Source organism: Kordia zhangzhouensis (genome assembly GCF_001005305.1).
Classification (GTDB): domain Bacteria; phylum Bacteroidota; class Bacteroidia; order Flavobacteriales; family Flavobacteriaceae; genus Kordia; species Kordia zhangzhouensis.
Genome location: NZ_LBMH01000014.1, coordinates 1 through 57671 on the forward strand (window position 1 = coordinate 1; position 57671 = coordinate 57671).

Genomic DNA, 57671 nt, shown 5'->3' on the forward strand with positions numbered 1-57671 from the left:
GCCTACCACCAAACCAAAGGCAGCATGAAATAATGTCGCTGGACTCATTTGTAATTCTTGTGATACACGGTAAATCCTAGAAGAAAGACCCTCTGATAATCTTACTGTAGATTCTACGATGTTAACACCATCTCCATGAACATCTTGTAATCCAAAAGGTAACGTAGGGGATTCTATAGACTCAAAACGTGACTTAAAATAAGACTCGCTAGCACTCAAAGATTGTGTATGTAGTACATGACCTATAAAATTTCTGTAGAGACTTGGAGGCGGTAAAGTAGCTGCGTTTCCTGATAGGTATTGTCCAATCTCTTCGATAATGATTTCCAATCCTACATGATCCAACATTAGGTGATGTAAATTAAGCAGTAGGTAATAGTTTTGATTTTCTTCATCTTCTACCGTACGTAATTCTAATAAGGGAGCTTTTGATACATCAATCCGATGATGGTGGTTACTAATATAATCTTGTAATTGACCTGCTACAGCTTTGGTATCTTCTAACTCTATCGGAGCTACTGAAAGTGACACCTCTCGCAATACGACCTGTACAGCATGTGGAAGTCCTGCACTTAAAACACAAGTACGTAATACATCGTGACGATTTATTACAAAGGATAAGGCTTCTAAAAAGGCTGCTCGTTTTGCTTGACTTGAGAAACAAAGAAGATTTGGCATGATGTATACATCGCCGCGCGCCGATGCACTCATCAGATAATGAAAATAAATGCCCTCTTGTAGTGGTGATAAAGGATAGATATCTTCAATGTTTTCTGCGCCACCATCAACCAAATCCATGATTGTTTCTAAATGATCCTGTTCAAAATCGAGCAATGGAACCATCTCTGGAGTAATGTAGTTACAGCCATCTACAATACCATTCGCTGGGACAACATACGCTGGCTCTTGCTCTTGTAGCCTTAAGGCAAGCTTACCTATTGTGGGATACTCAAATATATCCTTCACCGAAAGTTGTAAATCATAGTGCTGCAATGCCGAAATCAGCTGAATCACTAGTAAGGAATGACCTCCTAGTTCAAAGAAGTTCTCTTCAATGCCCATCTTATCAATCCCCAATAATGCTTGCCATATCTCAGCCAATTGCTTCTCCATAGCAGTTTGGGGAGCAATGTAAGTTGTACTCGTATATAGTTGGATATCTGGTGCGGGTAAAGCTTTTCTATCTATTTTGCCGTTGGTCGTTAGCGGTATTTCTTCTAGTAAAACCCATATCTTGGGAATCATATAGCCTGGTAAGCGAGAACCTAAAAATAGTTCTAGGGAAGCTTTGGAAAACTCTCCCTCAAACACCACATATCCAACCAAATAGCTTGTTTCCTGACAATCATGCTTGACTACTACACAGCTGTTCAATATTGATTCGTGTTCTAACAGTGCATGCTCTATCTCTCCTAGTTCAATACGATAACCTCTAATTTTTACCTGAGTGTCTTTTCTTCCTAAAAGTTCTATGTTTCCATCAGGTAACCAACGTGCTAAATCTCCCGTTTTGTATAAACGTTCACCTTCATCAAATGGATTGATGATAAATTTTTCTGTAGTTAAAACGCTTCGATTCAGATAGCCTCTGGCTACTTGTATCCCTGATATACATAATTCACCAACAACTCCGATCGGTTGTAATGCCTGATTGGTACCTAAAACATAGAGTTTTGTGTTGGCTACTGGTTGACCTATTAATATTTTATCAATGTCTTCCTCTAACGGAACATGCCAATAACTAACATCAATCGCTGCTTCTGTTGGCCCGTATAAATTGGATAAAGCTACCCCTGGTAGTTTTTCTTTAAATAAACGTACATCATCCAATTGTAAAGCTTCTCCACTGCATAGAACACGACGTAAGGTGCCACAATCATTTGGTGAAAGCGCTTGTAGAAAAACACGCAACATCGAGGGAACAAAGTGAAGCGTCGTGACTCCTGCTGACTCTATCAAATCTTTTAAATACTCCGCATCTTTGTGACCATCTGGCTTGCTAAATACCAACCTAGCACCACAAATATTGGCCCAAAAAAGCTCCCATACTGAAACATCAAAACTAAACGATGTTTTTTGTAGTATTACATCATCTCTTGTCAATCCATACTCAGATTGAGTCCATAACAAACGATTGACAACTCCGGCATGTTCATTCATAACTCCTTTGGGATGACCTGTACTCCCTGAGGTATAAATTATATACGCTAATTGTCTGCTTGATAGTTCTACTGAGACTTTCCCTGTATTATATTTTGAGATGTCTGACCAATTAGTATCTAATAATACCGTCTTTAATGTTGCTCTGTTAGTAAATATAGAAGCATATCTTGAATTACTTAGAATCAATTCAATCTTACCATCTGATAGTATATAGTTAATACGATGCTCAGGATAATCTGGATCGATAGGCACATACGCACCTCCACTTTTTAAAATCCCTAATATTCCTATTAGCATAGACAAAGAACGATCAATACAAATTCCTACTAATGTTTCTGACTCAACTCCCTGTCCTACTAAATAACTAGCCAATTGATTGGAACGTTTATCTAATTCTTGGTAGGTAAGTGTTTCTTCTTCATAAACAACCGCAATCGCATCGGGGGTTTTTAATACCTGTCTTTCAAATAAGGCTACAATCGTTTGATCTTTTGGATATTCGACTTGCGTAGCATTGAACTTATGTAGTAATATGTCTTGTTCGAATGCAGAGATCATGTTTAAAGATTGGATAGACTGACTTACATCTTTGGTAATGACTTCCAATAAGGAGCTGTAATGATCTAATATTCGAAGAATCGTTTCTTTTTTGAATAATGAAGTACTGTATTCAATGTGTAAAGAGAGTTCTGTTTTGTTTTCTTCTACATGTAAACTGAGATCAAATTGTGAAGTTGTAGTATCACTTTTCAAGAAAGAAACTTCCAATTCATCAGTGATAAAATCTGAAATTTCTAAAGAGTCTTCTAGTGAAAACATGACTTGAAATAATGGATTCATGTTCATCTCACGTGTAGTCACTATGTTGTTGACTACTAGCTCAAAAGGAGTTAATTGATGTTCGTAACTTCCTAATGCCGTATTTTTTACACGTAATAGTAATTCTTTAAACGTAGGATTTCCGCTTAGATCTGTTCGCAAAGCCAACGTATTTACAAAAAATCCTATCATGCCTTCTAAATCTGATTGTGTACGATTGGCAATAGGTGTTCCTATACAAATATCGTCTTGTCCACTATATTTCATCAATAAAACCTTGAACGCTGATAATAAAAACATGAATACCGTACTGCCTTCTTCTTTACATATTTGATAAATACGAGCACTTAACTGACTATCTAATTTGAAATTTTTAATCGTTGCACCTGTGGTATTTTGAATGAATGGTCTTGCATTATCTAACGGTAGTTTTAGCTGAGAAACACCTGATAAATTGGAGTGCCAGTATGTCAATTGTTCTTTGAGGAAATCACTCGTTAGTGCATTTCGTTGCCAAATAGCATAGTCTGCATATTGAAAAGATAATGGTGATAGTGTTGGGATTGACCTGTTTATTAAAGCGCTATAAATTCTTTTAAATTCTTCAGCAAAAATTTGAATTGACCAACCATCACTAGCGATATGATGAAAAACACACGCTAATACATGTGCTCCATTTTCTGCTTCAAAGAAACAGGCTCTAAACATGTAATCTTCTGAGAGATTGAATGACTTTATTGTATAAGAGTTGATAAGTTCTTGCGCTGATTGTTCAAGGTTTTTTTGTCCTTTTTCCAGCGTCCAGTTTTCTGATGATTGTACTGTTTGGTATCCTATTCCATTTTCTGATTTGATAACGGTTCTTAGTATTTCATGTCGCTCTACTATCGCTCTTAGAGAAGCTTCTAATATTTCAAAATTAACAGCTCCTTTTAATTGTAATCCGCCAGAAATATGATAGTCTTGTGTTCCTTGCAATTGGTCCAAAAACCAAAGTCGTTCTTGACTGAATGACAATGGAATGTTCCCTATTTTTTCTTGTACTGAAATTGCGGGTAAAGTATCTTTTTTAACAGCTAAACGTACTTGACTGGATAACGATTTAATGGTTGGATACATAAAAATAGTGGTGATAGAGATATCAATACCCAATTGTTTTTGAATCATTGATATCATTCGCGTCGCCAATAGTGAATGCCCTCCTAATTCAAAAAAGTTATCTTCCAATTCTATTGTTGAAATATGCAATAATTCTTGCCAAATAGTTCGTAGTTTTTCTTGTGTTGGGGTCACAGTTATAGATGGAAGCGTTACTTCTTTCTTTGCTAATTCGTCATAATTGATACAGCCATATGGGTCTTTAGGCAACTCTGAAACAAACTCAATGTGAGAAGGCAAATTGTCTAAATTTACTTTTCTTTTTAACCAAGTTCTAAACTCGCTACCTAAAATTTCACCTTCGGATTCTAGCTCTACAAATGCAATCAAGCAGTGCAATGATTTTTTATATACTACTGCTGCGTCTATCACATTGTTGTGTAGTTTTAAAATATCTTCCGTTATATCGGGCGTAACAAGCTTGTCGTCGATATATATTTCTCTGGCGCTTTTTTGTTGCAGTACGATTTCCCCATTTGATGTAAATTTTGCTTTATAAGCCAACGCTTTTAGTTGCTTAGAATGATTCCCAACATGTACTTCTTTCAGAGAATTTTGTACTCCTACAGGAGTTGAGAAGTAGTTACTTTCAACCCAAAGTGTTCCTGAAACTTCTAACGGAACAGCGCGGAATTTAGCATCTAATATTTGTAAGTTTAATTTTCCCAGAGGTTTGGTGTAATTTACAAATGTGTCTTCTTTTGTATCAAATGCCGTTTCTGTTTGAATTATTGATAGATGAATTCCTTGTATGTGAAGTGTGACAATTATTTTCTCTAATTTTTTAAATACTTGTTTTAATTTTTTGATGCATTTCCCCGAAATTTTTTCATCTGATGTGATAATAAGTTCAGTAACTTCAAAGGTGCAATTTGCAGCTAATTTTTGAAGCAATTTGTGGTTTGAAGCTACTTGCTTTGAAATTTTTAAAGTTCCGACTCCATTCTTATGATTTGTGTTATCATCAGTAAAATAGAGTGTTACTCCTGATGCAATGGCAGGTAATATATATTCTAATACATCTGTTTTTTCAAGGTCTTTACTTGCCTGTAATTTTGTTTTTAGATGTAAACCAAAAGACGATTGTACTTCTTGTAGGTGCTTTTCAATGTCTACTGCTTCTATTTGATATCCTTCACTTCCTGTTTTGTTTACTAGAATAATTCCTCCTACTTGGCTTGAACTTGGCGTATTCTCATTGAACGTAACTGCAGACAACTTTTGAAAGGCTTTCAGCGCAAATGTTTCTTGAGTATCAGTTGATAGATATATTTTTTCATCTTGAAAAGCAGTTTGAATACACGTCTCAATGAGTTGTTCTTTGGATGAAGTCATGATAGCGTATCCCCCAGATTTTATAATTGCTAACAGATTTACAACTTGAGCTATTGGGTTTCGATATGCAAGCACAACTTTTTTTCCTGCAAGATTTCCTATTTCGCAACATTTTTTCTCAATAGAATTCCATAGTGTTGAGTAATTTATTTCAGTTTCATTATATATTAATGCAGGAGTTTTAGCCTCTCTTTTTTGTAGAAATGAAAAGATAGTTTGATTGTTCATCTAAGTCAATATTGGTTGGTAAATAAATGCTGTTTACAAGTTATTCCAGGAAGAAAATACGTTTGTGTCTTTTTTATTTTCTATCGAAAGTTGAGAAATCGTTTTTGTTGCGCTACTTATTGCATCATCTAACATATGTAGAAAACAGTTTGCCCAATTTGCTATGACTTCTTTGTCAAAAAGTGCGGTATTATAGTAGAAGTCCATCATTAAATTATTGTCCATTTCAATAATACTAATGCTCAGTTCATATTTTACATATGATACAGGAGGAAAGTAAAATGTTGCTTCAAGACCTTCAAAATTGAGTTGTTTTTTAACACTATTCATGTCTATTTCTGCTGTAATTTGTGGAGGCATTACATCACTACAATTTTCTAGAATTTCATTAAATGAACAGTTTTGGTGTTTTATGGCTTCAGTAGTTACTGTCTTTATTTTTTCAAAATAGCCTGTAACGGTCTGTTGTTCATCTATATCTATATAAATTGGAAGCATTTTTACGCATTGCCCAACTATATTTTTTTTACCCATTGCCAATTGCCCTGACGAGGGTATTCCAACGACAAATGTTGTTTGTGAAGAAAGTCGTTGTAATAGTAATGTATAGGTTGCAAAAAGCACGTTAAACACGGTGAGTTTATTTGTTTTTGAAAAATGTAATAACCTTTCTTTTAGCGAATTATCAATTTTTTGACTAAATAGATTTCCTCTTTTTGAATTAGGCGTTACAATATGACCTGTAGCTAAGCTTACTTTGGGATATTTTTTTTGAAATTGCTTTTTCCAAAATTCTGAGGATTCTTGTTGATGTTCTCGTGTATTCACTTCTGTGTACCATTGGTTGAATTCGCTCAATCCTGTAGGTTTTAATAAACCAACCTCAGCTCCTTTGATTTCCGTTGCATAAATCGAACTTAACTCATTCCAAATGATTTCAATAGAATAACCATCACCCACTAAATGATGTGTTGTCAATAGTATTTTGTGATGTGTTTTTGAAATTTCAAGAATTACCATTCTTATAAATGGACCATTTGCTAAGTTAAATGCTTCTACTCCTTGTTTTCCTAAAAACTCAATATAATCCTCTGTTGAAATAGCTTCGGTTGTGACATGGTTGTTTTGTAAGTATGTAATCTTTGGAGTTACTTTTGATGCAATATGATATCCGTTTTCGTCAATTTTTGTAGATCGCAAAACCTCGTGGCGATTTACCACTTTTATGAACGCATTTTGGAATGCTTCTACATGTAGATTTCCTTTTAATTCAATAATTTGATTTTCGTTAAATGAACTCGACGCATGTTGATTTACAGATACTAGCGCATATAATTTTTCCTGATCTTCTGAAAAAGCAATGGATGTTGTCGTTGTGTTTTCTTTAGGAGATGTATCAATCCAATCTGACTGCAGAACTGCTTGGGTAGATTTGACAACTGCCTGATATATAAACTCAATATCTTCATCTGAATGTGCTGTGGAAAGAAAACAATTTCTTCCTTCCCAAACATATATTTTATTGGCTAATAAATGTTGATAAAACAAGTCCCAACCTCCTTTTAGGAAAAATCTAAAAAGAGAGCCAAATGCTACTACTTTTACAGATGCGCCTACCTCATCAAAATAAGAATTCAATCTTTTTACCAAAGTCATTGTCTTTTTATTAAGATTGCTCTGTAAGGTATTTCCTTGATCTTTTAAATAAGTTAATAAAGCTAGAGAAGCACTCATCGTTAAAGGATGTTGATTGAATGTTCCTGCTACAAAGGTTGTGGGTTTGTTAGGATAAGAGTTGTCTCCAAATTGCCAGCTTCCTCCATCAATAGCATCCATAAATTCTGCGTTTCCTGCGACAACTCCAATGGGCATTCCTCCTCCGACAATTTTTCCATAAATACATATATCAGGATCAATTTCAAACCATTTTTTTGCTCCGCCTACATGAATTCTAAATCCCGATATGACTTCATCAAAAATGAGCGCAGTACCGTTTGATTTTGTTATTTTTTGTAATTCTTGTAAAAATTCTTTTGGTTGAATATCGGGTCTTCTACTTTGTACAGGTTCCACCAATACAGCTGCCAACGTGGAAATATGTTCTTCTATATAATCTAATGATTCTTGCCTACCATATTCTAATACTACAGTATTCTCAATAAAATTCTCTGTAATTCCTGATGCTAATGGAATTGGATTTCCCAGATCTAAAGGATTATTTATTGCTAAGATTCCATCAAAAGTTCCATGATATGATTCTTTAAAAATCACATATTTTTTTCTCCTTGTAGTCGCTCGGGCTAGTCTTAAAGCCACCATAACTGCTTCTGAACCAGAGTTATAAAAAGCAACTCGCTCATTACCTGTTAGTTCTGAAATTAAAGCAGCTACTTTTCCTGCTGTAGCATTCATAGGACCTACAGCATATCCTTTGTACAATGCTTCTTGTAATGCTTTTTCAATAAAATCTGGATTGTATCCTAGTAAATTCACTCCAAAGCCCATCGTTAAATCTACATACTCGTTATTATCTAAATCTATAATTTTTGAGCCTTTCGCTTTGTCTGCTATAATTTGGTAAGTTATTTCTTTGGTTTCAGGCTTAAATCCTGCTACATTCCTATTATTTGCAAGTACTTTACGGTATTTTTGAGTATGTTGTTTTGTATCATTTGTTTGCGTTACAATTTCATGTATTAGTTTTTCCAGATGATTTGCTTGAGTGGTTGTAAATACTTTAGAAACATCTTTTTCAATTTCTTTATACGGCACAAAGTAATCTATAGCATTCCGTTTATACTGAACCTGTTTTTTTACCTGTTGAGATGTCATGCTTTTTGCCATTCCATTTTTAACAATGAACTCTGCTAGTTTTTTTAAATTACTAACCTCATTGTAAAATTGTCCCAATTCTAGATTAATATTGTATTGTTTTTTTATGGTCTGTATAAATTGAAAAATAATAATCGAATCTATTCCAAGATCAAATAAATCTTTATCTAAAGCATCTTCAGTTACTTGAATTCCTGTGTTTACAGAAATAAGCTCCGAAAGTTGTTTGTATATAGTTTCATATTTTAATTCTGGAATTTTAGTAACGGGTAGTGTTTGCTGTTCTGTATGTTGTATTGGAAAATTTACACCTTCAAAATTAGGCCAGCAAGATGTTTCAGCCAGTGGATAGCGTGGTAAATCAATATTTGTGTAGACATTATTTTGGTAATATCTTCTCCAGGGAATGACGGCTCCTTTTTTATATTCTGCTAATAGATATGTTAAAAACTGAGTTCCATTTTCCTCTTTTCTTGTTTCAAAAAGTGCTGTATTTATTTTGTAACTGTACTCAACTTGGGTAATATGATTTTCTGGATTTTGCAATAGTATTTTCAATTGCGCTAATGTTGTGACTTCGACTCCAAAACGCCAGTTATAAGTTCCTTTTTTTGTATTTGTTGCATAACAAATATCTGCTACAGCGATTAAATTATTTTCGTCTGATATTAAATGTATGTAGTCACTGATACACTGTTTTAAGGTGCTTTTGTTGTGGGCACTTAAGGTAAATAGAAAGCTTTTTTCATCATTGATTGTATCATCTACTTTGTTTGGTACATATTCTTCTAAAATTACATGTGCATTGGTACCACTAATTCCAAAAGAACTTACTGCACATCTTCTTTTACTTTCAGATAGCCAATCTTTTGATTCTGTATTGAAATAGAAAGGAGAATTTTGAAAATCTAATGATGGATTTGGCTTATTGTGATTAATTGAAGGGGCAATTGTTTTATGCTTGAGTGACATGATACATTTTATAAGACCTGCGATTCCTGCTGCTTCAAACTGATGTCCAATGTTGCTTTTTACTGCGCCTAATGCACAAAATTGCTTTTTAGAAACCCCTTCAAACGCATCGCATAATGCTTGAAACTCTATTTGATCGCCCAATTTTGTTCCTGTACCATGTGTTTCTATAAATCCTAAGGTGTGTAGATCAATTTTTGCTTTTGTAGCGGCTTCTTTAATTACGCTTGTTTGTGCTTCTGGATTAGGAGCTATGATTCCTGAAGATTTTCCATCCTGATTGATTGCCGTACCTTTGATAACCGCATAAATAGTGTCTTTATCTGCTATTGCATCATCTAATCGTTTTAATACAATTGCAGCAACTCCTTCTCCTATTCCTGCACCGTCAGATTTGTGATCAAAAGGTTTTGTTGTTCCTGTTGGCGATTCAAAACCTATATGATATTTTCCCTTTTCTGGTAATAGATACATTTTTCCTCCTCCAGCTACTGCCATATCACTATCTCTATTTGATAATGAATTACAAGCTAGATGAATGGCTACCAATGATGAAGAACAAGCTGTATCTATGGTTAAGGCTGGTCCTTTGAAGTCCATAAAATAAGAGAGTCTGCTTGAAGCTAATGAGTTTGTATTTCCCGTTAATGATGCCGAACCTAATGTGTCACTAGATTGGTTGATGATATCAATATATTCCGCATAATTTATATCGCCAGAAGCTCCTAAGAAAATACCTGTCTTTTCTACATGAGTTTGAACATACCCTGCATCTTCCATAGCTCTCCATGAAGTTTGTAAGAATAGACGATGTATAGGATTTATAACCGAAGCAGTAGCATGATCAATTTTAAAAAAATCAGCATCAAAATGATCTATACTATTTAGATATCCTCCATTTTGAAACGTAAGCGTATCAATAGCAATTCCTTTTGATTTATAGTATGATACCAGTTGCTCTTTTCGAGCCTTGGGAAAAGATGCGATACTATCTTTTTTATTGATGATATTATCCCAGTATTGCTCGGGGTTTTTAGCGTTTGGAAATTCTAAAGCCATACCAATTACAGCAATACTTTCATTCCTTTTTTCACTTTTTAAGTTTGCTAATTCTGATTTGTACTTTTCAATTTTGTATATCGCTTTTTTTAATGGGCTTAATTCGTTGAAACGTTTTTCATTTGAGTAACTCATCTCCATAGTTTTCTTTTTAAAAGATTCGTATTTTAAATTTTTAGGAGGGTATTTTTATATGTTTAAAGAGGGAAACATATGTAGAGAATTAATTGTCGTGTATTTTTTCACTTAAGAATGCTATGTTATGACTGAAATTTCATTTTTTTTAATGTTTTCTCATCAAACGGCACTCTCTATATTTATTTAGAAAGTATTAATATCAAGCGTTTATTAGGCTCTTCATCAAACATTTTTGGTTGTTCTTCCTTGTAGTATATTTTATATCCTATAGCTTTAGCAGTATCGATAATTTCTTGATTAGATTTTGGTCTTTGTTCAGAAAATAAGATTGGAATTCCATAATCAACCACATTATTGAGAAATATGTACCCTTCTTTATTTAGCATTGGGAATAAGCTGGTTAGTAATTGCTTGTAATCAACATAGTTTACTATTTGAGACATGGTAACTACATCATAGAAGTCTTTATAGTATCCGAATTGTGCGGTCATTTTTTGCGTCAAATCATGAAAAAATGTAGTTGAATCAATGTTTAATTTAAAGATAAAGCATCTAAATTTTTCTGACAACCAGTTAATTACATTTTGATCGTTTTCTAAGAAATTGATATTGTGATTTTTAGGTAAGTAATTTTGCAATTCTTCCGAAAACAAAATAGGCGTAAAAAAAGGCCCTATTTCTAAAAAATTCTCACCAAAAATAGCACTGTTATCTAATAGGTAAGGAAGTAATTTTCGACCTGTTTCAATCATCCTAATTCTAGCTTCAGCATCAAACTCTTTTCCATATTTATTATCACTTAATGACCAGCCAGGCCACTCTATTTGGTAGCTTTTTTCTATGCTTTTTTGCATTTTCTATGTATTTGTTGTGATTTAAAGTTTATATTAGTTTGTCTAATAGCTGTAAGACTTCATCATCACTTAGCGATTCTATTTTGGTAAGTAGTTCAGCATCATTTTTAGCCTCACTCTTTTCATCTTCTACATGTGTATTAGATTTCTTGGAACTAAATAATTGGGCTTCTATGTATGCTGAAAGTTTGAGTATTGTTGGATACTTGTAAAAAATAGTTGTTTCTGCAATGAGACCAAGTCTGGTTTTTAATAGTTGCGCCAATTGTACAGCATGAATAGATTTAAACCCTTGATCTCCTAAAGGAATTTGCATATCTATCATCACATTTTCGCCATTAAGAATTTCTAAACATAGTGATGTCAGCCAAGTATTGATATCTTTTAATCTATTTGTTGAATTTTTCCACACTTGCAATGTATTGTGAAGCATTTCATGGCTTATGAGTCTACTAATTTCTTCAAACTCTCCATTTTGATATCTTTTTAGTAATATACCGTGTTGTAGTTTACCGCTTGTTGTTTTAGGGATTTCTTTAACTGGAATGATGACATCTGGTATAATTCCTAATGCGTTTGAAAGTCTCTTTTGTATGGCAATAATGACATTCAAGAAATTTTCAATTTTTCTTTTATAGTAGATAAAAACAAGTAGCTTTTCTTTATTATTTCCATTGCTTGGCACTCCGCAAACAGCTACTTTCCCTAGTGTTACATCTGCTGTTCCTATAATGATATTTTCTATATCACTAGCATAGTAATTGTGCCCTTGTAGAATCATCATATTTTTATGCCTACCTGTAATAACTAAAGTATCATCCTCTAGCAGAAAACCTAAATCGCCTGTACGTAACCAATCATTTTTTAGAAAAGCCATTTGCGTTGCTTCTGGGTTTTTATAGTATCCTTTCGTAACGTTTTTACCTTTAATATCAATAAAGCCTAATGTATTTTTACCTAAGGAATTTCCTTTTTCATCATTGATAGCTACACGGCAACTTAAAAGAGTTTTTCCAACTCCAACAAAATTTTGTGTTTTTTTTTCATCATGTTGTTGCGCAAAAATGAGTTCTTTTCCTATAACAAGCGATTCTCTTTTTACAGTGTATACTGAAATTTTATCTCCAATATTGGATGATGAAACTCCGACTGAAGCTTCGGCTAATCCATAGCTAGGAATTATACAATGGTCAGATAAATTGTACTGAGATAGTAATTCTGTAAAATCTAAGCAGACTTTTTCGGAGATTGGCTCGGCACCGTTTATGATAGATTTTACACATGATAAATCCCAATTGATTTTTTGATCAGGTCTCCTATAGAATGCTTGCATAAAGTACTGATATCCAAAATTAGGAGAACATAGTCTAGTTGCTCTATATTCATGAGTTTTTTCCATCCACAATAAAGGTCTTTTTATAAATAAACTTGTGGGCATCATCATGTGATTACAACTAGCTACAATGCTTGACAAATGAAAAGCAATCATTCCCATATCGTGTGTGAGCGGAATCCAACTAAAGTAGTTATCATCTGTGGTTATTTTAAATCTTTCAATGATATCATACGTATTGTAAATTAGATTTTCGTGTGTTAACATGACACCTTTAGGCATACTAGTAGATCCGGAAGAATATTGAATAAAAGCCAGCTCATCTGAAAAAACAGTTACAGGAATCCCTTGGGTTGAATTTTCAAAAACTTCTGATGATGCTATGCAACTTTTTTTAAAATTTGTTTTGTTTTTTACGAGTCCCTTTTCAATTCCAAAGGTAATAAGCTTCTCTAATTTTTCCGCCGAAGTAAATATTTTAGGATGTGTAAGATTGTTCCAAATTCTAAATGGTTTTAGCTTGTGTTCTTCTTTCCCTCCAATAGCAACAGGAATAGGAATGTATCCTCCTAATATACATGCCCAAAAAGCAATTAAAAATTTATGATGGTCGTCTTCATAAATAATAATTTCATCTCCTCTATTTATACTTTTTTTGCGTTGTAATGTCCCTAAAAAAAATAATGCTTCTTGGTAAAAAGTTGCATACGAAACAAAATGCTCCTTATTATTTGCGGTAATGAATATGATACCTTTTTCGGTATTGTTTGATATCCCAAGGATTAACTCGTTGAGGGTTTTATAAGTGTATAACTTTTTTGACATTTTAAAAATTCTTTCTTTTTAACTCTGACAATACAGTATGAAGTGTGGAAAATGGTTTTTGTAATTAAAAAGTGCTTATTAATTCTATATAAATAATCTGTAGAAGCAAGTAATTATAGTTTTAAGATTTTTGACGGGTAAACATTTCTATTTAAAAGTATCACTTGCAGTAATTTTTAGGTTTACTACATTAAAAATAGTAACTATAAGAAGATTCTTATTTTAATGATAAAGATTATTATTCGCCAACTTCTATAGCATTTTTTAGAAGCTTTTTATTCTGAAGTCTTAAGAGATATTTTTGATTTTCTTTCTACAATCAAAGCAGTTATTTTAACTCCTACGGGCTAAAAAATATTAGTTTTTAATTATTGTACAGCTCTGCTTAGTCAATTAGCAGTGTATATTATCAATTGACATTTTTTTTATAATGAATTCCATTCATTATAAAAATATTAAATATCATAAATATAAAATATGACTTTACCGTAAAATAATTATGTATTAACCTTAAAGAAGAAGTAAATTCCTTCGTGGTGTTTATGAAGACTTACCTTTTTTCGGACAGTTCTAAATTTGACAAAATAAAGTTAAACAGCTTGCATAAACTCATAAATCCCCCTCAAATTCTCCATCAAAAAGTTCGAACTTTGAATTCTCGAGGTCACATAAATTGTAAAAACCTGTAATTTAAAACATTACAGTTTTTTTTTATACTACAAGAGGTATCCTATTTATGAATTTTATTAAAATTTATAACCAACTCCTAATCTCAATGTATTACGACTATAACTATTAGAATTACTATCAATTAATACTTCCTTTGATAAACCATAACCATATCTTCCCTCAATAAAAAAGCGTTTAGATATATTATATTGCGTTCCTATTTCAAGTGAAACAGATAATGGTTCATATAAAGCATTTTCAATTGTTTTGTTTGCAACAACATCCAATTTTGGACCAGACATGATAGACCATTTATCATTCAAATGGTATTTTAGTAGCAGAGGAATTTCTAAAAAACTAATGTCATCTGTATACGAGTACAATAATTCGTATTGAAAACTTAATGTATTACTTAGACTAGTTTCTGCAAAAAAACCTCCATATAGTTCTAACCCAGAATAGTCATTATCTGATGAGGTATTTAAGTAACTTTGATTTAATCCTGCTTTAAAACCAAATATTGTTTGATTTTTTAAAAAGTCTTTTTTTTCTTGAGAAAATGAGAAAAATGTACATCCCAAAAAGAAAATAGATAATAGTAATTGTTTTTTCATTTCAAATAGTTTTAAGTTAATACCCAAATCTAACGATACAAATTGTTAAAAGACTAAAAGATAATCACAATAAAGCTCTAAATATTTTAAAACAAATTGTTAAAAATTAACATTTTCAAATTTTGATATACAGTGTAAAATTCAAAATACAAACTAGTTTCATATAGATTTTATTAGTATAGAACTTCTCCAAAATCCACTACAAAAGTTCGAAATTTGAAAGCTAGAGATAACAAGTAAACTAGATTCTATTTGCTTTTTCTTTTTAATGTTAACTATAAAAAAAACTCCTTGTTGATAAAGGAGTTTTTGTAGTGCTATTTTTATTAAAATTACCTCCAACCTCCACCTAAAGCTCGGTACAAGTTAATTTTAGCGGCTAACTGTTCTTTTTTTGTTTGCACTAACGACACCTTAGCTTCTAAAGCGTCACGTTGTGTTAACAAAACTTCCATATAATCTGCCCTTGCCGATTGAAAAAGCTTATTCGAGATTTCTATAGACCTTGTTAGTGAAATAACTTGATCATTTTTATTTTCAAAACTTTTTTGAAGATTTTCAATATTGGAAAGTTCATTAACAACTTCTATATAGGCATTCAATATGGTCTTTTCGTATTCGTACACCGTTTGTAGTTGTCTAGAGTTTGCATTATTGTATGCCGCTTTGATAGCATTCCTGTTTATTAATGGCCCAACCAAATCACCCGCTAGATTATATAGTAAAGCACCAGGAGTTGACGTTAAGTATTTTGAATTAAAAGCAGAAAGTCCGATGCCTGCCTTGATTCCAAAGGAAGGATAAAAATTAGCACGAGCAACTTTTACATTCAACTTAGCTGCTTCCAACTCATATTCAGCTCTTCGAATATCTGGTCTGTTGATTAATAATTCAGAAGGAACTCCTGTAGAAATTGAATCCATTTGTAATTCCATAAAAGTATCCGAATTTCTAACAATAGAAGAGGGTTGGCTACCGATTAAAAAATTAAGTCGATTCTCTATTTCTACAATTTTTTGTTTCACCTCAAAACGCTCACTTTTGTTTTTAGATAGCTCGGCTTCAAATCGTTGTACAGCTAATTCTGTTACACGAGCGGCTTGTTTTTGCATTTTTACAATATGAAGTGCATTTTGCTGTATTTCTAAATTTTGATCTATAATACGTAATTGATTGTCTAAAGCAATTAATTCATAATACGTTTCTGCAATTTCAGCCACTAAATTCGTAATCATGAAGTTTTTACCTTCTACAGACGATAAGTATTCCATGACTGCCATTTTTTTTGAATTGCGCAGCTTTTTCCAAATATCAATTTCCCAAGAAACATTTAATCCTATCGTATAGTTTGGCAAAGGATCTGGAAAAGCTTCTTCTTCATGAATTGGCAAGTTTTCTTCAACAGCACCATTTCTAGTAAATTTACTTGCCTTTTCTAGTTCTGCTCCAGCTTTATAGCTTATAAAAGGAAGATATTCTCCTTTTCGCACTTGTATTTCATTTTTAGCAACTTCAATTTGTTGCAACATAATGTTTAACTCTTGATTATTTGCTAGGGCCGAATCGATTAAGGCATTCAATTTTTCGTCGGCAAAAAATTCTTTCCATGAGATGCTTGCGCTATTTAATGTGTCTTTTTGAATTTTTTCAAACTGATTAGGCATTGTTTTTTTAGCACTCCTTACTGTTTTTGTGGGTACACATGAGTGAAGAATGATTGTTAGTATAAAAAGAAGTGTCCTTATATATGTATATTTAGTTATTGTCATAATCTTGCTCTTTATTTTTGGAAGTAATCTTTTGTAAAAGTTCTTTTAATTGACGTAGTTGCTTTTTGATAGATTTCTTTTCTTCAGATGCTCGTACAAATTCCTCTGAAACAGGTTCATCTGATTCATTTTTGATTAAACTACGACCGTCGGACATTTTGGCAAAAATGTAATACAACCCTGGTATAATAATCACTCCAATTAATGTCCCTATAAGCATTCCTCCCATAGCCGAACCGCCAATTGTTTTGTTTCCTATTGCACCTGCGCCAGTTGCTATAACTAAAGGAATTAATCCGGCAATAAAAGCAAAAGAAGTCATTAAAATAGGGCGAAATCGCATTTTTGCTCCTTCAATAGCGGCATCAAAAATCGGAATGCCTTCTCGTCGTTTTTGCACTGCAAATTCAACAATGAGCACCGCGTTTTTCCCCAAGAGACCAACTAGCATAATGAGTCCTATTTGCGCATATACATCATTCGCGAGTCCCATTAACTTTAGAAGTAAAAAAGAACCAAATATTCCGACTGGTAATGATAATATGACCGCCAATGGAAGTAAAAAACTTTCATATTGAGCAGCAAGTACTAAGTATACAAAGATCAATACGACTGCAAAGATATAGATGGATTCATTCCCTCGACCAGCCTCATCATAGGAAAGGTCTTCCCAAGCAATATCATATCCTCTTGGAAGTTTTTCTTTTGCTACTTCCGTAATTGCATTGATAGCATCTCCACTTGTATATCCTGAAGCAGGTAATCCTCTAATAGCAGCAGAGTTATATAGATTATACCGTGTAATTTCATTAGGCCCTAATCGTTTTTCTAAGCTCATAAATGCAGAGTAAGGAACCATTTCTCCAGCTTCATTTTTTACAAATAGTTTTTCAAGATCTGAAGGAAATCTTCTGTACTCAGGAGCTGCTTGCGTATACACTTTGAAAAAACGCCCAAATTTTATAAAGCCTTGCTCGTAGGTACTTCCTATAAGAATATTTAAGTTTTCCATAGCCGCTCCAATTGAGACTCCTTTTTGCATTGCAGCTTTATTATTGATAATTAACTCATATTGAGGATAATTTGCTGCGAAAAAAGTAAAGAGTCCACTAAGTTCTTTTCGTTCTCTTAGTGCATCCATAAATGCATTGTTTATTTGCTCAAATTCATGGTAATCGGTATTATCTGTCTTGTCTAAAAGACGTAAAGAAAATCCTCCTGAAGAACCAAAACCTGGTACTGCTGGTGGCTCAAAATATTCAATTACTGCTCCAAGGTTTTTACTTTCTTCCTCTAGCTCTTCCATAATTTCATGAACAGTTTTCTCTCTTTCTGACCATGGTTTTAAATTGATTAAGCAAGTTCCTGCATTCGAACCTCTACCTTCTGTCATAATTTCATAACCTGCTAGTGATGATACAGAAGCAATGTCTTTTTTTTCTTCACAAAGTTTTTGAAGATTTCTAGCAACTTCATTAGTTCGCTCTAAAGTTGCTCCTGGAGGTGTTTGTATGATGGCATATATAGTTCCTTGATCTTCATTTGGAATGAATCCAGCAGGAAGTGTTTTATTCGTGAAAAATATACCAGCACAGAAAACGGCTAGAATCCCAAATGTAAGTACACGTCGATTTACAATGAGTGTTAGTAAACGTACGTAACGTCCTGTGAGTTTGTCAAATGTATTGTTAAACCAATCTATGAAACGATTGACTGGAGATTTTTTTCTAGGCTTCCCATGATTATTTTTCAATACCATAGCACAAAGTACAGGGGTAAGTGTTAAAGCTACTATTGCAGATATTATGATAGATCCTGCCATAGTAATAGAAAATTGTCTGTAAAAGACTCCTACAGGTCCTGTCATGAAAGATATAGGAACAAATACAGATACCATTACTAAAGTAATGGCTATAATTGCTCCCCCAATTTCGCTGATTACACTTTTCACAGCTCGATATGGAGAAAGATGTTCTGATTCCATTTTGGCATGCACTGCTTCTACCACCACAATAGCGTCATCTACCACAATACCAATGGCTAATACCAAAGCAAAGAGAGTAATCAAATTGATAGAGAGTCCAAATAATTGCATGATGAAAAATGCTCCAATAAGCGAAACAGGAACTGCTATGATTGGGATAAGTGTTGATCTGAAATCACCCAAGAATAAAAATACGACAAGTGCTACAAGAATAAAAGCGTCTCGTAATGTATGAATAACTTGTTCGATTGATGCGTCTAAGAAATTTGACACATCATAACTAATTTTATATTCGATTCCTGGAGGAAGGTATTCTTCTAGCTCTGTCAATTTATCTTTAACAGTTTCTATAACATCACTGGCATTACTTCCAAAGGTTTGTTTTAAAACTATAGAAGCCGAAGGTTTGCCATTAAAATTAGAATAAATATCAAAAAATTCACTCCCCAATTCTACTTCTGCAATGTCTCCTAGAGTTAGAATTTCTCCTTCTTCATTAGACTTGATAATAATATCTTTATATTGTTGAGGCTCATTGTACCTCCCTTGGTAGGTCAATACATATTCTAAGGATTGTGCTGCTTTCCCAGAACTTCTTCCTAGTCTTCCTGGTCGTGCTATGAGGCTTTGCTCATCCATTGCTTTCAACACTTCTTCTGCCGATATATTGTAAGCCCTCATTCTATCTGGTTTTAACCATACACGCATAGCGTATTTGCGACTTCCTAAAATATTTGCGCTCGCAATTCCGTTGATACGCTGTAATTCAGGAACCACTTTGGTATACGCATAATTGTATAGAAAATTTTCGTCATTGTCCTTAGCATTACTATACAAGTTTACGTACATCAACATACTTGGTTGTACCGGTGTGATGATAACTCCTTCTCTTTGCACCAATGGCGGTAATAGTGGCATTACTTGATCTACACGTGTTTTTACACGAACTACGGCTTGACTTGGATCTGTTCCTGGTTCAAAAATAATCCGCAACGTTCCTTCTCCAGCACTAGTAGCATCAGAAGCTATATAACGCATTCCTTGTACACCATTGATAGAAGTTTCCAAAGGAATTAGTGTTGATTTTACTAATACATCTGCACTTGCCCCTGGATAAGCTATAAAAATGTTTACTGTAGTGGGTGCAATTTGCGGAAATTGAGAGGTTGGGAGCTTGTTGATAGAGAGCAATCCTGTGAATATGATGATTACTGAAATCACAATTGCAAGCACAGGTCTTTTGATAAAGTTACTGAACATTTTTTCTGTTTTTTTAGATTAAATTATTCAGTGTATAAAGCTAGATTTGAAACCGCTTCTTCTGGATTGATGAACTCATAATCAATATGATCTCCATTTTTTACCAACCGAATTCCTTCTAATACGATTTTATCTTCAGCAGTTAATCCTTTTTCAACTATAAACAAGTGTGGAAGTTCTCCGCCAATTTTGATTTCTTTTTGATGTATGATATTATTACTATCTAAAACAAATACAAATTTTTTGTCTAATACTTCAAAAGTTGCTTTTTGCGGAATCATTAATACTTCTTTGAAAGGTATTTTCATCAAAATACTACCAGTCTCTCCGTGTCTGAGTATTTTATCAGGGTTAGGAAATGTAGCTCTAAACGCAATATTTCCTGTTTCGTTGTTAAACTCTCCTTCAATGGTTTCGACCAATCCTTTTTGGTTGAACACTCGATTATTAGCTAGTAATAATTCGACTTCTCGTTTTTCCCCAGCATGACCGTTCATTATGTAATCTAAATATTCAGCTTCAGGTACGTTAAAGTATACCCACATTTTACTATTGTCAGAAAGTGTAGTAAGCAATTCACCTTCATCCAACAAACTTCCTTCTCTTACGTGAAAATGATCTATAATACCGTCAAAAGGCGCTTTGATATTGGTAAAACCTAAGTGAATACTTGCCATATTTACTTCGGCTGTTGCTTTTTCAAATTTGGCCTTTGACATTGCCAATTCATTAGATGAAACAATATCATTGTCTGCCAATAGTTTGGTGTTTTTGTATTCAATTTCAGCTAAATCTGCTTCGGCTTTTGCTTTTTGTAGTTCCGCATCATATACATTAGGCATAATCTTAAACATTGATTGTCCTTTATTTACAAATTGACCTTCATCAACGGAAATACTTTGAAGGTATCCTTTTTCAAGTGCTCTAAGTTCAATATGTTTAATGGAGTGAATTTGACACACATAATCTTTTATAATGATAGTGTCTTTTTTTATAGGGCTTGTTATTTTGTGTGTTATGTGTTCTGTATGTTTTTTTTCATGATGATTGCAACTTACAAGCGTAAAGCAAACCATCAAGAACAAAATGAATGATCTCATTATGGAAATTTTTATGATTTTTTTTAATTTTTTGTATACAAAAGCTGTGTATAGTAGCTCATGTAAATGAAGAATAATTTACTAAAGAATAGAAGGTATACGATTGTTTACCTTAGTTTAAAAAAATCATAATCTAAAAACCTCAAAGAAAAGATAGATAGGAGTTGTAGATAATAGTACGCTTTTGTCAAATGGTTTTTGGCACTTGACTTTTTTCGTTGCAAATCGTAAATACGATGAGTAAAATGTATGTGATACTGCAACTTGTGTACTAGTTGTTGTGTTTTCTTGTTCTTCTTCTGGAGTTTCCTCACCTATTTCACTTAAAATTTGAATGTGTTGATGATCAAGTGACTGAATTGTAATTTTATCATTTTTATGTACTTGAAAAGTATCAACATCATGAGACGTAGTTATGTGTGTTGAAACAGCAGCATGAAGTGTTGCTTGGTTCCCAAAAAATTGAAATCCAAACACAAACAACAACGTTGTTAATAAAGAAATATGTATACGTTTTTTCTCCATTGCGATTGCAAATTTAATTTCCTAGAATTACATACACAAGAAATAAAGATGTTAATATTTTTCTAAAAAAAATGTGGTTTCTTACTTTTTCAATGCACTGTATATAACAAGAATTACTAGCATTTATAATATCTTTTACAGAAAAAAATGATCACTTTTTGAAGAAGTAATCATTTTATAGTATAATGCTCTATTGCATGCTTTTGTTTTTACAAAAGTGTTATTAAGTCAATAGCATATTTGTAAATTAGAAGAGGTATTTAATTAAGTTAAAACTAGTCAAGTACAAACTTAAATCCAGTGGAAATTATGTTTGCTGAAAGTCCATCACTACGCGTATAATGATTGAATCGTATATCAAATGTTTTAAGTCCGAAATTTAAAATTTTAAATTTCGTGAAAATGTCATAATACTTGAATCCAATTCCATATTGATGACTGTCAAATTCTGACAAATCATAATCAGAAGTATAAAATTCATCTGTAGAAAGATGTGTTTCAAAAGGAGCAAAATAATCAGCTTTTGTTTGCGAATAATATCTATACGTTGGATAGAATGTAAATTTACCTTCTGCTAATTTGATAGGAACTTCAATACTAGCAGTATGTGCATTAATTCCCCAATCATCAAAGTAATAACGATAGTAGGTGCGAAGCGAAAAAGTTTCATCAATATAATAGTTAAATCGTGCTCCTACTGGTAGTTTGAATCGTGAATCAGGAAGTTTTTCGACATCATCTCCTAATTGAAAGTTTTGTACAAAAAAATCATTTACATCTGCAAAATATACCCGTTGATGAGGAGTTGACAATAATCCATCTTGCTTTACAAGATCTAGAAATAATGATATTTGGGCATTTTCATTTAAGACTTGTGAAAAACTAACCGAGACTGAATAAGTATTTCTTCCTTCATTTTCAAATTGTGTAAATGAATTAGAATAGTTTCCTGTGCCAACAATGTCTGGTCTTGTAAATCCTTCTTGAAATTCGGCAGGATATTGAGGATTCCAAGTGTCAAGATATATATTAGCTTTTACACTTAATTCCGTATTTTTTTGATTGAATAGACGAGTATAACTTCCGCCTAAACCAATAGAAAAATAATCATATTCAGATGCTACGTTGACATGACCACTCCAAATAGAATTTCTATCTTCTGAAGAATGCGCATAATTCACATTAAGGTTTACCCATGTATCACTTTGAGAAGCTCCCGAAGAAGCTTGAAAAGGATCTGCAGCGCTATCGCTATCAAAAGGATTTATATTACTTGATGATGCCGACGTGTACGCCGATATACCTGCATCGATTGTTAAGACATCGTCGTCATTTAAAGGAATGGCTACTACAAAAGTTGGCGTAACATCCGTAAGTTCTTCTGTTCCTTTTCCTCCAGTAACAGCCGCATGTGTTCCATCTTGTGCATAATAGCTCATTAAAAAATCTACTTCAGTACTTTCCAATACCCGTTTTTTATAGGATGTATTGGAAGATTCATTTTCACTTTCTTGAGCATGGAGCATAGTGATGCTGAGTAGTAATGACACTGTAAAGATTAGGGTGTATTTCATGTGCTTTGATTCGTCGTTTTAAAATTTAGAGATTAGTTACATCCGCAACCACCTCCTGCTTTTCCTCCATTAGCTCCTGAAGCAGCTTCTCGATAAACTTGAAAGTTTGTTTCAAATCGCTCAATTGAATTGGCAGATAGTTTCATATCTGGATCATTCAAATTCACTTTTTCATATTCTTTTACAGCCACACAAGAAGTTAGTGAGATTGCACTGCATCCAATGAGCAAGGTTTTTTTAAAATTCATATGTGTTATTCGTTTTTTAATTTGTCTTGAATGTCAATATTTGTAGAGTGAACTATTTTCCCTTTTTCATCTACAATTATACATTCAATCCCTTTTAATTGATTAATAAAATTGAGTCCTACATCTTTTCCCATTACAAATACGGAAGTTGCCAATGCATCGGCTAATTCTGCACTTGGTGCAAATACACTTACACTAACAATACCGCTACTAGGATACCCCGTTCGAGGATCAATAATATGTGAATACCGTTTTCCATTAATCATGATATATTTTTCATAATTCCCAGAAGTGACCACTGCTCTTTCAGAGATTGGAAGCAACGCAAAAACATTATTCTTGTTCATTGGATTGGTTATGCCCACTTTCCATTGATCTCCATTGGTTTGGGTTCCCCAAGTGTTCATGTCGCCTGAAGCATTAATGATTCCCGCTTGTACTCCTTTTTGTTTTAGCAATTGTTTGGCTTTGTCTGCAGCATATCCTTTGCCTATAGCTCCAAAACCAATTTTCATTCCCTTTATTTTTAGAAAAACGGTTTGTTTTTCTTTATCAAGTATAATGTGTTGATATCCTACTTTGGCAACAGAAGCTTTGATGTTTTCTGGTGTAGGCATTTTAGTTACACTTCCATCAAATTTCCATATTCGATCCATTGAAGCATAGCTTATATCGAAAGCTCCATCAGTTAATTTTGATATCTGAATAGCTCTTTCTATAAGATCAAATAACTCTTTATCTACGTGTACAGCTTTGATTCCAGCATTTCTATTAATCTTTGATGTTTGCGAGTTTTCATCCCAAGACGATATTAGTTTTTCAATTCTGGAAATCTCTGTTACTGCTATGTCAATATATGTATCCGCTTCCGTTTTATTATTAGCCACTACCGTAATATCAAAACGAGATCCCATCAATTTGAGAGTTCGCTTGTGTGTTTCTTGTGCGTTTATAGCAACAGTCGTTATTATATAGATTATGGCAAAAAAGTACTTCATTATACTAAACAATTATTTTTCAAAAGATTGTAATAATGAGATATAGGCTTCTGGAGTTGTATTCTTATAGCCTGTTTTTCCTAACACTTTTCCCTGCGAATCTAATACTACTACTAGAGGAAAGTACCCTTCTTGATTGTAGAGAGCCGCTAGTTCATTGTTATGCTTTTGCTGCTGCTCTGATAGTTTATTTTTTTTCCTCTTCGGAAAATCAGCACGCAACAACACATACTCATTGGTTGCCGTTTTTTTAAACGCTTCTGACTGAAATATGGATTTTTCTAATTTTATACATGGTGCACACCAGTCAGACCCTGAAAAAACTAAAATTATATTTTTATGTTCTTTGCTTGCTTGCACTTGTACTTCTTTAAAATCAGTATTCCATTCTTGTGCATAGACTACCATATTAACTGATAATAGAAATAGAAGAGCTACTAAGTTTTTTTTCATTTGCTTTGTTTTATGTTCTGTTAAAACACATGATAAATTTATATATTAAACGAAATCTTACTTCAGAAATTACATTGATATTTATCAACTTTTTATGTGTTTTTAGGTACTCATAGAGACCTTTACCAAGCCTTCATAGTTTTTAATAAAAATGCTTCTTCCTTGTGTAGTGATTAATTCTTCGTCTTTAAAATCTTTGAGCATCCGAACTAAAGATTCTTTTGCAGTTCCAACCATACTTGCTAGGTCGTCTCTATTGATATTAATGACCGTCTCAGAGTCTGCATTTTCATGAAATTTATTTTCTAAAATTAATAGGTTTAGTGCGGCACGTTCTCTAACGGTATGCTTAGCTAAGAGTTTTGTTGCATTGATAAAAACACCAAATTCGTGACTTAAACTTTTTAGTAGCCGCTTTGACAACTCATGTGAGCGCGCTATTGCTTTTAAGAAATTTTCCTTAGGAATGAATTCTATGACACTGTCAACAAGCGCTATTGCAGAGTCTGCATATAATTCTTCACTGAGCAATGCGTGATAACCTAAATATTCATTTTCTTTACAGATATAAAATATATGTTGTGTCCCAAAACTTGTCGTTGTTAGTTTTTTTACCTTTCCTTGTAGCACTCTGTAAATCCCCGTAGGACTATCTCCTTCTTTAAAAATAAATGCACCAGCTTTAAAATTCTGTGTTTCAACACCTGTTTTTAAAACAGATAGAATATCTTTAGGCAACTCTCCTAATATCTTTTCATTGTTGAAACTATATTTTTTTGTGGGAAATGAATTTTTCATTTATATTTTTTTATTTAGTCCCCTAATAAACCGAAAGCTCCTTTTGTTAAAAATTTTGTTTCAGGAGGCAAATTATCTACATTTTCAATCACAATGTATTCATTGTAACTTTCTCCTGTTTTAATTTCTTTTTGTTCAAAATAATAGTTGTCAGCTTCTTGTTTACGCAACACTAATACATAAATCTTGTCATCAATTGCAACCGTAGCTTCTTTAGAAAGTGCTTTTGAAGTGACTGTATCTGTAATAATGGAAGCTTCTACAAACATGCCTGTTAAAAAATTATGAGACGTTTCGTCTTCAATATGTCCATGCACTTTAATAGTTCTATTATCTTCTATCACAGTTCCAACCAAATGTACAGTTGCCTTAAATGTATTTGTTCCAGTTTCTGGAATTTTAAATTCTATCTCTTGTCCTTTTTTTACTTTTAGAATATCTTTTTCAAATACGGAAAGTTCTAAATGAATGTGACTATTATCTATAATTTCTATAATCGGAGTTGCAGGCGAAACATACATTCCTTTGGTAATGTTCACTTTGGCAATTTTTCCTGATAATGGTGCATATATAGACGCTTCTGAAGTTATTTTTCCTTGTTCTACTGCTTTTGGAGAAATGTTAAGGATTTTTAATTGCGTACGCAAGCCATTGTAAGTAGCTTTTGCAGTTTTATATTCACTTTCAGCCTTAAGGAAGCTCTTTTGCGAGGTGATTTTTTCAGTAATCATTGTTTTTTGACGCTCATATTCTGACTTCAAAAAAGCAAGTTGTTCATATACTTCTGCATACTGTTGTTGCAAAACCACAAACTCCTGATTTTCAACAGTAACGAGTCGCTGTCCTTTTTCAATCGTATCTCCTTCCAAGAAAGGCATATTTTTGATGTAACCTCCCATAGTTACACTAACAACTGCTTTATTTTCAGGTGGTACATCAATCATTCCGTTGACTTGAACTGTAATTGGAAATGTTCTTTCTTCAAGCACACCTAGTTGCATTTGATTTTGCTCAAATTGTACTTTGGATATTTGTATCATGGTTTGCGTAGACTCGCTTGATGAGACTACTGATTCGCTCTTATCTTCTTTTGTTTCACAACTGAAAAACAAAAAAAACAGACTTCCTAATAGTATTTTATAGAATATGCGTTGCATAATATTTTGTTTATAGAGTTAAATAATTAATGGCAATGATTGTTTCATTATATTCCGCAAGTTTTTCGAGATAGTCTAACTTTATCTCATAAGCATTCTCCAGGTTTTGAATGTATTGGTAAAAGTCAATTTCTCCATTTTTAAAACTCCCATTCGCTGTTTTTAAAATTTCATCAGCAAGCAAAGTTCCTTCTTCTTCAAAATATAAGAGTCCTCTTTCTAGCTGCGTTGCTTGTAGAAGAAGTGTTTTATAAGTTGCTTTTACATGTACTTCATAGTCATTTGATTCTTGCTGAACAATTTCATTAGTAATTTTTGCAGCTTTAATTTTAGCAGATTGCCCTCCAAAAAGTAGCGGTATTTTTACTCCTATTTGATAGCCATATAAATTATCATTCAACTGAGAATTAGACCCTTGAAAATAGCTTACTGTAATGTCTGGTAAAAGTTTTTGTTTTTCAAAAGATTGCTCTGCTTTTGACAAATCAATCCTGCTTTGATAGTATGCCATTTCAGAACTATTAGTAATAGATGATGGTACTTGTTCCCATTTTTTTACTGGCGTTTTCTGTATAAGAATACTATCTTCCGTTTGCACCAACCTGCGTAAATCTTCATACATTTGCTGTACATTTTTTTGAGATTCTGTATAGGATAAACGAATTCTTTTTTGTTTGGAAGCAGCTGTAATTTTCTCTAAATAGTTGGTTTCTCCCAATTCAAAACGTCTGGAAGCCATTTTTGAAAAATCAGTATAGAGACTATCCAATTTTTTGTATAATTGCGCCTTTTCAAGAGCTATTTGATATTTATTAAAACTCAATGTAATGTTACGCATGAGTATTTTTTCTTGAATAGAAAATTGATAAGAAGCTACTTTTTTTTGTGCTTGATACATTTTTCTTTCAGAAAAATAAACTGTTGGAAAACGAAAGTCTTGTGCTATTCCTATAACTCTAAGTGGTTCGTTATTGACCGCGAGATTATTTTGATCATAAGCATAATATATATGAGTTTTATCAAAAGTAAAGGCACTTTTGATTCCGATTTCTGCACGATACACTTCTAGTTCGTTGGCTTTGAGGCCTGCATTATTTTCTTTAGCTAAAAGAATCAATTCCTCAAGACCTAATTCTGTATTTTCTTGAGCATACATTCCAAGTGAAGAAAACAGAAAAAACAATATCAATTGTTTGTTAAAACCTGTGGCTTTTGGTTGTTTATTATTTTTTGGCTCTCGATGAAACCACGCATATAATACTGGCAATACAATAAGTGTTAATAAAGTAGCCGTAACCAAACCACCAATAACTACTGTTGCTAAGGGTCGTTGTACTTCTGCTCCTGCATTTGTTGAAATTGCCATTGGCAAAAAACCTAATGCTGCAGCAGATGCGGTTAGTAAAACAGCTCTGAGTCTATCTTTTGTTCCTTGTTTTATCAATGTTTCCATATCATCAAAACCTTGCTTTTTTAATTCTTTAAAATGCTCTATTAATACAATTCCATTAAGGACTGCAATTCCAAAAAGTGCAATAAATCCGACACCTGCCGAAATACTAAAAGGTAAATCTCTTAACCAAAGCAACCATATACCTCCAACAGCAGCAAGTGGAATTGCAGAATAAATCAAGAATGCCTCTTTGACTGATCGAAATGCAAAGTAAAGCAGTATAAAAATCAATAGTAATGCAATAGGAACGGCAATCAATAATCGCGCTCTGGCACTTTGCAAATTTTCAAACTGTCCTCCATATGTAATTGAATATCCTACTGGTAATTTTATGTTTTGATTAATTAAACGTTGTATATCGTCTACTACAGATTGAAGGTCTCGATTACGAACATTTACCCCTACCACAATTCTTCTCTGTGTATTGTCGCGAGAAATTTTTGCAGCTCCTTTTTGATAGCTAATAGTCGCCAATTCTCGCAAAGGAATTTTTCCTCCTGAAGGCACATCTACATATAAATTTTGAATATGTTCAATATCTTGTCGCTTTTGCTTATCTAACCGAACAACCAAATCAAAGCGTTTTTCTCCTTCAAAAACATGTCCTACTGTTTTTCCTGCAAAGCCCATAGATACCATATCATTCAAATCTTGAATATTTAGTCCGTAACGCGCTATTTGTGACCTATTATACTTGATATTCATTTCTGGTAATCCGGCAATTTTTTCAACAGAAACATCCGCAGCACCAGAAACATCTTGTATCAGGTTTCCTATTTCGTTTCCTTTTTTTGCTAATATTTCTAGATCTTCTCCAAAAATTTTGATTGCTATATCGGCTCTTACTCCTGTAATCAACTCATTAAAGCGCATTTCAATAGGTTGTGTAAACTCTACTTCCATTCCCGGAATGACTGCCAACGCTTCTTTAAATTTATCTGCTAACTCATCTTTTGTATCTGCAGAAACCCATTCACTTTTTGGCTTCAATACTATGATTACATCACTTTCTTCCATAGACATTGGGTCCGTTGGCACTTCTGCTGCGCCAATTCGAGTTACTACTTGTTTGACCTCCGGAAATTGTTGCAAAAGAATCGTTTCTATTTTTGTAGTAATCGCTACTGTATTTTTTAAAGAAGTACCCGTTTTTAATACTGGTTGAATTACAAAATCGCCTTCATCTAAGGTAGGCACAAATTCGCCTCCCATCGTAGTATATACATATCCCGAAGCAATTAACAATCCAATGGCTACAGTCAAAACTAGTTTTTTGCTTTGCAATGCCCAATGAATAATAGGTTCATATACTTTATATACCCATTTCATCAAACGAATAGAAATATTTTTATGACTTGTGGTTGAAGGTTTTAAAAATAAAGAAGCCACGACAGGAACATAGGTAAAACAAAAAATCATAGCGCCTATAAGAGCAAAACTAAACGTAAGAGCCATCGGTTTAAACATTTTTCCTTCAACTCCACTTAATGATAAGATTGGAATAAATACAATTAAAATGATTAATTGTCCGAAAATGGCAGAATTCATCATTTTAGAAGCTCCTGTATATGTAATTTGATCTTTGAGTTTTTGTTGAGCTGTTTTTGACAAAGATTGAATTTCTGTTTTCTGCTGTGTAATATGAAAGGCTATAAATTCAACAATAATCACAGCTCCATCAATGATAATTCCAAAATCTATAGCTCCTAAACTCATTAAGTTGGCATCAACTCCAAATATATACATTAAGGATAATGCAAAAAGTAAACACAACGGAATGACGGATGCTACGACAAGCCCTGAACGTAAATTACCGAGTAATAAAACAACAATAAAGATTACAATCAAACAGCCTAAAATTAAATTTTCAGTGACCGTAAAAGTTGTTTTTGAAATGAGTTCGCTACGATCTAAAAAAGCATTGATATACACTCCCTCTGGAAGAGATTTTGAAATCAACGCTACACGTTCTTTAACGGCTTCAATTACTTTTTTAGAGTTTGCATCCTTGAGCATCATCACTTGTCCTAACACCTTTTCTCCTTCTCCGTTTCCTGTAATTGCCCCAAAACGCATTGCAGTACCAAAACCAACTTGAGCCACATCTTTTACATAAATAGGAAGCCCATTCTTAGTAGCGACAACTACATTTTCTATATCTTTCAAAGAACTTAACAACCCTTCTCCACGGATAAAGTATGCTTGATTGATTTTTTCAATATAACCGCCTCCAGCTACGCTATTATTTTTTTGTAAAGCTGTAAAAACTTCTTGTGCTGTAATATTCATTGCATTCAATCGTTCAGTATTGATTGCTACTTCATATTGTTTTAAAAAACCTCCCCAAGTATTTACCTCAACTACACCAGGAATTCCTGAAAGTTGGCGTTTAACCACCCAATCTTGAATGGTACGAAGTTCTTGAGCAGTATACACATCTTTAAATGCTGGTTTGACATCAAGGATGTATTGATAAATTTCTCCTAAGCCTGTAGTAATCGGCCCCATTTCGGGCGCTCCAAAGCCTTGAGGTATTTTTTCAGATGCAGATTTGATTTTTTCAGCTATAAGCTGACGTGGTAAATATGTTCCCATCTCATCGTTGAAAACTATTGTAACCACAGAAAGTCCAAATTTAGAAACCGATCGTATTTCTTTAACGCCCGGTAAGTTTGCCATTTCCAGTTCAACTGGATATGTAATGAACTGTTCCATATCTTGCGTAGACAAGTTTCGAGAAGTTGTAATAACTTGCACTTGATTGTTTGTAACATCTGGAACTGCTCCTATAGGAATTTGAGAAAGTGAATACAATCCAAACCCAATAATAAATGCAGTAAACAAAAGAATAATAATTTTATTCTTTATGCTAAAGTTTATAATATGTGATAACATTTTTTCATAAAATAATCATAGTGAGCGCTCTTCTACGCAACAGTGTAGAAGAACATAAATAAATTAAGTCAACAGATTACTTATGATAGCCGTGGTGGCTGAAGAAATTTTTGAGAATGTAGAGAAGATGTACTTGAAGTATAATGAAATTGAACATCTCGTAATTCTACATATTCAATGGTGTTTAATTTTATTTCGGAAGACTGTATAAAAAAAATCGTAGAAGCAACTTGCACCGTTTGTTGGCAAGGTAGCTTTTCATGATCTTCTCGCTCTTCTTGATGTTCTTTTTCATGGGTGCTTTTTAGTTCGCCATAATGTTTTGAAACAAATTCAAAAAAAGTATCACCATATTGCGTATTGTGATATTGTGCATGTTCAATAAAATCATCTAGCTGGAAAATATCGCCAACAGTAAACCCTACACTTTTAAAAAGGATTATAGATGATAATATGACTGTAAATATTGTACGCATGTTATGTAAAGATACATATTTAGTTTTGACTCTTATGTTATTTAAGTTACAAATAGCTACTATTTCTTTTCTATGATAACAATACAGCTTTATATAACTCGTCTGTAACTCATTTTAAGTCATAAAACTAAAGGTATTCGTATAAGTTTATTAATTTTTGATGCGCTTTTGTATTTTCTTAAAAATTAAAAAAAAGAATTAACTTAGCTATATTATAAATCAACTAATATGTGATTAGCTGTATCATTTTGATACAGGAAACTCTTCACTCACTATAAATTAACTACCTACTATGAAAAAATTCACTATATTTTATGCAGATGATGATGAGGATGATCTCATGTTCTTTGAAGAAGCGGTGACTTCCATATGCGAAGAGAATGAAGATTTAATCGAATTGCATTTATTGAAAAATGGTGTGAATTTGATTGATTTTGTAGAGGAAAAAAGCAATACAGATTCTGTTGTTTTTTTAGATTTAAACATGCCGTTAAAATCAGGCTTTGAATTATTAGAAGAAATACGTTCCAATCCAGCGATACAGCATACGCCAATTATAATGTATTCTACTAGTTCAAGTGAACATAATATTTCGCTTAGCCAAAAATTAGGTGCTAATTATTATGCAATTAAGCCTAATAGCTTTGGCGACTTAATTAAGATTATTTCTTGTGCTGTAAAGATTAATTGGGAGCAAGATACTCGTGACACCAACAATTTTATTTTCAATAAAATTACATAAGCATATTTTACGCAGCTTTTTTTGAACACTACACTTGATACTCTATGAATTACAGAAACATAACCAATCATGACATTGTAAATCTTGAGAATTGTGAAGACGAACCTATTCACATTCCAGGACTTATACAGCCACATGGTTTTTTACTTTCAATAGATTCTAAAAGCAATATCATAAATGTGTGTAGTGAAAATATTAAGGATTTTTTAGAGCTTACCTATCAAAAGGCACTTGGACATGCTATTAGGAATGTTTTTGACGCAAATTTAACAACAGCTTATCAGCTTTTTAAAAGTGAAAAAAACGCACTACAGAAAGAAACGCACCTTAGCATACAAGAAAAACATTTTTCTATAAGTTTTCATTACAGCGACCAAAACATTATCATTGAAGGAGAACCTACTGAAAATCAATTTAATCAAGATCAAAAACTCTATAACTCTTCAAAACAGTTATTGAGTTATATTCAAGATACTTCTACACTAAAAGAATTATGCAATTCTGTTGCCCTAGCTGTAAAGGATATTACTAAGTATGACCGAGTAATGATTTATAGGTTTGATGCCAATTACAATGGAGAAGTTTTTGCTGAGAGTAAAGAAGAACACCTTGAATCGTTTTTAGGATTGCACTATCCTCACACTGACATTCCGAAACAAGCGAGAGCACTTTATATTAAAAACCATCTTCGTATTATTGGTGATGTGAATTACAGACCTGTCGAATTATACACACTTACTTCTAGTGCTGTTGATACTTTAGATTTAAGCTTATCTGTGCTTCGTAGTGTTTCACCAATTCATATACAATATTTACACAATATGGGTGTTGGCGCTACTTTAACAGTGTCTTTAATCCATAAAGGAAAACTTTGGGGGTTGATTGCTTGTCATCATTATTCGCCTAAATATTTAAGTCAGGAAATTCGAAATACTGTTAAACTTCATGGGCATTTTATTACCTCACAAATTGATGTTCGATTGCTCAATGAACAATATGAAATTGCTCGAAAAGCTACTACTGCCGTAGATACTCTTACAGCCAAAGACTTGAATTTTTATAGAAGCTCAATTCAGCAACTTTTCAATGAAGAAGCCATTAAACATATTTGTAACAGTTGTGGCGTTTCTGCCTCCGTAGATGGGAAAGTATACACAAATGGTTTTACGCCTGATGAAGAACGAATTAAACAGTTAGGAGATTTCCTCTATAATTATAGCAAAAAAGGGCGATTCACTACAACATCTCTTTCTCAGATAACATCAAATTTTGAAACAATTTCCTCTAATTTTCCTGGTATTCACTATCACGCTATGGGAAATGAAAATAATTTCATAATCTGGTATCGAAATCCAACAATACAAGAAATCCATTGGGCAGGAGATCCTACCAAATCTATTGAAAAAGATAAAAATGGTTTATCGCCCAGAAAATCATTTGAAAAATTTACTGAAAACGTTAAAAATACATCAAAACCTTGGTTAGATGCAGAGTTGACCGCTTGTTCCAATTTTGTTAATTTCTTTCAAACACATATCAAATCAATCATTATTAATGAAGAGAAAGAAAACCAAAAAAAGCTAAGCGAAATCCTTAAAGAAACTAATGCAGAGTTAGAAAATATTAATTGGATTAGTACGCACGACTTACAAGAACCTCTTCGAAAAATTCGCATGATGGCTTCTACGTTACTAACGAAAGAAGATAAAAACTCACTTTCTGAAAAAGTAGTACACAAAATTGAACGTATGCAAAATTCTGCAGAACGTATGCAAACGTTGATTAGTGACATTTTGAAATACACTAAAACGAACGTAGATACACCAGAATTGGAAGTAGTTGATTTGAACGAAGTGATGCTACAACTTTCCAAAGAGATTGCAGACACACTTGCAGACGCCGATGCAACATTAAAAATTGGAAAACTACCAAAAATTAAAGGAATTCCTTTTTTGCTTAAGCAATTATTTCTGAACACTATTTACAATTCATTAAAGTTTAGAAATCCTAAAAGAGCTCCGCATATCAGTATTCAAGAGATGGAAGATGAAAATGATAATATATTGCAAAGCGGTTCGTATCACTTAATTGAAGTTACTGATAACGGAATTGGTTTTAAAAACGAATACAAAGAGAAAATCTTTAAAATATTTTCTCGTTTAAATAGCAAATCCGATTATGACGGATCGGGAATAGGTTTGGCACTTTGCAAAAAAATCATGACAAAGCATCAAGGAGTTATCAGTGCTGATGGAGAAGAAAATGTAGGTGCTTCAATACGGCTTTATTTTCCTAAGATTTAGTTTGAGTTAAATGTGATTGTAACGCACTAAAAGTTTCTTTGGCACCTCGAATCATTTCTTCTTCGTTAATGGTCGCTTCAATTTTTAGCATTGAATCTTTAAAACTAGTCCACATTTTTTGTGTTTCCTCACTATAAGAGTCAAAATAAGTATGTGCACCTACTGAAGTTACCGACAATTGCTTATCAAGCATTTTTACGATAATCTGTCCGCCTAAAGTAGAGCCTTCTATCACATACAAAATACCTAATGCATAGGATGTACTAGAAATAGATAAAGGGTTAAAAGTAGTATCGGGCTTAAAACTCGCATGAATGGCATGTATATCTTGAAGCAGTCGCTCGGTATGCTTTCGAGCGGAAATATCACTAATAAATGTAGTATCAATCGCAAGCTGAATCTCATCTTCAAGAGGTTTATAAAACGCATATAGTCGTTCAAGTAAATGTCCATATTGTTCCATAGAAGATAAACTTTTAAGTTCTGTAATCAATACTTTTTCTACACTTTGATGATCTTCTTTTGTGCGTTCTTTTATACTATCTAGTAGATTCATTATTGCTTAACTCTTTTTTAAAATTAACTCTATATTTATGCTTCATTTTTTCTAGAATCTCTACAAGATTAGTTTTGTAGTAAGTTATACATAGCATACATATTTTTCAAAAATATAACTGTTTTTTAGATTAGCTACCCATTTTTTTATAGAATCAAATTCTGGAAATAGAAATTTATCTTTCTCAAATAAATACTATATACATCATGATTAGTAACTTTGAATTAATCTACAAGTATAAATTTATACAGAAATTTGTGATTTAAATTAAGACATCATGTTAAGGAAGAAAAAATTTATGTGCATCCTATGTCTGTTTTGTACATTATGGATAATTGCTCAAGAAAGCTTATTACGTTCAGGTCCAATGGTAGGATATTCAGATTTCAGAGAAGCGCTGATTTGGGTTCAAACTACTGCACCTGCAAAAGTTAAAATAGGATATTTTGCTACTGGTGAAACAGAAAAATTCACACATACTGTAGAAACAAGTTATAAAAGTGATTTAATAGCCAAGCTAACTCCAAATGATGTTGCATATGGTAAAACGTACACTTACAAACTATACATCAACAATATATACATTCCTAGAGATTACAAATTAGAGTTTCAAACTCAGCCTTTGTGGCAGTACAGAACTGATCCTCCTAATTTTAAAATTGTACTTGGTTCCTGCAATTTTATCAATGAGAAAAAAGATGATCGACCAAAGCCATATGGAGCTAAATATCAAATTTTTGATGCCATTCTCAAAAAAGATCCCGATTTGATGTTATGGGTAGGCGATAATATGTATTTACGAACTCCAGATTTTATGACCGAAACTGGGATTCGTCACCGATATCAACATACAAGAGCCACTAAAGAACTTCAAGCATTACTAGGAAGTGTACACCATTATGCAACGTGGGATGATCATGATTATGGTCCAAATGATGCTGACAGAAGTTATGTAAACAAAAAAATAACCGAACAAACTTTTAATGACTACTGGGGAAATTTAAACACGAATGCCGTAGGAAATGGAGGAATAACTCAACACTTTGCTTGGAACGACATCGAATTTTTTATGCTTGATAATCGCTACCATCGAGCTCCAAATGACGATCCTAGTATTGATAAAGCATATCTAGGAAAAGAACAATTAAACTGGTTAATTGATGCATTGACTACTAGCAAAGCAACCTTCAAAATTGTTATAAATGGCGGACAAGTACTAAGCGATGTCGCTAAATTTGAAAACTACGCAACCTATCCAACAGAACGTACAGAATTACTACAACGCTTACACAATGCTAAAATTGAAGGGGTTCTCTTTATAAGTGGCGATAGACATCATACTGAAATTTCTCGATTGGAACGCAAAGACGCTTACCCATTAATCGACATAACTTGTTCTCCTCTTACTGCAGGAACTCATACCGCCAGAGATGAAGGGAATACGTTACAAGTAAAAGGGACAACCTACTACAATCGTAATTTTGGTATTATAGAAGTTACAGGCAAACGCAGTAATCGTGAATTATTACTAATTATTTATGATTCTGAAGGAAACAAAATATTCGATTACCAAATCAAAGCCCAAGAATTAAAATATAATAGGAAATAATAGCACATGTTTGTATATTAAAAACAGATTTTCTTATTTCACAAAATGATTGCTGCTATTGACATACATTATAAAGAAACATACGCTAAGGCTGTGTGTGTCATTTTTGATTGGACCGATGACGTCCCGCAACAGGTATATACTGCAAAAATAGAAGATGTAGCACCATACATACCTGGAGAATTTTACAAACGAGAACTGCCTTGTATCCTAAAAGTTTTAGAACAAGTATCTTATGAAGAATTAGAAACAATTATTGTAGATGGGCATGTATATGTTGACAATAATGGCAAATATGGCCTAGGAGGATATTTATGGGAAGCCCTTGATAAAAAAACTCCAATTATAGGTATTGCCAAAAAGTCTTTCATAAATACTGAAAAAGTTTCATTCCCTTTGGTTCGTGGTTTTAGTAAGAATCCTTTATACATATCAAGTATCGGAATCTCTATTGAAAAAACAGTAAAAAAAGTACAATCACTTCACGGAAAACACCGAATACCTACTATTTTAAAATTAGTAGACACTATCTCCAAAAGCGATTAAAAAATAGACGCATTTGTTACTCTTACGTTAAAAGCAAGTTTTTTCTCAAAAGACAGAATTTTAGTAACTTAAGCATCGTAAAAACTCCTTTATTTGATAAAAAACAAGTATTTATACGCTACTTAATACTGCTGTTTTTTCGGAAATTTGAATTTTACGAAAAACACCTTTAAATCAACCAAATTAACAAAGAAGACATGAAAATCGTATCTAAAGCTACTGCTATACTATGCATAGCACTCTTATTTTTCACTTCATGTGAAGAAAAAAAGAAAGAAAAAAACAATGAAGACTCAGAAACATCTTCAACTGCAAAAGCACAAACAACCTATGATCTTGCCGACGCTGAAACTATAGACAGTACATGCGCTTGCTTAACAGATTGGTTTCCGCACACTCAAACACCTGCTCCAGCAGAAGGAAAAGGAAGCCCATTTGATGCAAGTAGTACTACAAATTGTATCTTTCATCAATGGTCTTGGCAAAAATTTTTATGGCTCACAAAGCCTGACGGAGATACTCCTTTATTCCTTAAAGAAACTATACAAGTTGACCCATACATGAGTCCTGTAACTATCCCTTCTGGAGTTTCGTTAGTATTAACTTCCTCTGAAGCGGAACAAGCTGGTTCTTCAGGAATATTAAAATCAAATCCAAATTTTAATGCTAATGGAAAATCTGGAACTGTATATTATGCTATTTACATGAATGATATCATGAATACAGCAGCAAAAGAATATGCTGCTCAAATTGCTAGCGGAAAACTACAGCCTGCAAACTCTCAAGCATTTCCTGTTGGATCATTTGAATTAAAAACTTCATGGGTTTCAACTGAAGTTATTCCTGAATCAGAACGAGGTAATTATTACACTACAAATGCAAGTATCGATGGAACAACAACTGAAGTTGCTATGTTGGGTATGCATGTAGTTGGAGTTGTTGAAAACCATCCAGAATTCATTTGGGCAACTTTTGAACACAATAGTTTAGCTCCTGCTTTTGATTGGACTACAGGAACTGCAAGTGCAGATAGTGAAACGCTATTATTTAAAAAAGGAAGTACTTCTTCTATTGACGGAATTTATTGGAATAGCAAAACGGGAGCTCCGAATGCAGCTAGCGAAGCGTATATCCTATTTGAATATGGAGTTCCAAGAGTACAAGGTGCTCCTGACAGTAACTTTATGGAAACTAGCCAATCAGAACCTTTAAATTACAATAACATCCAAAATATTAACAATTGTGTTGCAGAAAATCTTTCTGATGTATGGAATAATTATGCTTACAGCGGTTCTATTTGGGTAAACACTGACGGGCTAACTCCTGCAGAACAAGTTGCTCTCTTAAAAAATGAAGGATATAACTTAGGAAAAGCAACTCCTGGTTCTGTTACTAGAGGTTCTGTGAATGCTGCAAATATAACAATGGAAACGTACACGCAAACATTTAATTCTAGCTTATCCAGCATAGATGCTAGCAACTTGGCAAACTGCTTGTCTTGTCACAACGCAAAAAGTTTCAGTGGAAACCAGCCTACTTCTCCACTATATATCAGTCACGTATTCAACGGATATCTTGAAAGTCAAAAAGGTACTTCTAAAAAAGATATCAAGTTAATGAAGGTAAAAGACTTTCAAGAAGCTTATATAGACAAACAATAAACTTCGTTTAAAAAATATTTACACACAAAAAAAGAGAATCCTAAGGGCAATGGATTCTCTTTTTATTTTTAGTACCAATTCGTACTCATTATTGACAATACTATTATTCTAATTAAGTCGGTACTATCTATTTAAACTTACAATTTAAAATAAGCGCATAAAAAAAGAATCCTCAGGGCAAAGGATTCTTTTTTTATTTTTAAACAATTATCAGATTGTTAATACTTCAATACTAAATAATAACAGTGTAAATATACTTCAGTATACAGATGCATATACCATAAAGTCGATGAAAATGGTATTATATGTAGATAAATGGTTCTTTTTAATCGACGACCAAAAAATTTATACAATACTTCAAACTATTATGTATAAAAAAAAGAACTTTCGGGGCTCAAAAGTTCTTTTTTATTTTTTTACAATTTACCAGATTGTAATTATCGTAATACTAAATATTTACACCAAATATACAAGCTCTAGTTTCTTTAAAATACTAAAGTCGATAAGCTTAGCTAGAGTGTAGATGAATGACAACATTATGACGATAAACGCACTGTATAAATAGGAAATCTCAACGTTTTTAAAAGCGAAAGGAGTGTTCCCCAACACTCCTTTCTAATTGTAGAATAATAAACCTCAATAAAAATACTCATTGAAACTTGGTTCCAATGTAGTAAATGTTATTGAAGATGAATAGGATTAATTAATAAGCGTCGAAAAAACTTAATAAGCGTTGAATTTTATCTCTAAAAAACAAAAAGGAGCGTCCCCCAACACTCCTTTTGCATAAGAAATATATTCTTCTGTTTTGACTAAAAAGTATTTGAAGAATAAATAACCTAAAAAACCTATGGTAAACATATATAATCTACTTAAATATTAAAAGAAATGATACCCGTAATTTATAAATTGCGTATAATGCTAAATATACTTAAAAAATTGAATATCAGCTATTAAAAGTGTTTTACCTCTTTAGTTTTTTAAAAATTTCATACCACTCACCTTTTTAGAACTATCATTGAAGAATTTTAAAAAAAACATACTTCTAGACGAAATGATTACTCCTAAATTAACGTCAATTTTATATCGACAAAAAGTTAAGATTTATACCGAACACATTTTTTTGATACCAAATAAAAACGACCTTCACATCTACTAATTTCTACACTTTAATCTAATAAACTCTATCGAAGTTTTATAAAACCCCTTTCAACAATCACAAAGATTGTTTGTTATATTTGTATCAAAATATAGAGATATGAAGATTGAACAAATATATACTGGTTGCTTAGCACAAGGAGCCTACTACATTGAATCTAATGGAGAAGCCGCTATTATTGATCCATTACGTGAAACTCAGGCATACATAGAGAAGGCTAAAATGAACAAAGCTTCAATAAAGTATGTTTTTGAAACGCATTTTCATGCAGATTTCGTATCTGGGCATATAGATTTGGCAAAAGCCACGGGTGCTACAATTGTATTTGGTCCCAATGCACAAACAGATTATGAAATATACAATGCTAAAGACAATGAAGAATTCTCTTTAGGAAAAATAAAAATAAAAGTTTTGCATACGCCTGGTCATACGTTAGAATCTACAACTTATTTATTAATAGATGAAGATGGTAAAGATCATGCAATTTTTTCAGGTGACACTTTATTTTTAGGAGATGTTGGGCGACCTGATCTTGCTATCAAATCAGATTTAACCAAAGAAGATCTTGCTGGAATGTTATACCATTCACTCCGTACTAAAATTATGCCTCTTGCTGATGATGTAATCGTATATCCTGCGCATGGAGCTGGTTCTGCCTGTGGTAAAAATTTAAGCAAGGAAACCGTAGGTGTGTTAGGAGAGCAAAAAAAGACCAATTATGCGTTACGTGCTGATATGTCAAAAGAAGAATTTATTAAGGAGGTATTAGATGGTATTGCACCACCACCACAATATTTTGCAAAAAATGCTTTTATGAACAAAACTGGATACCCTTCTTTTAAAGTGGTACTAGAAAAAGGGAATGTTCCTTTACTCCCTGAGAAATTTGAAGCTATTGCAAATGAAGAAAATGTATTAGTATTAGATGTTCGTCATCAAAAGGATTTTGTAGAAGCACATATTCCCAACAGTATCTTTATTGGGCTTAATGGTGGATTTGCACCTTGGGTTGGCGCATTAATCACAGACTTACAACAACCTATTTTATTAATAGTTCCTGAAGGAAAATCTGAAGAAGCCATCACTCGTTTGTCTAGAGTAGGTTATGACAATACACTAGGATATTTAGATGGTGGTATAGAAGCTTGGAAAAAAAGTGGTAGAGATGTTGCTAGTATCGAATCAATTTCTGCTGAAGAATTTGCATCTCGTCTACAACAACATGAATTACAAGTATTGGATGTGCGAAAAGATGGAGAATACCAATCTAAACATATGGAAAAGGCACAACATTTCTCTTTAGACAACATCAATCAGAATATGAATCAAATAGACACTAGTAACAAATACTATATACATTGTGCTGGTGGATATCGTTCAGTAATTGCGGCTTCTATTTTAAAAGCTAGAGGATTTCATGACATCGTAGATGTTGCTGGCGGATTTGGAGCAATACAGAAAACCAGTATTCCACTTACTGACTTTGTTTGTCCTTCTACCCTACGTTAAGATTCAAAAGTAAGAGATATAAAAAAGGCGCTGGTTAGGCGCCTTTATTTTATATGTTAAAAATCGCTCGCGATTTTGATTTTATTTTCTTATTACTGTGTTTTAAGAATAATATATTCTAGTACAAATAGCGTAATGCAGTAATATCACTACTACTGAATTCTCCATCCTCACTTGAACTAAAACAAGCATTCATTAATGAAGTTGGATCCCATCCTGTAGGTGTTCCTGGGATATGAATTGCACCAACTCCAGCGCTTCCTTCGTTTGTGTTTTGTCCACAGCTTTGTCTGCTGAAGTAGTCTGAGTGACGGAAACCAATTGAATGTCCAATTTCGTGTCCAATTACGTGCTCGTGTACGTTGTTGCTGTATGGTGCTAATCCAGAGTTAATTTTAACCCACTTGTATGGATTTCCTCCTGAAGGGAAACCTGCAGATCCACCTGCTCCTCCAGAAACTTGGTATACTACGATATCTTTATCTTGGTAGTTAGTACCAAACGATAATTGGAAAGAAATATCTAGGTTCAATGCATTGTAGTTATCTACAGCCCACTGAAGTCCAGTTCTCATTTTTGTAGTTAATCCGTTAGAATTATTTCCTGTATATCCAATAATAGTAATTACACCATCACTTACTAGGTTATTAGTGCGGTAATGTTTGCTAGTGATTCCTTCTCCAATATCCATATTCATGATTTGGTCATACGACATCATGATATCACCTTCAAGCACATACGCTTCTTCCATTTTGCCTCCTGGCTTTTCAAACATGGTTTTTTCCATGTCATTTACATTAAAGTGAAGTGATTGCGCTTTTTCAAATAGCTCTTGTGGAATTCCAATAGGTGCTGTGCTTTGCTCCTCTTCTGCTATTTCAACGTTGTCTTTACTACATGAAGTAAAAGTAAGACCCATCGCCAATGCCATTAGCAGTGCTAAGTTTTTAATTTTTTTCATTTTAAAAGTTTTTTCGGTTAATGTTATAAATTGTTTGGAGCGATTTTTAACACAACACAATAATATAACATTTATTAAGTAATTCCTAATAAAATGTTAATATTGTTAATGATATGTAAAAAATTAACAGATTATATGTGTTTTGTTAGATATTCATCAAAATAAAACACAAAAAAATAGACACCGTAAAAAGTGTCTATTGTACTGTAGGGTAAGAAAAATCTAGGGTTTACTATATTATTTCCGCCGAAAGTCCTGCTTCCAAAAGTTTACTACACCTAGGTTTTAAATCTTCGTATTTGCCAGTTTTTACTGTACATTTTCCTTTATAATGAACTATTATTGAGCATTGTTCGGCTTGTTCAGCAGTATGATCACAAGCGTAAATTAGTGTTTCAATAACATGATCGAACGTGTTAACATCATCATTGTATAATATGATTTCATTATTTGTTTGCACATCTTCAATGGTAAGAAGTTCTTCTTTGTGTTGTTCTTGTGTACTCATATACAATCTTTTATTGTAAAGTTACAAATTTTAACGCTACCCAATTATTTTTTTGAAGTTTGTCTGCAAATTTTAACTTGTTTTTGGTGCACTCTTCCGTTATCAATGGTATGTCTTCAGTATAAAAACCACTTAAAAATAATACTCCATTCGGATTGAGGCATTTGGCATATTGATGAATATCATTCAACAATATATTTCTATTAATATTAGCAATAATGATGTCATACTTTTTTCCTATCAACAAATTCACATCACCTTCATACACTGAGATATGATGGCAATTATTTCGTTCTACATTCTCTAGAGAGTTTATATAACACCAGTTATCAATATCGATTGCATCAATAGGCGTAGCGCCTTTCATTTCAGCCAAAATCGCCAAAACACCTGTTCCACAACCCATATCTAATACTTTTTTATCTACAACGTCTGTTTTTAAGATATGCTGCAACATCATGTGAGTAGTCTCATGATGCCCTGTACCAAAACTCATTTTAGGTTCAATTACAATATCATAATCTACAGTAGGCTTTTCATGAAATGGCGCACGTACTACACATTTTCCATCGACTTCAATAGGTTCAAAATTCTTTTCCCATTCTTCATTCCAATTGACTTGTGCAATTTCTTCTTTTTGATATTCAATTGTAAATGCGGTATTGGTAAGTATTTGAATATCATCCAAAATTCCCTCGTACCAATCGTCTTTTTGTATGTAAGCATTCACACCTACTTCGTTTTCTACAAAGCTTTCAAACCCAGCAAAACCAAGTTCTGCAATTAAAATTTCTGTAGCAGGTTGAACAGGCGAAACCGTAAAGGTATATCCAATATATGTTGTTGACATTTTTTAAATAGCGTTAATGATTGCTACAAAATCTTCTGCTTTCAAAGAAGCTCCTCCAATTAATCCACCATCAACATCTTGTTTTGCAAAGATTTCAGCGGCATTCGTAGGTTTAACACTTCCTCCATATAAAATTGAAACAGTTGTTCCTACTTGATCTCCAAACTTTTCTGAAATAGTTTTTCTAATAAAGGCATGCATTTCTTGTGCTTGTTCTGGTGAAGCTGTTTCTCCTGTTCCAATTGCCCAAACTGGTTCATATGCCAAAATTATGTGTTCCCAATCGGATGTTTGTAAGTGAAATAATGCATTTTTTAATTGCTCTTCAACTACCGAAAAGTGACGACCAGACTTACGGTCTTCTAGTTCTTCTCCAAAACAAAAAACAACTTGCAATTCATTCGATAAAGCAGCAGCTACTTTTTTTGCAAGCAACTCATCGGTTTCTCCAAAATACGCTCTTCGTTCACTATGCCCTAGAATTACAGTATTTACCCCTACACTTTTTAACATTTGGGCAGAAATTTCTCCTGTAAAAGCTCCATTAGGTTCTTGATGCATATTTTGAGCAATGACTTCTATATTGTGTCCTTTTAACACATTGAATGCCTGAAAAAGATTTACAAATGTTGGAGCCACCATAACAGTAGCTTCTGTATTTGGCACCAAAGCAATTAAGTCATTCAGTAAGGCTTCCGTCCCAGAAAGATCATTATTCATTTTCCAGTTTCCTGCAACTATTTTACGTCTCATGTGTTTATTTTTTTATTGTTTGATAGCTTCTAGTAGTGATTTTTCAGTTGTGGTTGTAGCTTCAAAAAGTTTGATACTTCCATCAGGATTAACCACCATATATCTCGGAATCCAATTAATACCAATCGCTTTTCCAAATGTTCCTTTCATCCCTGATGGAACATAATAATGTTCACCTATCAGCTTATATTTTTGAATTCCAGCTTTCCAGCTAGTTATTTTACGATCCAAAGATAAAAATAGGTACGTTAATTCTGGATGATTTTTTTGAATTTCTTTTACTTTAGGTATCCCTTCAATGCAATCAGGACACCAAGATGCCCAAATATCAATAAAGATTGTATTTCCTTTATATTTTTTTAGAATTTTTTCAAACTCTATTGTTTCTCCATCAATTGTTTGCATTTTTTCCTGCAGCGCTACCGAAGGGAATTCAGATAAAATTTCTTTTTCACAACTTTGTAAAGAGAGGAAAATAAAAATTACTAATAGTATATTCTTCATCATTATTTTTGAATCGTAATTTGAGTTTGTTTAGTGATATATGGATAAATTTCATTTATATCAGCATTTTTCATAGAAATACAACCCAACGTCCAATTTCGTTTTTCATCAATCATATTATCTTTACCTTCAGGTACTCCATGAATGCCTATCTCACCACCAATCGTTTCGCCTTCTTTGATAATGCCTGCTGCTTTTTGTTGGTTAAATTTTTCCCAAGAAGCTGCATTCGGGTAATCAATCCAAATAAATTTTGACCAATTGCGATGGGGATATTTGTCGCGCACGCCAAACACACCTTCTGGCGTACGACGATCACCTTCTTTTTCTTTGTCTTCTACTGGATTTCCACCAAATACCACAGCATAGGTTTTTACCAAAGTATCTGCCGTAAAAACTTTCAAAGTGTAATCACTTTTATCAATGACTAATTGAATTTGCGTATGCGCAGGTAATACCTTTTTTAATGATACCCCATCAGTAATTTCATGTTTGTTTGTACAAGAACTTCCTAAAAGAAACCCTAATAGTAAGACAAAATACAGATTGTTAACTTTCATTTTGATTAAAGAATTCCCATTATATTTTAAATGAATTACCCAATCTTAAAATTGTAAATAAAAGAGTTTTATTGTAATCGTATTTTAGGATCAAGGTAAGCATATATAATATCAACTAATATATTGATAATTACAAACATAGTCGCTATTATTAGTACAGAACCCATAATAATCGGTAAGTCTTGACTGTTGAGCGCGTCTACAATTTCTTTTCCCAAACCGTTCCAACCAAAAATGTATTCTACAAAAACAGCACCAGCCAACATAGACGCAAACCAACCTGAGATTGCTGTAATCACTGGATTTAATGCATTTTTGATGGCGTGTTTTTTGACTACTTGAAACTCACTTAACCCTTTGGCACGTGCCGTACGAATATAATCTTGATTAAATACTTCTAACAGCGAATTACGCATGAGTTGAATGACAACCGCCAAGGGACGAATTCCCAATACAATAGCGGGTAGAATGAGGTTTTTCCAGCGAATGCTGATTGATTCACCAAAATCATCAACTTCATATAAACTTCCTGTCATGTTCAAATTGGTAAATTCATGCAGTAAAAACCCAAAAATCCACGCAAAAAGAATCGCGCTGAAAAACGAAGGAACGCTCATTCCTAACGTACTAATAATTTGGATTAATTTGTCAATAAACGTGTCTTTGTAAATAGCTGAAATAACTCCAAAAATTAATCCTAAAAACATGGCAATACTAATCGCTGCAATGGCCAAAACGATTGTGTTTGGCAAGGTTTCTCCAATAACTTGTGAAACCTTTTTTCCAGATTTTTGAAACGATTCGCGCAAATACGGTAGTTTGATCACTGTGGTTGTATTTCCAATCGTGAATAGTTGAAGTGCGCTGTATTTATCTTCTGAGAGAAAAGTATAATCGTCTTTTTGAGTAGAATGAAACGACAACAAAGATAAATCATTCAAATAGTACACATATTGCGTAAGTACAGGTTTGTCAAAGCCGTATTTCTTCTTTACAATCGCCACTTGTTCTTCTGTTTGATTCTGTCCAAGCATCATTTTGGCAGGATCGCCAGGCAAAATGTTGAACAAGAAAAAAATCACCGTCACAACACCAAAAAGTGTCAAAAAAGCATAACCTATTTTATGTACAATGTAGCTTACCAAAAAGAGTTACAGTTTTATAGTGTCAAAATCATTGTAATGTGCTTTGTCGACAATGGTTCCTCTTTCAAGTTTTAGTATCCCTGGATTGGAACGAACTACTGTTTTTAACGCTGTTTCATCCGACAAGTAAAAGTCAAAATTGAATTGCATCAAATCGGCAAGCGACTTCATATCGTTTGGATCTGAAGAAGATAACCCAATTACTTTGTATCCCGCATCAATCGCTTTGTCTGTAAAACTTTTTACTTTTTCAAAACCGTCTTCTTCTGCTTTGTCAAGACTGTACATGATGACAATGATTAATTTGTCTTCTTCCATCATCATTTCGGTCACATCTCCTTCATCTAGACTTTCAATAGAAAAATCGTGAATCGGTGGCTCGTATCCCTTTTCAATCATACGACTATCTACTTTTACATACGTTCCACCTTCAACTTCAGGGTACTCTGTACTACGTGTTACAATTTCTTTTTCTTCACCATTTACATTGAATGTCCAAATGTATTCAAACACAGGTCGCGGTGTTTCTGGAGGAATGCTCATTCCTTCCATAATGTTAGCTCCTACATGATATGGTCTAAAATCAAACACTGGTAAATGATTCAATACGTGTCTTCCAAAGAAAATACATGCAATCAAGCTTACAGTTGTGATTCCTGCATTTATTTTATTAGTAAATAATGGTTTGATATGCGTATGCCCTATTACTAGGATGATAATTAAGACTAATAAAAACACGTCTTTCCAAAAGCTTTCCCACGGTGTAAGTTTTAAGAAATCTCCAAAACATCCACAATCAGTTACTTTATTAAAATAAGCCGAATAAAATGTAAGAAATGTAAAAAATAAGATAAGCCCTAAAAGCATTCCCAATACTGGCTTTTTTTGATAACCGAGCAGAATCATTACTCCGAGAATAATTTCAAGAATCACAATAAACACAGCAATTCCGAGCGCATACGGAGAAAGAAATTCCATGTTCAATACACCTTCTGAAAAATATTCGGTAAGCTTGAATGAAAAACCAACAGGATCGTTGAGTTTGATAAATCCTGAAAAGATAAATAATCCGCCAACAATAATTCGAGCAATTGCAATCAGGTATTTCATGTGTTTTTTATTTTTGTCTTTTTGCGTGAGATTTTATGTAAATTTCGTCCAAAATAATCAATTTATAAAAAGAAATGGACATAAGTTTGTTTTAAAGGTATGTAAGTATGCGAAGTATAAACTGTAAAGGCACTTTGATTTCTCTAGACACTCCTAAAGTGATGGGAATTTTAAATATAACTCCTGACTCTTTTTATGATGGAGGAAAGTATAAGGATGCAAAAAGCATTGTGTCACAAGTAGAAAAAATGCTGAAGGAAGGAGCTACTTTTATTGACATAGGAGCTTATAGTTCGCGACCAAGTGCTGCAAAAGTTACAGAAGAAGAAGAAAAACAACGATTGCTTCCTATATTGGAATTAATTTTGGGCGAATTCCCTAACGCATTAATCTCAGTAGATACATTTCGAAGTGAAATTGCCAAAAAAGCCATTGATATAGGAGCCACTCTGATTAATGATATTTCTGCAGGGAATTTAGATTCGCAGATGATGAAAACTGTAGGAGAATTAAATGTTCCTTATATCATGATGCATATGCAAGGAACTCCTCAAAATATGCAACAAGATCCTTTTTATGAAAATGTAACAAAAGATATTATTCGAGAACTTTCTGAAAAAATTGCGCTAGCTAGAACTCATAAAGTTAATGACCTTATTATTGATCCAGGCTTTGGTTTTGGAAAAACGATTGCGCACAATTATACTATTTTAAAACAGCTTGATTTATTTGAGATTTTGAATTGCCCTGTGCTAGTTGGAGTTTCTAGAAAATCTATGATTTATAAAGTGTTAGAAACATCTCCTCAAGAAGCTTTAAATGGAACTTCTATCATACATACAATTGCATTACAAAATGGCGCATCAATTTTACGCGTACATGATGTTAAAGAAGCCGTAGAATGTGTGAAATTGGTTTCTATGTTATAAAAAAACTGCCTAAATTATTTTTTAGACAGTTTTTCCTTTTTTAAGAATCAAAGACAATAACAACACTGTACTTCCGCACAATGATGTCCACAATCTGTACAAATACCATTGTTAAAACATTTAGCGCGTCCACCATTAATTTTTTGTTGCTCTTTTTTTTCGATTTCCGAAACTCCATTAATTTTTAAAATACTACGTAACATAATGATAGGTTTTTATGGTTATATATTTTTAATATAAAAAACTTACAAATCACCTAGCTACGGTTTCGCCATAAAAGTGAGTTTACGACAACTTTATCTATGAGGTTCTATTATATTTATTATTTTTACTTTAATTGTATACGCAACTGACATTGGATTTTATCGATTTTTTAAATTTTGACCTGCTAGATTTTATTGAGATTATTCTCGTTGCCGTGCTTTTGTATTATATCTATAAACTTGTAAAAGGAACGGCAGCGATTAATATTTTTATTGGAATCGTTATTATTTTCATTATTTGGAAAGTAACAGAAGCTTTGGATATGAAGGTATTAAGCAATATTTTTGGCGGTTTTATCAACGTAGGAATTATTGCTTTATTTATTGTCTTTCAACAAGAAATCAGAAAGTTTTTATTAATGATTGGTTCTACCAATTTTGCGACCAAACGCCGTTTTATAAAACATTTCAAATTCCTAAAACAAGATGTAAATACAGAAACCGACATTGAAGCTATTGTTAAAGCTTGCACCAAAATGTCTGCTTCAAAAACTGGTGCTATTATTGTAATTGAACGAAATAATTCACTGGATTTTGTCAAAGATTCGGGTGATAAGATGGGCATGGACGTAAATGTTCCTACGTTAGAAAGTATCTTCTTTAAAAATAGTCCATTACATGATGGTGCTGTTATTATTCAAGGGAATCGAGTCACAGCTACACGTGTAATTTTACCCGTTTCAAAAGAAACCATGATTCCGCAACGCTTCGGATTACGCCATAGAGCTGCTGTTGGAATTACCGAAAAGACTGACGCCCTTGTATTAGTAGTTTCGGAAGAAACCGGCCAAATTTCCTATATCCGCGACGGCGAGTTTGTACTATACGAAGATATAGGAATGCTTCAAGAAATGGTTCAAAATGATTTGAATTGATTTACTCCGTATGAACCCACACCTTTTATATTGTAAAAACTGTAATACTACACTCCAAGAGACCGATCAATTTTGTGCAAATTGCGGTGCAAAAATTATTCGTAACCGATTAACTCTGAAAAATCTTTGGCAAGATTTTTCAGAACGCTTTTTAAACTACGACAATGTTTTCTTTAAAACTATTCGTCATATGTTTACCCAACCAGAAGAAGTAATTGAAAGTTATATACAAGGAACACGAAAAAAATACTTACACGTTTTTAATTATTTTGCAATCTCTTTGACAATTACAGGTTTTCTTACATTTATTTTTTTGAAATTTTATCCTAATATTTTCACAGATGCAATGGATGTTTTCAACAGTTCACAGCAATCGGAAGCGCAAAAGCAACTGTTTTCCAATTTTATGTCGGGATTTGTAGATTTTCAATCACTCATTTACTTACTGATTATTCCGCTGCTTGCTTTAATTTCTAAGATTGTTTTTTACAATTATAAACAATACAATTATACTGAACACACTATAATTTATTTATATGCATATTCACATACGGTAGTGTTGTTAAATTTAATGTATTTGGTTTGTATCATTGTGTATGCACCACTCTTGCAATACTTCGTATTATTATCTATTCCTTTAAGTACTATTTATGTAGGCTATGTTTTAAAACGTTTGTTTAGGCTGAATTTAAAGCAAATTCTTATAAAGTCACTGCTTTTTATAGTGATTGGAAGTATTTTTTATATAATTATTGTTTTTATCATTGGTATACTTATCGTTTTGTCAATGCTTGTTGATGGAAGCTTTATCGAAATGATAGAACAGCAAAAAATGAATGGAAACTAAAATAATTATTAGGTTGTTTCCTGCTGAATAAATTGTACTTCGTAGAGATTTTTGTAATACCCATTTTCAATTTGCAGTAATTCTTCGTGCGACCCTTGCTCTACAATATTTCCGGCATCCATTACTATAATTGTATCAGCTTTTTTAATTGTTGCCAATCGATGTGCTATTACAATAGATGTTCTACCTTTTGTAATTGTGTCTGTAGCATTTTGTATTAGCTGTTCAGAATACGAATCGACCGAAGATGTTGCTTCATCTAAAATTAAGATTCGTGGATTTGTTACATATGCTCGTAAAAAAGAAATCAATTGACGCTGACCAGATGACAACATCCCACCGCGTTCTTTTACGTTATAATCATAGGTATTAGGCAAACTCATGATAAAATCATGCACCCCAATTTGCCGAGCCGCTTCTTCTACTTTTTCTCTGGTAATAGAGGTATCTTGTAATGTAATATTATTGAGAATAGTATCTGCAAATAAGAATACATCTTGTAATACAACTGCTATTTTTTCGCGTAATGCCGCCAATCGTACATTTTTTATATCAATTCCGTCAATACGAATGATTCCTGAATCAATTTCATAAAAACGATTTAATAAATTAATAATTGTAGATTTTCCTGCGCCAGTAGCTCCTACAATAGCGACTGTTTGTCCTTGTTTGACATCAAAAGAAATTCCATGCAATACTTCTTCATCTTCTACATATGAAAAACGAACATTTTCAAATGAAATATTTCCTTGAATGTCCAAATTTGTGATTTCTCCTTTATCTTCAATTTTACTTTCTGTATCTAAGATTGAAAATACACGTCCAGCGGCCACCATTCCCATTTGTAAAGTATTGAACTTATCTGCAATTTGTCGCAACGGTCTAAACAACATGCCTATCATCATAATGAACGCCAAAATGTTTCCTAATTGTACCGAAGCAGTTGTGGCAGACATCAACCCTCCGTACCAAACAATTAAACCAACTGCAATTGAGTTGGCCAAATCGGGAATTGGAAAAAAGATAGAGTTATACCAAATTGTCTTTAGCCATCCTTGCTTGTGCTTTTCATTGATTTCTTTAAAGTTTTGATATTCGGTTTCTTCACGAGAAAACAATTGAACAATCTTCATTCCTGTAACACGTTCTTGTACAAATGAGTTCAAATTGGATATTTGTGCTCTTACTTCTTCAAAAGCAGCTTTCATCGCTTTTTGAAAAACACGTGTTGCATAAACAATTAGCGGAAGTATTGTAAAAACTATGAGTGAAAGTTTCCAACTCATCCAGAGCATGACTCCCATTACTACCAACATTTTTAAAAGATCTGCTATAATTACAAATAATCCTTGACTGAAAATGCTGGCAATTGTTTCAATATCGCTTACAGCTCTGGTAACTAACCGTCCAACCGAAGATTTGTCATAATATGCCATTTTAAATTGTAGCATTTTATGAAACAATCTTGTTCGAATATCTTTTACAATACTTTGCCCTAACCAGTTCGCATAAAACACAAATAGAAATTGAAAAATTACTTCTAATACTAATACACCTAGCATAAAAAGAATGAAAAGTAATAATCCTTCTTTATCTTTAGTCACTATATAATTATCTACCGTAAACTTCAATAATACAGGACGTGCAACTGCAAAAACCGATAATAAAATTGCTGCAAGCGCCACAAAATATAGCGTAATTTTATATGGATTGGTGTACGTTAATAAACGTTTAAAAAGTCCTACATCAAATACTTTTCCTGTTACTTTACTCATGTGTTGTAAATGTTTCTGCAGGATAGCTTACTTCTGTTAAATATAATGCTTTTCCTGGCACTGAAGTTCCTGCGTTGCTTCGATCTCTTGATTCTATAATTTTTTTAAATTCTGTAATGGATAGTTTGCCCAAACCTACATTTAGTAAAGTCCCCACAATAGCACGTACCATATTTCGTAAGAAGCGATCTGCACGTATGGTAAAAATCAATACTTCATTTTTTTGTTCCCAAATTGCTTTTTCTATTGTGCAGATATATGTTTTTACATCTGTATGTGTCTTGGAAAAACATTTAAAATCTTTGTAATTAAACAGTTCTTTGGCAGCTTCATTCATTAATGAAACATCTAGTTTTTTATAAACTGTATGTGCCGAATGAATATGAAAAGGATTTTTTTTTGTAACAATCCAGTATTCATATGTTCTGCTCATAGCATCAAATCGCGCATGTGCATCGTTTGCAACTTTATAAACTGCATGTATAGCAATATCATTGGGCAAAAACGAGTTCAGTTTATATGTTAAAGCGGAACTATCAAAGATTTTTTCTGTATCAAAATGTGCATACATTTGCTTTGCATGTACACCTGTATCTGTTCTTCCTGCACCAACAATAGCAATTTCTGTTCTCAGTATTGTAGATAGGGCTTTTTCAATAACTTCCTGTACTGAAATTGCATCTGGTTGATTTTGCCAACCATGATATTTTTTGCCGTGATAAGAAAGTTCAATGAAGTATCTCAAGGTATTTTGCTACTTTTGTTACAGACTCACAAAGATAAGTTTTAATTCATTATTTTACGGGAATTCACATTTATTTAGGAAAGTTTTACCAAAACAATTCATGAAGAAAATTTTACTGTTATCCGATACACATAGTCATATAGATGATCAGATTTTGAAACATGTTAAAAATGCTGACGAAGTATGGCACGCAGGAGATATCGGAGAATTATCAGTTACTGATACAATTAAAGAATTGAAACCGTTACGCGGTGTGTTTGGTAATATTGACAATGACAAAGCACGTATGGAATTTCCTGAACATAATCGCTTTATGTGTGAAAATGTTGATGTTTGGATTACGCATATTGGAGGCTATCCCAACAAATATAATGTACGTGTTCGAGAAGAAATTCGGCAAAACCCACCTCAATTGTTTATTTGCGGTCATTCTCATATATTAAAGGTAATGTTTGATAAAAAATTAAATTTGCTACACATGAATCCTGGAGCTTGCGGAAAACATGGCTTTCATAAAGTACGAACTATGTTGCGTTTTGTAATTGACAATAATAAAATTAAAGATTTAGAGATTATTGAACTTGCCAATCGGTATTAAAACAACAAGCCTCATCTGTATACTGAGACTCGTTGTATATAAATTGTCGTTTTTTAACTCAATCCATGTAAGATTGCTGCAGCGTAAGCCGCTGGATCATTTCCACATTTCTCAATATCATCATATAACCAAATAAACCCGCCTGTAATACCCTCTTTTTTCCATTTCCCAAATTGAGCATTTACTTGTTTTGGATTCATTCCTTGATCGCAATTATCCCCATGTGTACACCATAAACCTGGATTAATAAATGCAGCGGCGTCAAATCCTTTTGACATGGCTTTTTGCAGTGGTTCAATCCAATATTGCTTTACATTTCCAATATTATATGCTCCACCTGCATAACATTGCAAATTGAAACCGGTTACCAATCCTGGATGGGTTTGCTCAATAGAAACCAAACAATTAATCCAAAATGGGCTATTCGTGTATGGACAAAAAGTAATTTGTTGATATCCGATTCCTGCTAGCATTCTACTAAATCTTACAATTGTATTTATACTGTAATTACCTTCATCATCATAATCTATTCCATCAATTACTGGTATTTCTTTTAATAAAGCTTGAAAGTTTCTATATAAAACACTTGTCGGACCATCTCCTTGCGTATTTAAAAGGTTCATTATGTTATAAAAATCATTGGTTTGCCAACCTCCAATGGAAAATAAAATACGGTTAATACTACCTTCTTCTTTTACTTTCGCCAATTCTGAAGCCCAAGAAGGGTCTCCTATATATTCACCGTTTGACACCACTGGTGTATCATTATATACAAGATCTCCATTGTGATGCACATGTAATGCCCAGCAAACTAATGTTGTAAAACCTGAGCTATTTATTGTTTGTAACACAGAATTTGGTCCTGGATAAAAAGGTCCACCACCATAAATTGAAGCTGTAAGTCCCATAATTGGAGTTTTTTAAGTTTTTGTATTTATAAACTTACAACTGTATCTACTTACATTTAAACGTGATTTTCTTGCTTTTTAGATTCACGTATTTTCACTTGGTCAACCTTACACAATCATACAAAGAGTACATTTCATTGCTGCAATGACTTTTAAGTTATTATTTAGCCTTCACAGATAAAAAAACTCCAAAGTTTTCACACTTTGGAGTTTTACGCACTAAGATTACTAAGATGTTAGGTTTATCGCAATCGATCTACAGATTTTACAAGGTCTTCATCCTTTTTAATTGCTCGATTTGCGAGCACTAATAAAACGATAGAAATAATAGGAATGATTACCCCAATACCTTTCTCAGAGATTTTTTCAATCCCTCCAGATAAATTTAGCATTCGATATACAAATATCCCTAATAAAATAAGGTGTAATAAGATGTTGAATCTATTCAACACGAATTGTAATTTTCTATTTTTATATAAAAAGATAGTGATTAATGCTAGTGCTGCGGATGCCACAAAAATCCCTAAATATAAAGGATCGTCTTTTGCAAATACTTCTACTTCATTTTCTAGCGAATACAAACTAAATACAAATGTTAATCCGCCGCAAATTCCTGCAACTAATAACATATATATACTTTGAATTCTTTGAATCATATCTCAATTTTGGAACACAAAAATAATAGTTCTTTTCATAAAATACTATTTTGTTTATTAAAATAAATTTGTATTATTGCATGAACAATTCATAATCTGTTGCTATCAACGGATTTACGTCTTCTTACGAGTATCACTACTCATTTTCAAGAAAAATTCATTTACAAATTTATACATGTTAGAAATTTCAGAATTAAAGAGCAAAAAGCTACCCGAATTGCAAGAAATTGCCAAAACTTTAGCCGTTCCCAAGTATCGAACTTTAAAGAAATTAGATCTGATATACAAGATTTTAGATCATCAAGCTATCAATCCTGAATCTGTAGCTCCTATTACAAAGTCTGAACCTAAAACAGACGATAAGAAAGCGCCTGCAAAAAGGAAACGAATTAAAAGAGAACCTAACCAAACTACTGACAAGAATACGTCTGCTCCTCAAAAAAAGCAAGAGCTTTCTACTGAAAAGTCTACTAGTTCTAATCAAAAACAACAGAGAACTTCGAATAAAACTATAGAGAAGACTCAAAAAAATACAGCTTCTAATTCTAAAAATGAAGATGTAAAAAAGAATACCAAAGATTCTTCGGATAATCAAAATAACTCCAACAATAATAACAATCAGAAGCAATCACATAACAAGCATGCGAATAAGAAAGATCATTCGCAACAAAATAAACATAATAATAATAAGAAAGACAATTCCAATAAGAACAACGGAAATAAAGACCAACGCAATCGCTATCGCGAACCTGATTTTGAGTTTGATGGTATTATAGAAAGTGAAGGAGTTTTAGATATCATGCAAGATGGATATGGTTTCTTACGTTCTTCTGATTATAATTATTTATCCTCTCCAGATGATATTTATGTATCACAATCACAAATCCGCTTGTTCGGATTAAAAACTGGAGATACAGTTTTAGGTATTATTAGACCTCCAAAAGAAGGTGAAAAATATTTTCCATTAATTAAAGTTAGCAAAATTAACGGGTTAGACCCAGACGTTGTAAGAGACCGTGTCGCTTTTGAGCATTTGACTCCGTTATTTCCCGATGAGAAATTTAAAGTAGCTGAACGTCAAAGCACTATTTCTACACGAATTATTGATTTATTTTCTCCTATCGGAAAAGGGCAACGTGGAATGATTGTAGCGCAACCTAAAACTGGTAAAACCATGTTACTAAAAGATGTTGCTAATGCGATAGCTGCCAATCACCCAGAAGTATATCAAATTATTTTGCTAATTGATGAACGTCCAGAGGAAGTTACAGATATGCAACGCAATGTAAAAGGAGAAGTGATTGCTTCAACTTTTGACAAAGAAGCATCAGACCATGTAAAAGTTGCCAATATTGTTTTAGAAAAAGCAAAACGTTTGGTGGAATGTGGTCATGATGTAGTAATTCTTCTAGATTCAATTACTAGACTAGCTAGAGCCTACAACACTGTTCAACCTGCTTCAGGAAAAATATTAAGTGGTGGTGTTGATGCAAATGCATTGCACAAACCTAAACGCTTTTTCGGAGCTGCAAGAAATATAGAAGGTGGTGGTTCATTATCAATCATAGCTACAGCATTGACAGAAACTGGTTCAAAAATGGACGAGGTTATTTTTGAAGAGTTTAAAGGAACTGGTAATATGGAACTTCAGTTGGATCGTAAAATTTCCAATAGACGTATTTTCCCAGCGATTGACCTTACTTCTTCTAGCACTAGAAGAGATGATTTATTACTTGATGATAATACGATTCAACGTATGTGGGTAATGCGTAAATATTTAGCAGATATGAATCCTGTAGAAGCCATGGAATTCATTAACCAACGCATTAAACAAACGAGAAATAATGAAGAGTTTCTACTTTCTATGAATGGATAAAGAAGAAACTATTGTATAAAAAGTTATTAAAAAA

At 33.1% G+C, this 57671-nt stretch carries 42 protein-coding genes; 11 read left to right on the top strand and 31 right to left on the bottom strand.

From position 1 onward, the window contains the following. The 17 genes from AA088_RS15800 to AA088_RS15880 all read right to left on the bottom strand — a co-directional run. A partial coding sequence (locus tag AA088_RS15800; RefSeq protein ID WP_157547278.1) for a non-ribosomal peptide synthetase occupies positions 1 to 5703 on the bottom strand: 5703 nt, incomplete at its 3' end. A 33-nt stretch (positions 5704 to 5736) separates the two neighbouring features. Continuing rightward, positions 5737 to 10701, bottom strand: coding sequence for an aminotransferase class III-fold pyridoxal phosphate-dependent enzyme (locus AA088_RS15805; RefSeq protein ID WP_046746010.1), 4965 nt, complete (start codon positions 10699 to 10701; stop codon positions 5737 to 5739). A gap of 182 nt (positions 10702 to 10883) precedes the next feature. After that, positions 10884 to 11558, bottom strand: a complete 675-nt coding sequence (locus AA088_RS15810) for a hypothetical protein (RefSeq protein WP_046746011.1) — start codon at positions 11556 to 11558, stop codon at positions 10884 to 10886. 28 nt (positions 11559 to 11586) lie between these two features. Then, the gene (locus AA088_RS15815; RefSeq protein ID WP_046746012.1) at positions 11587 to 13716 is read right to left on the bottom strand and encodes an AMP-binding protein; all 2130 of its coding nucleotides are present in this window, start codon (positions 13714 to 13716) and stop codon (positions 11587 to 11589) included. A 746-nt stretch (positions 13717 to 14462) separates the two neighbouring features. Further along, entirely contained in the window at positions 14463 to 14999 is a 537-nt protein-coding gene (locus AA088_RS15820) for an outer membrane beta-barrel protein (protein ID WP_157547280.1), read from the bottom strand. A 332-nt stretch (positions 15000 to 15331) separates the two neighbouring features. Further along, a complete protein-coding gene (locus tag AA088_RS15825) occupies positions 15332 to 16768 on the bottom strand; it encodes a TolC family protein (protein ID WP_046746014.1) in 1437 nt (478 codons plus the stop codon). Next, positions 16755 to 20012, bottom strand: a complete 3258-nt coding sequence (locus AA088_RS15830; RefSeq protein ID WP_046746015.1) for an efflux RND transporter permease subunit — start codon at positions 20010 to 20012, stop codon at positions 16755 to 16757. The genes AA088_RS15825 and AA088_RS15830 overlap by 14 nt, the downstream gene beginning before the upstream one ends. Positions 20013 to 20035: 23 nt before the next feature. Beyond that, on the bottom strand, positions 20036 to 21112 hold the full coding sequence (locus tag AA088_RS15835) for an efflux RND transporter periplasmic adaptor subunit (protein ID WP_046746016.1): 1077 nt from the start codon (positions 21110 to 21112) through the stop codon (positions 20036 to 20038). Positions 21113 to 21238: 126 nt separating this feature from the next. Further along, complete coding sequence (locus AA088_RS15840; protein WP_046746017.1) at positions 21239 to 21637, bottom strand: hypothetical protein; 399 nt, start codon at positions 21635 to 21637, stop codon at positions 21239 to 21241. Between the two features lie 275 nt (positions 21638 to 21912). Beyond that, positions 21913 to 23211 carry a DUF3570 domain-containing protein gene (locus AA088_RS15845; protein WP_046746018.1) on the bottom strand — a complete coding sequence of 433 codons (1299 nt, stop codon included), beginning with the start codon at positions 23209 to 23211 and terminating at the stop codon, positions 21913 to 21915. A gap of 32 nt (positions 23212 to 23243) precedes the next feature. Then, on the bottom strand, positions 23244 to 23459 hold the full coding sequence (locus AA088_RS15850; RefSeq protein ID WP_174442409.1) for a DUF4266 domain-containing protein: 216 nt from the start codon (positions 23457 to 23459) through the stop codon (positions 23244 to 23246). A 5-nt stretch (positions 23460 to 23464) separates the two neighbouring features. Continuing rightward, complete coding sequence (locus tag AA088_RS15855) at positions 23465 to 24457, bottom strand: FAD:protein FMN transferase (RefSeq protein WP_046746019.1); 993 nt, start codon at positions 24455 to 24457, stop codon at positions 23465 to 23467. A gap of 12 nt (positions 24458 to 24469) precedes the next feature. Beyond that, positions 24470 to 24910, bottom strand: a complete 441-nt coding sequence (locus AA088_RS15860; RefSeq protein WP_046746020.1) for a thioredoxin family protein — start codon at positions 24908 to 24910, stop codon at positions 24470 to 24472. A 102-nt stretch (positions 24911 to 25012) separates the two neighbouring features. Further along, positions 25013 to 25708, bottom strand: a complete 696-nt coding sequence (locus AA088_RS15865; protein ID WP_046746021.1) for a Crp/Fnr family transcriptional regulator — start codon at positions 25706 to 25708, stop codon at positions 25013 to 25015. 14 nt (positions 25709 to 25722) lie between these two features. After that, positions 25723 to 26865, bottom strand: coding sequence for an efflux RND transporter periplasmic adaptor subunit (locus tag AA088_RS15870; RefSeq protein WP_046746022.1), 1143 nt, complete (start codon positions 26863 to 26865; stop codon positions 25723 to 25725). Positions 26866 to 26875: 10 nt separating this feature from the next. Further along, positions 26876 to 31213 carry a CusA/CzcA family heavy metal efflux RND transporter gene (locus AA088_RS15875; protein ID WP_046746023.1) on the bottom strand — a complete coding sequence of 1446 codons (4338 nt, stop codon included), beginning with the start codon at positions 31211 to 31213 and terminating at the stop codon, positions 26876 to 26878. 80 nt (positions 31214 to 31293) lie between these two features. Beyond that, complete coding sequence (locus AA088_RS15880) at positions 31294 to 31689, bottom strand: hypothetical protein (RefSeq protein ID WP_046746024.1); 396 nt, start codon at positions 31687 to 31689, stop codon at positions 31294 to 31296. Between the two features lie 292 nt (positions 31690 to 31981). Here AA088_RS15880 and AA088_RS15885 point away from each other — a divergent pair, with 292 nt between their 5' ends. Beyond that, positions 31982 to 32431 (top strand): response regulator, encoded by a 450-nt coding sequence (locus AA088_RS15885; RefSeq protein WP_046746025.1) that lies wholly within the window; start codon positions 31982 to 31984, stop codon positions 32429 to 32431. Between the two features lie 44 nt (positions 32432 to 32475). After that, positions 32476 to 34734, top strand: coding sequence for an ATP-binding protein (locus AA088_RS15890; RefSeq protein WP_046746026.1), 2259 nt, complete (start codon positions 32476 to 32478; stop codon positions 34732 to 34734). On the opposite strand, the gene AA088_RS15895 is transcribed toward AA088_RS15890, so the two are convergent. Then, positions 34724 to 35290 carry a biliverdin-producing heme oxygenase gene (locus AA088_RS15895; protein ID WP_052752931.1) on the bottom strand — a complete coding sequence of 189 codons (567 nt, stop codon included), beginning with the start codon at positions 35288 to 35290 and terminating at the stop codon, positions 34724 to 34726. The two genes, AA088_RS15890 and AA088_RS15895, sit on opposite strands and share 11 nt — an antisense overlap. Positions 35291 to 35567: 277 nt before the next feature. On the opposite strand from AA088_RS15895, the gene AA088_RS15900 reads away from it, so the two are divergent. The 4 genes from AA088_RS15900 to AA088_RS15915 all read left to right on the top strand — a co-directional run bounded on the left by AA088_RS15900 (position 35568) and on the right by AA088_RS15915 (position 41774). After that, positions 35568 to 36899, top strand: coding sequence for an alkaline phosphatase D family protein (locus AA088_RS15900; protein WP_046746027.1), 1332 nt, complete (start codon positions 35568 to 35570; stop codon positions 36897 to 36899). 45 nt (positions 36900 to 36944) lie between these two features. Continuing rightward, complete coding sequence (locus tag AA088_RS15905; protein WP_046746028.1) at positions 36945 to 37445, top strand: endonuclease V; 501 nt, start codon at positions 36945 to 36947, stop codon at positions 37443 to 37445. Positions 37446 to 37642: 197 nt separating this feature from the next. Beyond that, entirely contained in the window at positions 37643 to 39106 is a 1464-nt protein-coding gene (locus AA088_RS15910) for a hypothetical protein (RefSeq protein WP_052752932.1), read from the top strand. A 1258-nt stretch (positions 39107 to 40364) separates the two neighbouring features. Next, a complete protein-coding gene (locus tag AA088_RS15915) occupies positions 40365 to 41774 on the top strand; it encodes an MBL fold metallo-hydrolase (RefSeq protein WP_046746029.1) in 1410 nt (469 codons plus the stop codon). A gap of 118 nt (positions 41775 to 41892) precedes the next feature. Here AA088_RS15915 and AA088_RS15920 read toward each other — a convergent pair whose 3' ends face one another. From AA088_RS15920 to AA088_RS15955, 8 genes are all read right to left on the bottom strand, one after another. Continuing rightward, positions 41893 to 42735 (bottom strand): M57 family metalloprotease, encoded by an 843-nt coding sequence (locus AA088_RS15920; protein WP_046746030.1) that lies wholly within the window; start codon positions 42733 to 42735, stop codon positions 41893 to 41895. A gap of 232 nt (positions 42736 to 42967) precedes the next feature. Next, complete coding sequence (locus tag AA088_RS15925; RefSeq protein WP_046746031.1) at positions 42968 to 43243, bottom strand: ATP-dependent Clp protease adaptor ClpS; 276 nt, start codon at positions 43241 to 43243, stop codon at positions 42968 to 42970. Between the two features lie 10 nt (positions 43244 to 43253). Beyond that, on the bottom strand, positions 43254 to 44093 hold the full coding sequence (prmA, locus tag AA088_RS15930; RefSeq protein WP_046746032.1) for a 50S ribosomal protein L11 methyltransferase: 840 nt from the start codon (positions 44091 to 44093) through the stop codon (positions 43254 to 43256). Between the two features lie 3 nt (positions 44094 to 44096). Continuing rightward, a complete protein-coding gene (gene tpiA, locus AA088_RS15935; RefSeq protein WP_046746033.1) occupies positions 44097 to 44846 on the bottom strand; it encodes a triose-phosphate isomerase in 750 nt (249 codons plus the stop codon). Between the two features lie 12 nt (positions 44847 to 44858). Further along, positions 44859 to 45353, bottom strand: a complete 495-nt coding sequence (locus AA088_RS15940; RefSeq protein ID WP_052752933.1) for a TlpA family protein disulfide reductase — start codon at positions 45351 to 45353, stop codon at positions 44859 to 44861. Beyond that, positions 45353 to 45910 (bottom strand): L,D-transpeptidase family protein, encoded by a 558-nt coding sequence (locus tag AA088_RS15945; protein ID WP_046746034.1) that lies wholly within the window; start codon positions 45908 to 45910, stop codon positions 45353 to 45355. The genes AA088_RS15940 and AA088_RS15945 overlap by 1 nt, the downstream gene beginning before the upstream one ends. 68 nt (positions 45911 to 45978) lie before the next feature. Further along, a complete protein-coding gene (locus AA088_RS15950) occupies positions 45979 to 47055 on the bottom strand; it encodes an ABC transporter permease (RefSeq protein ID WP_046746035.1) in 1077 nt (358 codons plus the stop codon). A 6-nt stretch (positions 47056 to 47061) separates the two neighbouring features. Beyond that, on the bottom strand, positions 47062 to 48165 hold the full coding sequence (locus tag AA088_RS15955; RefSeq protein WP_046746036.1) for a BT_3928 family protein: 1104 nt from the start codon (positions 48163 to 48165) through the stop codon (positions 47062 to 47064). A gap of 107 nt (positions 48166 to 48272) precedes the next feature. Between AA088_RS15955 and folP the strand changes: the two genes are divergently transcribed. Then, a complete protein-coding gene (gene folP, locus AA088_RS15960; protein ID WP_046746037.1) occupies positions 48273 to 49094 on the top strand; it encodes a dihydropteroate synthase in 822 nt (273 codons plus the stop codon). Positions 49095 to 49141: 47 nt separating this feature from the next. Here the strand turns inward: folP and AA088_RS18480 are convergent, their stop codons facing one another. After that, positions 49142 to 49297 (bottom strand): hypothetical protein, encoded by a 156-nt coding sequence (locus tag AA088_RS18480; RefSeq protein WP_157547282.1) that lies wholly within the window; start codon positions 49295 to 49297, stop codon positions 49142 to 49144. A 152-nt stretch (positions 49298 to 49449) separates the two neighbouring features. Here AA088_RS18480 and cdaA point away from each other — a divergent pair, with 152 nt between their 5' ends. Next, positions 49450 to 50232, top strand: a complete 783-nt coding sequence (gene cdaA / locus AA088_RS15965; protein ID WP_046746038.1) for a diadenylate cyclase CdaA — start codon at positions 49450 to 49452, stop codon at positions 50230 to 50232. A 10-nt stretch (positions 50233 to 50242) separates the two neighbouring features. After that, entirely contained in the window at positions 50243 to 51079 is an 837-nt protein-coding gene (locus tag AA088_RS15970) for a DUF3667 domain-containing protein (RefSeq protein WP_046746039.1), read from the top strand. An 8-nt stretch (positions 51080 to 51087) separates the two neighbouring features. Here the strand turns inward: AA088_RS15970 and AA088_RS15975 are convergent, their stop codons facing one another. Then, the gene (locus AA088_RS15975; RefSeq protein WP_046746040.1) at positions 51088 to 52854 is read right to left on the bottom strand and encodes an ABC transporter ATP-binding protein; all 1767 of its coding nucleotides are present in this window, start codon (positions 52852 to 52854) and stop codon (positions 51088 to 51090) included. Next, complete coding sequence (truA, locus tag AA088_RS15980) at positions 52847 to 53599, bottom strand: tRNA pseudouridine(38-40) synthase TruA (protein ID WP_046746041.1); 753 nt, start codon at positions 53597 to 53599, stop codon at positions 52847 to 52849. Before truA ends, AA088_RS15975 begins: the two co-directional genes overlap by 8 nt. Positions 53600 to 53699: 100 nt before the next feature. Between truA and AA088_RS15985 the strand changes: the two genes are divergently transcribed. Continuing rightward, positions 53700 to 54197, top strand: a complete 498-nt coding sequence (locus AA088_RS15985; RefSeq protein ID WP_046746042.1) for a metallophosphoesterase family protein — start codon at positions 53700 to 53702, stop codon at positions 54195 to 54197. A 53-nt stretch (positions 54198 to 54250) separates the two neighbouring features. On the opposite strand, the gene AA088_RS15990 is transcribed toward AA088_RS15985, so the two are convergent. Both AA088_RS15990 and AA088_RS15995 read right to left on the bottom strand, forming a co-directional pair. Further along, positions 54251 to 55105, bottom strand: a complete 855-nt coding sequence (locus AA088_RS15990) for a hypothetical protein (RefSeq protein ID WP_052752934.1) — start codon at positions 55103 to 55105, stop codon at positions 54251 to 54253. Positions 55106 to 55347: 242 nt separating this feature from the next. Continuing rightward, positions 55348 to 55761: a DUF4293 domain-containing protein gene (locus AA088_RS15995; protein WP_046746044.1), complete on the bottom strand. Its 414-nt coding sequence runs from the start codon at positions 55759 to 55761 to the stop codon at positions 55348 to 55350. Between the two features lie 175 nt (positions 55762 to 55936). Between AA088_RS15995 and rho the strand changes: the two genes are divergently transcribed. Next, positions 55937 to 57637, top strand: coding sequence for a transcription termination factor Rho (gene rho, locus AA088_RS16000; protein ID WP_046746045.1), 1701 nt, complete (start codon positions 55937 to 55939; stop codon positions 57635 to 57637). Positions 57638 to 57671: the final 34 nt, after the last annotated feature.

Coding starts and splice junctions, on each gene's coding strand:
- AA088_RS15805 (WP_046746010.1), bottom strand. CDS start 10,701: ATGAGTTACTCAAATGAAAAACGTTTCAACGAATTAAGCCCATTAAAA.
- AA088_RS15810 (WP_046746011.1), bottom strand. CDS start 11,558: ATGCAAAAAAGCATAGAAAAAAGCTACCAAATAGAGTGGCCTGGCTGG.
- AA088_RS15815 (WP_046746012.1), bottom strand. CDS start 13,716: ATGTCAAAAAAGTTATACACTTATAAAACCCTCAACGAGTTAATCCTT.
- AA088_RS15820 (WP_157547280.1), bottom strand. CDS start 14,999: ATGAAAAAACAATTACTATTATCTATTTTCTTTTTGGGATGTACATTT.
- AA088_RS15825 (WP_046746014.1), bottom strand. CDS start 16,768: ATGACAATAACTAAATATACATATATAAGGACACTTCTTTTTATACTA.
- AA088_RS15830 (WP_046746015.1), bottom strand. CDS start 20,012: ATGTTCAGTAACTTTATCAAAAGACCTGTGCTTGCAATTGTGATTTCA.
- AA088_RS15835 (WP_046746016.1), bottom strand. CDS start 21,112: ATGAGATCATTCATTTTGTTCTTGATGGTTTGCTTTACGCTTGTAAGT.
- AA088_RS15840 (WP_046746017.1), bottom strand. CDS start 21,637: ATGGAGAAAAAACGTATACATATTTCTTTATTAACAACGTTGTTGTTT.
- AA088_RS15845 (WP_046746018.1), bottom strand. CDS start 23,211: ATGAAATACACCCTAATCTTTACAGTGTCATTACTACTCAGCATCACT.
- AA088_RS15850 (WP_174442409.1), bottom strand. CDS start 23,459: ATGAATTTTAAAAAAACCTTGCTCATTGGATGCAGTGCAATCTCACTA.
- AA088_RS15855 (WP_046746019.1), bottom strand. CDS start 24,457: ATGAAGTACTTTTTTGCCATAATCTATATAATAACGACTGTTGCTATA.
- AA088_RS15860 (WP_046746020.1), bottom strand. CDS start 24,910: ATGAAAAAAAACTTAGTAGCTCTTCTATTTCTATTATCAGTTAATATG.
- AA088_RS15865 (WP_046746021.1), bottom strand. CDS start 25,708: ATGAAAAATTCATTTCCCACAAAAAAATATAGTTTCAACAATGAAAAG.
- AA088_RS15870 (WP_046746022.1), bottom strand. CDS start 26,865: ATGCAACGCATATTCTATAAAATACTATTAGGAAGTCTGTTTTTTTTG.
- AA088_RS15875 (WP_046746023.1), bottom strand. CDS start 31,213: ATGTTATCACATATTATAAACTTTAGCATAAAGAATAAAATTATTATT.
- AA088_RS15880 (WP_046746024.1), bottom strand. CDS start 31,689: ATGCGTACAATATTTACAGTCATATTATCATCTATAATCCTTTTTAAA.
- AA088_RS15885 (WP_046746025.1), top strand. CDS start 31,982: ATGAAAAAATTCACTATATTTTATGCAGATGATGATGAGGATGATCTC.
- AA088_RS15890 (WP_046746026.1), top strand. CDS start 32,476: ATGAATTACAGAAACATAACCAATCATGACATTGTAAATCTTGAGAAT.
- AA088_RS15895 (WP_052752931.1), bottom strand. CDS start 35,290: ATGAATCTACTAGATAGTATAAAAGAACGCACAAAAGAAGATCATCAA.
- AA088_RS15900 (WP_046746027.1), top strand. CDS start 35,568: ATGTTAAGGAAGAAAAAATTTATGTGCATCCTATGTCTGTTTTGTACA.
- AA088_RS15905 (WP_046746028.1), top strand. CDS start 36,945: ATGATTGCTGCTATTGACATACATTATAAAGAAACATACGCTAAGGCT.
- AA088_RS15910 (WP_052752932.1), top strand. CDS start 37,643: ATGAAAATCGTATCTAAAGCTACTGCTATACTATGCATAGCACTCTTA.
- AA088_RS15915 (WP_046746029.1), top strand. CDS start 40,365: ATGAAGATTGAACAAATATATACTGGTTGCTTAGCACAAGGAGCCTAC.
- AA088_RS15920 (WP_046746030.1), bottom strand. CDS start 42,735: ATGAAAAAAATTAAAAACTTAGCACTGCTAATGGCATTGGCGATGGGT.
- AA088_RS15925 (WP_046746031.1), bottom strand. CDS start 43,243: ATGAGTACACAAGAACAACACAAAGAAGAACTTCTTACCATTGAAGAT.
- prmA (WP_046746032.1), bottom strand. CDS start 44,093: ATGTCAACAACATATATTGGATATACCTTTACGGTTTCGCCTGTTCAA.
- tpiA (WP_046746033.1), bottom strand. CDS start 44,846: ATGAGACGTAAAATAGTTGCAGGAAACTGGAAAATGAATAATGATCTT.
- AA088_RS15940 (WP_052752933.1), bottom strand. CDS start 45,353: ATGATGAAGAATATACTATTAGTAATTTTTATTTTCCTCTCTTTACAA.
- AA088_RS15945 (WP_046746034.1), bottom strand. CDS start 45,910: ATGAAAGTTAACAATCTGTATTTTGTCTTACTATTAGGGTTTCTTTTA.
- AA088_RS15955 (WP_046746036.1), bottom strand. CDS start 48,165: ATGAAATACCTGATTGCAATTGCTCGAATTATTGTTGGCGGATTATTT.
- folP (WP_046746037.1), top strand. CDS start 48,273: ATGCGAAGTATAAACTGTAAAGGCACTTTGATTTCTCTAGACACTCCT.
- AA088_RS18480 (WP_157547282.1), bottom strand. CDS start 49,297: ATGTTACGTAGTATTTTAAAAATTAATGGAGTTTCGGAAATCGAAAAA.
- AA088_RS15970 (WP_046746039.1), top strand. CDS start 50,243: ATGAACCCACACCTTTTATATTGTAAAAACTGTAATACTACACTCCAA.
- AA088_RS15975 (WP_046746040.1), bottom strand. CDS start 52,854: ATGAGTAAAGTAACAGGAAAAGTATTTGATGTAGGACTTTTTAAACGT.
- AA088_RS15985 (WP_046746042.1), top strand. CDS start 53,700: ATGAAGAAAATTTTACTGTTATCCGATACACATAGTCATATAGATGAT.
- AA088_RS15990 (WP_052752934.1), bottom strand. CDS start 55,105: ATGGGACTTACAGCTTCAATTTATGGTGGTGGACCTTTTTATCCAGGA.
- AA088_RS15995 (WP_046746044.1), bottom strand. CDS start 55,761: ATGATTCAAAGAATTCAAAGTATATATATGTTATTAGTTGCAGGAATT.
- rho (WP_046746045.1), top strand. CDS start 55,937: ATGTTAGAAATTTCAGAATTAAAGAGCAAAAAGCTACCCGAATTGCAA.